General features: G+C 72.8%; 54 protein-coding genes, 1 tRNA gene and 1 pseudogene (2 of these 56 only partly in view). 20 read left to right on the top strand and 36 right to left on the bottom strand.

The annotated features are described in order from the left end of the window. On the top strand, positions 1-1,043 hold the 3' portion of the coding sequence (locus J2S41_RS30125; protein WP_310372704.1) for an SCO7613 C-terminal domain-containing membrane protein. Its footprint begins 3,865 nt before the window's first position; the window shows 1,043 of its 4,908 coding nt (coding positions 3,866-4,908); the start codon falls outside the window, past its left edge; the stop codon is at positions 1,041-1,043. Between the two features lie 159 nt (positions 1,044-1,202). Further along, complete coding sequence (locus J2S41_RS30130) at positions 1,203-2,315, top strand: sigma-70 family RNA polymerase sigma factor (protein WP_310372708.1); 1,113 nt, start codon at positions 1,203-1,205, stop codon at positions 2,313-2,315. A gap of 6 nt (positions 2,316-2,321) precedes the next feature. Here J2S41_RS30130 and J2S41_RS30135 read toward each other — a convergent pair whose 3' ends face one another. Genes J2S41_RS30135 through J2S41_RS30145 form a run of 3 tightly spaced genes read right to left on the bottom strand, consistent with a single transcriptional unit; the run spans position 2,322 to position 5,927 of the window. Continuing rightward, positions 2,322-3,059 carry an STAS domain-containing protein gene (locus J2S41_RS30135; protein ID WP_310372709.1) on the bottom strand — a complete coding sequence of 246 codons (738 nt, stop codon included), beginning with the start codon at positions 3,057-3,059 and terminating at the stop codon, positions 2,322-2,324. A 60-nt stretch (positions 3,060-3,119) separates the two neighbouring features. After that, a complete protein-coding gene (locus tag J2S41_RS30140) occupies positions 3,120-4,949 on the bottom strand; it encodes a CheR family methyltransferase (RefSeq protein ID WP_310372711.1) in 1,830 nt (609 codons plus the stop codon). A 36-nt stretch (positions 4,950-4,985) separates the two neighbouring features. Next, positions 4,986-5,927, bottom strand: coding sequence for a helix-turn-helix transcriptional regulator (locus J2S41_RS30145; protein ID WP_310372712.1), 942 nt, complete (start codon positions 5,925-5,927; stop codon positions 4,986-4,988). Between the two features lie 188 nt (positions 5,928-6,115). Here J2S41_RS30145 and J2S41_RS30150 point away from each other — a divergent pair, with 188 nt between their 5' ends. Next, positions 6,116-6,424: an STAS domain-containing protein gene (locus J2S41_RS30150; RefSeq protein WP_310372713.1), complete on the top strand. Its 309-nt coding sequence runs from the start codon at positions 6,116-6,118 to the stop codon at positions 6,422-6,424. Here J2S41_RS30150 and purE read toward each other — a convergent pair. The 3 genes from purE to J2S41_RS30165 are packed head-to-tail and all read right to left on the bottom strand — an operon-like array spanning position 6,421 to position 10,069. Beyond that, positions 6,421-6,891 (bottom strand): 5-(carboxyamino)imidazole ribonucleotide mutase, encoded by a 471-nt coding sequence (gene purE / locus J2S41_RS30155; protein ID WP_310376598.1) that lies wholly within the window; start codon positions 6,889-6,891, stop codon positions 6,421-6,423. The genes J2S41_RS30150 and purE overlap by 4 nt on opposite strands. A 20-nt stretch (positions 6,892-6,911) precedes the next feature. Further along, entirely contained in the window at positions 6,912-8,060 is a 1,149-nt protein-coding gene (locus J2S41_RS30160) for a 5-(carboxyamino)imidazole ribonucleotide synthase (RefSeq protein ID WP_310372723.1), read from the bottom strand. A gap of 8 nt (positions 8,061-8,068) precedes the next feature. Beyond that, positions 8,069-10,069, bottom strand: a complete 2,001-nt coding sequence (locus J2S41_RS30165) for a thioredoxin domain-containing protein (RefSeq protein ID WP_310372725.1) — start codon at positions 10,067-10,069, stop codon at positions 8,069-8,071. A gap of 123 nt (positions 10,070-10,192) precedes the next feature. Between J2S41_RS30165 and J2S41_RS30170 the strand changes: the two genes are divergently transcribed. Beyond that, positions 10,193-11,410: a sensor domain-containing phosphodiesterase gene (locus J2S41_RS30170; protein WP_310372726.1), complete on the top strand. Its 1,218-nt coding sequence runs from the start codon at positions 10,193-10,195 to the stop codon at positions 11,408-11,410. A 34-nt stretch (positions 11,411-11,444) separates the two neighbouring features. Beyond that, complete coding sequence (locus tag J2S41_RS30175; protein WP_310372727.1) at positions 11,445-11,774, top strand: DMT family transporter; 330 nt, start codon at positions 11,445-11,447, stop codon at positions 11,772-11,774. A 953-nt stretch (positions 11,775-12,727) separates the two neighbouring features. On the opposite strand, the gene J2S41_RS30180 is transcribed toward J2S41_RS30175, so the two are convergent. The 3 genes from J2S41_RS30180 to mca all read right to left on the bottom strand — a co-directional run bounded on the left by J2S41_RS30180 (position 12,728) and on the right by mca (position 16,706). Further along, positions 12,728-15,322: a putative bifunctional diguanylate cyclase/phosphodiesterase gene (locus J2S41_RS30180; RefSeq protein ID WP_310372728.1), complete on the bottom strand. Its 2,595-nt coding sequence runs from the start codon at positions 15,320-15,322 to the stop codon at positions 12,728-12,730. A 144-nt stretch (positions 15,323-15,466) separates the two neighbouring features. Continuing rightward, on the bottom strand, positions 15,467-15,781 hold the full coding sequence (locus J2S41_RS30185; protein WP_310372730.1) for a hypothetical protein: 315 nt from the start codon (positions 15,779-15,781) through the stop codon (positions 15,467-15,469). 43 nt (positions 15,782-15,824) lie between these two features. Continuing rightward, on the bottom strand, positions 15,825-16,706 hold the full coding sequence (gene mca / locus J2S41_RS30190; RefSeq protein ID WP_310372732.1) for a mycothiol conjugate amidase Mca: 882 nt from the start codon (positions 16,704-16,706) through the stop codon (positions 15,825-15,827). 115 nt (positions 16,707-16,821) lie between these two features. On the opposite strand from mca, the gene J2S41_RS30195 reads away from it, so the two are divergent. After that, a complete protein-coding gene (locus J2S41_RS30195; protein WP_310372734.1) occupies positions 16,822-17,256 on the top strand; it encodes a DUF4307 domain-containing protein in 435 nt (144 codons plus the stop codon). 95 nt (positions 17,257-17,351) lie between these two features. Beyond that, on the top strand, positions 17,352-17,846 hold the full coding sequence (gene greA, locus J2S41_RS30200) for a transcription elongation factor GreA (RefSeq protein WP_374728178.1): 495 nt from the start codon (positions 17,352-17,354) through the stop codon (positions 17,844-17,846). Positions 17,847-17,865: 19 nt separating this feature from the next. Here greA and ilvA read toward each other — a convergent pair whose 3' ends face one another. The 3 genes and pseudogenes from ilvA to J2S41_RS30215 form a co-directional block, all read right to left on the bottom strand. Then, positions 17,866-19,089 (bottom strand): threonine ammonia-lyase, encoded by a 1,224-nt coding sequence (gene ilvA / locus J2S41_RS30205; protein WP_310372739.1) that lies wholly within the window; start codon positions 19,087-19,089, stop codon positions 17,866-17,868. Between the two features lie 51 nt (positions 19,090-19,140). Continuing rightward, positions 19,141-20,526 (bottom strand): amidase, encoded by a 1,386-nt coding sequence (locus J2S41_RS30210; RefSeq protein WP_310372741.1) that lies wholly within the window; start codon positions 20,524-20,526, stop codon positions 19,141-19,143. A gap of 50 nt (positions 20,527-20,576) precedes the next feature. Next, positions 20,577-21,719: pseudogene (locus J2S41_RS30215) on the bottom strand (cystathionine gamma-synthase); the annotation flags it as partial. A gap of 20 nt (positions 21,720-21,739) precedes the next feature. Between J2S41_RS30215 and J2S41_RS30220 the strand changes: the two are divergent. Continuing rightward, complete coding sequence (locus J2S41_RS30220) at positions 21,740-22,156, top strand: HIT family protein (RefSeq protein ID WP_310372743.1); 417 nt, start codon at positions 21,740-21,742, stop codon at positions 22,154-22,156. A 54-nt stretch (positions 22,157-22,210) separates the two neighbouring features. After that, positions 22,211-22,870: a peptide-methionine (S)-S-oxide reductase MsrA gene (gene msrA, locus J2S41_RS30225; protein WP_310372745.1), complete on the top strand. Its 660-nt coding sequence runs from the start codon at positions 22,211-22,213 to the stop codon at positions 22,868-22,870. 53 nt (positions 22,871-22,923) lie between these two features. On the opposite strand, the gene J2S41_RS30230 is transcribed toward msrA, so the two are convergent. Beyond that, a complete protein-coding gene (locus J2S41_RS30230) occupies positions 22,924-23,886 on the bottom strand; it encodes a hypothetical protein (RefSeq protein ID WP_310372747.1) in 963 nt (320 codons plus the stop codon). Between the two features lie 163 nt (positions 23,887-24,049). Here J2S41_RS30230 and J2S41_RS30235 point away from each other — a divergent pair, with 163 nt between their 5' ends. From J2S41_RS30235 to J2S41_RS30255, 5 genes are all read left to right on the top strand, one after another. After that, entirely contained in the window at positions 24,050-24,235 is a 186-nt protein-coding gene (locus tag J2S41_RS30235) for a hypothetical protein (RefSeq protein ID WP_310372748.1), read from the top strand. Positions 24,236-24,431: 196 nt separating this feature from the next. Further along, positions 24,432-25,301, top strand: coding sequence for a CHAD domain-containing protein (locus J2S41_RS30240; RefSeq protein WP_310372750.1), 870 nt, complete (start codon positions 24,432-24,434; stop codon positions 25,299-25,301). 292 nt (positions 25,302-25,593) lie between these two features. Further along, entirely contained in the window at positions 25,594-26,535 is a 942-nt protein-coding gene (locus J2S41_RS30245; RefSeq protein WP_310372752.1) for a ribonuclease Z, read from the top strand. Then, positions 26,532-27,047 (top strand): GNAT family N-acetyltransferase, encoded by a 516-nt coding sequence (locus J2S41_RS30250; RefSeq protein ID WP_310372754.1) that lies wholly within the window; start codon positions 26,532-26,534, stop codon positions 27,045-27,047. Before J2S41_RS30245 ends, J2S41_RS30250 begins: the two co-directional genes overlap by 4 nt. 867 nt (positions 27,048-27,914) lie before the next feature. Continuing rightward, the gene (locus J2S41_RS30255; RefSeq protein ID WP_310372756.1) at positions 27,915-28,790 is read left to right on the top strand and encodes a S1C family serine protease; all 876 of its coding nucleotides are present in this window, start codon (positions 27,915-27,917) and stop codon (positions 28,788-28,790) included. A 122-nt stretch (positions 28,791-28,912) separates the two neighbouring features. Here the strand turns inward: J2S41_RS30255 and J2S41_RS30260 are convergent, their stop codons facing one another. Together J2S41_RS30260 and J2S41_RS30265 are read right to left on the bottom strand one after the other, a co-directional pair. After that, a complete protein-coding gene (locus J2S41_RS30260; protein ID WP_310372757.1) occupies positions 28,913-30,289 on the bottom strand; it encodes a cystathionine beta-synthase in 1,377 nt (458 codons plus the stop codon). Positions 30,290-30,320: 31 nt separating this feature from the next. After that, positions 30,321-30,674 carry a YkvA family protein gene (locus J2S41_RS30265; protein WP_310372758.1) on the bottom strand — a complete coding sequence of 118 codons (354 nt, stop codon included), beginning with the start codon at positions 30,672-30,674 and terminating at the stop codon, positions 30,321-30,323. Positions 30,675-30,887: 213 nt separating this feature from the next. Between J2S41_RS30265 and J2S41_RS30270 the strand changes: the two genes are divergently transcribed. The 3 genes from J2S41_RS30270 to J2S41_RS30280 all read left to right on the top strand — a co-directional run bounded on the left by J2S41_RS30270 (position 30,888) and on the right by J2S41_RS30280 (position 34,174). Then, on the top strand, positions 30,888-31,973 hold the full coding sequence (locus J2S41_RS30270; RefSeq protein ID WP_310372760.1) for an SGNH/GDSL hydrolase family protein: 1,086 nt from the start codon (positions 30,888-30,890) through the stop codon (positions 31,971-31,973). Positions 31,974-32,012: 39 nt separating this feature from the next. Then, a complete protein-coding gene (locus tag J2S41_RS30275) occupies positions 32,013-32,813 on the top strand; it encodes an SGNH/GDSL hydrolase family protein (RefSeq protein WP_310372762.1) in 801 nt (266 codons plus the stop codon). 113 nt (positions 32,814-32,926) lie between these two features. Continuing rightward, a complete protein-coding gene (locus J2S41_RS30280; protein WP_310372763.1) occupies positions 32,927-34,174 on the top strand; it encodes an acetyl-CoA C-acetyltransferase in 1,248 nt (415 codons plus the stop codon). 554 nt (positions 34,175-34,728) lie between these two features. On the opposite strand, the gene J2S41_RS30285 is transcribed toward J2S41_RS30280, so the two are convergent. The 3 genes from J2S41_RS30285 to J2S41_RS30295 all read right to left on the bottom strand — a co-directional run bounded on the left by J2S41_RS30285 (position 34,729) and on the right by J2S41_RS30295 (position 36,177). After that, positions 34,729-35,049 (bottom strand): hypothetical protein, encoded by a 321-nt coding sequence (locus J2S41_RS30285; protein ID WP_310372764.1) that lies wholly within the window; start codon positions 35,047-35,049, stop codon positions 34,729-34,731. Positions 35,050-35,132: 83 nt separating this feature from the next. Further along, positions 35,133-35,957: a Bax inhibitor-1/YccA family protein gene (locus tag J2S41_RS30290; RefSeq protein ID WP_310372765.1), complete on the bottom strand. Its 825-nt coding sequence runs from the start codon at positions 35,955-35,957 to the stop codon at positions 35,133-35,135. A 139-nt stretch (positions 35,958-36,096) separates the two neighbouring features. Beyond that, positions 36,097-36,177: transfer RNA gene (locus J2S41_RS30295), tRNA-Leu, on the bottom strand. Positions 36,178-36,261: 84 nt separating this feature from the next. Between J2S41_RS30295 and J2S41_RS30300 the strand changes: the two genes are divergently transcribed. Next, entirely contained in the window at positions 36,262-38,037 is a 1,776-nt protein-coding gene (locus J2S41_RS30300; RefSeq protein ID WP_310372766.1) for a DUF6311 domain-containing protein, read from the top strand. Positions 38,038-38,091: 54 nt separating this feature from the next. On the opposite strand, the gene J2S41_RS30305 is transcribed toward J2S41_RS30300, so the two are convergent. The 13 genes from J2S41_RS30305 to J2S41_RS30365 all read right to left on the bottom strand — a co-directional run bounded on the left by J2S41_RS30305 (position 38,092) and on the right by J2S41_RS30365 (position 49,255). Further along, positions 38,092-39,465: an NAD(P)/FAD-dependent oxidoreductase gene (locus tag J2S41_RS30305; RefSeq protein ID WP_310372768.1), complete on the bottom strand. Its 1,374-nt coding sequence runs from the start codon at positions 39,463-39,465 to the stop codon at positions 38,092-38,094. 122 nt (positions 39,466-39,587) lie between these two features. Continuing rightward, the gene (locus tag J2S41_RS30310; RefSeq protein ID WP_310372770.1) at positions 39,588-40,130 is read right to left on the bottom strand and encodes a hypothetical protein; all 543 of its coding nucleotides are present in this window, start codon (positions 40,128-40,130) and stop codon (positions 39,588-39,590) included. Between the two features lie 5 nt (positions 40,131-40,135). Then, on the bottom strand, positions 40,136-41,506 hold the full coding sequence (locus tag J2S41_RS30315) for a DUF58 domain-containing protein (RefSeq protein ID WP_445343937.1): 1,371 nt from the start codon (positions 41,504-41,506) through the stop codon (positions 40,136-40,138). Next, complete coding sequence (locus tag J2S41_RS30320; RefSeq protein ID WP_310372773.1) at positions 41,503-42,513, bottom strand: AAA family ATPase; 1,011 nt, start codon at positions 42,511-42,513, stop codon at positions 41,503-41,505. Before J2S41_RS30320 ends, J2S41_RS30315 begins: the two co-directional genes overlap by 4 nt. After that, positions 42,510-43,067, bottom strand: coding sequence for a hypothetical protein (locus J2S41_RS30325; protein ID WP_310372775.1), 558 nt, complete (start codon positions 43,065-43,067; stop codon positions 42,510-42,512). Before J2S41_RS30325 ends, J2S41_RS30320 begins: the two co-directional genes overlap by 4 nt. Further along, positions 43,064-43,774 carry a DUF4129 domain-containing protein gene (locus J2S41_RS30330; RefSeq protein ID WP_310372777.1) on the bottom strand — a complete coding sequence of 237 codons (711 nt, stop codon included), beginning with the start codon at positions 43,772-43,774 and terminating at the stop codon, positions 43,064-43,066. The genes J2S41_RS30325 and J2S41_RS30330 overlap by 4 nt, the downstream gene beginning before the upstream one ends. Further along, complete coding sequence (locus tag J2S41_RS30335; RefSeq protein WP_310372779.1) at positions 43,771-44,463, bottom strand: uracil-DNA glycosylase; 693 nt, start codon at positions 44,461-44,463, stop codon at positions 43,771-43,773. Before J2S41_RS30335 ends, J2S41_RS30330 begins: the two co-directional genes overlap by 4 nt. 33 nt (positions 44,464-44,496) lie before the next feature. Further along, positions 44,497-45,177 carry a dienelactone hydrolase family protein gene (locus J2S41_RS30340; RefSeq protein WP_310372781.1) on the bottom strand — a complete coding sequence of 227 codons (681 nt, stop codon included), beginning with the start codon at positions 45,175-45,177 and terminating at the stop codon, positions 44,497-44,499. Positions 45,178-45,320: 143 nt separating this feature from the next. After that, positions 45,321-46,025 (bottom strand): LppU/SCO3897 family protein, encoded by a 705-nt coding sequence (locus J2S41_RS30345; protein WP_310372783.1) that lies wholly within the window; start codon positions 46,023-46,025, stop codon positions 45,321-45,323. A 174-nt stretch (positions 46,026-46,199) separates the two neighbouring features. Next, positions 46,200-47,183: an HAAS signaling domain-containing protein gene (locus tag J2S41_RS30350; RefSeq protein WP_310372784.1), complete on the bottom strand. Its 984-nt coding sequence runs from the start codon at positions 47,181-47,183 to the stop codon at positions 46,200-46,202. Beyond that, positions 47,180-47,512, bottom strand: a complete 333-nt coding sequence (locus J2S41_RS30355; protein WP_310372785.1) for a PadR family transcriptional regulator — start codon at positions 47,510-47,512, stop codon at positions 47,180-47,182. Before J2S41_RS30355 ends, J2S41_RS30350 begins: the two co-directional genes overlap by 4 nt. 284 nt (positions 47,513-47,796) lie before the next feature. Then, a complete protein-coding gene (locus J2S41_RS30360) occupies positions 47,797-48,729 on the bottom strand; it encodes a Ppx/GppA phosphatase family protein (RefSeq protein ID WP_310372787.1) in 933 nt (310 codons plus the stop codon). Positions 48,730-48,733: 4 nt separating this feature from the next. After that, entirely contained in the window at positions 48,734-49,255 is a 522-nt protein-coding gene (locus tag J2S41_RS30365; protein WP_310372789.1) for an amino-acid N-acetyltransferase, read from the bottom strand. A 67-nt stretch (positions 49,256-49,322) separates the two neighbouring features. Between J2S41_RS30365 and J2S41_RS30370 the strand changes: the two genes are divergently transcribed. Further along, complete coding sequence (locus tag J2S41_RS30370; RefSeq protein WP_310372791.1) at positions 49,323-49,889, top strand: hypothetical protein; 567 nt, start codon at positions 49,323-49,325, stop codon at positions 49,887-49,889. On the opposite strand, the gene J2S41_RS30375 is transcribed toward J2S41_RS30370, so the two are convergent. The 3 genes from J2S41_RS30375 to eno form a co-directional block, all read right to left on the bottom strand. Then, entirely contained in the window at positions 49,875-50,405 is a 531-nt protein-coding gene (locus tag J2S41_RS30375; RefSeq protein WP_310372792.1) for a DUF501 domain-containing protein, read from the bottom strand. The genes J2S41_RS30370 and J2S41_RS30375 overlap by 15 nt on opposite strands. Further along, a complete protein-coding gene (locus J2S41_RS30380; protein WP_310372794.1) occupies positions 50,406-51,020 on the bottom strand; it encodes an FtsB family cell division protein in 615 nt (204 codons plus the stop codon). Positions 51,021-51,185: 165 nt separating this feature from the next. Beyond that, the gene (gene eno, locus J2S41_RS30385; RefSeq protein WP_310372796.1) at positions 51,186-52,472 is read right to left on the bottom strand and encodes a phosphopyruvate hydratase; all 1,287 of its coding nucleotides are present in this window, start codon (positions 52,470-52,472) and stop codon (positions 51,186-51,188) included. A gap of 165 nt (positions 52,473-52,637) precedes the next feature. Between eno and J2S41_RS30390 the strand changes: the two genes are divergently transcribed. Continuing rightward, a complete protein-coding gene (locus J2S41_RS30390; RefSeq protein ID WP_310372798.1) occupies positions 52,638-53,288 on the top strand; it encodes a PilZ domain-containing protein in 651 nt (216 codons plus the stop codon). A 4-nt stretch (positions 53,289-53,292) separates the two neighbouring features. Here the strand turns inward: J2S41_RS30390 and J2S41_RS30395 are convergent, their stop codons facing one another. Together J2S41_RS30395 and J2S41_RS30400 are read right to left on the bottom strand one after the other, a co-directional pair. Further along, positions 53,293-54,900, bottom strand: coding sequence for a DUF885 domain-containing protein (locus J2S41_RS30395; protein ID WP_310372800.1), 1,608 nt, complete (start codon positions 54,898-54,900; stop codon positions 53,293-53,295). 207 nt (positions 54,901-55,107) lie between these two features. Beyond that, positions 55,108-56,159, bottom strand: partial view of a hydrogenase maturation protein gene (locus tag J2S41_RS30400; protein WP_310372801.1) — the 3' portion only. Its footprint extends 859 nt past the window's final position; only the last 1,052 of its 1,911 coding nucleotides appear in the window; its start codon lies beyond the right edge, outside the window — the gene reads right to left on this strand; it ends in the stop codon at positions 55,108-55,110.

Below are 56,159 nucleotides of genomic sequence, written 5' to 3' on the forward strand. Positions count from 1 at the left end.
CGGTCTTCACCATCTCCATGCTCGGCCTGGCGCTCACGCCCACGCTCTACACGGCCGCGGCGCGTCCGCTGCGCGCGTCCCGCATCCTGGTGTTCGTCATCGGCATGCTGGCCGGCGGCGCCGGGCTGGCCGGCGCGCTCGCCACCCGGCCGCTCACGCTGTTCACGCTGGGCGCCGCGGTCGGCGTCGGCCTGGTCGCCGCGCTCGGCGGCCGGGTGGAGATCTCCCGCATCCTCGGCTGGCTGTTCGGCGCGATCATGGCGCAGCTGTTCGTGGTGACGCTGGTGCTGACCGCGGGCCGGGACCGCTACTGGGCCGCGTTCGGCGTGCTGGCGGTCGGCGCCGCGCTGCTGATCGCCAGCGCGATGCTGCCGCGCCTGCGCGACCCGCGCGCGGTGCGGGAGGCGTACGCGGTCGAGTGGACCGGATACGCGGCCGCGGTGCTGGCGCTGGCGCTCGCCTTCGACTCCGCACCGCACGTCGCGGCGCTGCTGGCCGCCTGGGGCGCGGTGCTCGGCCTCGCGTCCAGCCGGCCGCGCGCCGAGTCCGAGCGGCGGATGCTGTTCTGGATCTCGGTCGGCCTGGAGGTCGGCGCGTGGCTGCTGCTCATGGTGGTCGCGGACGTGGCGCTCCCGGAGGCGTACACGTTGCCCTTCGCCGCGCTCGCGCTGCTCATCGGCTGGCTGGAGTCCCGCCGCCGGGAGGAGCTGAGCAGCTGGTACGCGTACGGTCCCGCGCTGATCGCCGCGTTCCTGCCCACGCTGGTGCTGGTCATCTCCCGGGAGACGACCGGCGTCCGGCAGATCGCGCTGCTCATCGGCGCGCTGGTCTGCCTGGTCGTCGGCTCCCGCTACCAGCAGCAGGCGCCGCTGATCATCGGCGCGGTGGTCACCACCATCGCCACGCTGCACTTCGTCATCACGCTGGTGAGCGCCTGGCTGGTACTGGTGCCGGTCGGGCTTCTGCTGCTCATCCTCGGCGCCACGAACGAGAACCGGCGCCGGGCCATGGCCTTCCGCGGCAACCTCGGCCGCATGCGGTAGGCGTTCCCGCATCCGCTTCCGGTTCCGCGGTGGGACGGTCCGGACTGGTCGCTTTCGGCGCGGGCTGGTCTCGATAGGGGAAACGGCACCGGATCGGCGGCGCGAGGACTAGGTTCTCGGATAACTCACCGGCTCTCCGGCGCGAGGGGACGAGGCGCGATGCTCGAGCAGACCAGCGTGGATCACGATCTCGACGTGCGCGCGGAGCGCTACGTCCAGCAGCGGGGCGCCGCCGCGTCCGACGCCGAGCGGCGCCGGCTCCGCGAGGAGTTCATCCGCGACGCGCTCCCGTTCGCCGGTCGCCTGGCCGGCCGCTACTACGGCCGCGGCGAGCCCGCCGAGGACCTCGACCAGGTCGCCCGGATCGGCCTGGTCAAGACCGTCGACCGGTACGACGCCGACCGCGGCTCGTTCACCGCGTTCGCCGTGGTGACGATACGGGGTGAGCTGCGCCGGCACTTCCGGGACCACACCTGGGGCGTGCACGTGCCCCGCCGCCTGCAGGATCTCGGCGTCGGCCTGAATCGCGCGACCGGCACGCTGTCCACCCGGTACGCGCGCGTTCCCACGGACGAGGAACTGGCCGGTTTCCTCGGGGTCGGCGAGGCGGACGTGCGCGCCGCCCGCATGTCGCTCGCCGCGTACCTGCCGATCTCGCTCAACCGGCAGCTGACCGCGGAGGAGGAGATCGAGTTCGGCGACCTGTTCGGCGCGCCGGACCCGTCGCTGGCCGCGGTCGACGACCGGGCCGCGATGAAGCGGCTGCTGCAACGCCTGCCGCAGCGGGATCGCCGGCTGCTGGCGCTGCGCTACTGGGGCAACCTGACCCAGGCCGAGATCGCCGAGCAGTTCGGCATCTCGCAGATGCAGGTCTCCCGGCTGCTCGCCCGCGCGCTCGCCTGGCTGCGGACCGCGTTGCTCAGCGACGTCGTGCCGCCGTGGCCGGGCGCCACCGACGAGCCCGAGGCGCGGGTAGTGCTGCACAACGAGCCGGGCGGGACGCGGCACGCCTACGTGCACGGCGAGGTCGACCGGGACGGCGCGGCCGATCTCCAGGCCCGGCTGCTGTCCGCGCTCTGCGCCGGGCACCCGCGCCGGCTGGTGGTGGACCTGTGCGGCGTGCCGTCGATGGACGCGGCCGGCCTGCGCGCGCTGGCCGCGGTGCACACGGCCGCGCTCGGCCGGCGGGTGGAGCTGCGGGTCACCGGCGTGACGCCGCACCTGGCCCACCTGATGACCGCGACCGGCCTCGGCTTCCTGCTCCGCCCCTGAGCCCGGTCAGACGTCGGACCCGGCGTCGCCCCGGAGGGACAGCGCCGCCCAGACCACCTTGCCGTCAGCGGCCGGCATCCAGCCCCAGTGGGTCGCGGACGCGTGGATCAGCGCCAGCCCGGCACCGGGACGGAACGGCGGCCGCAGCGGCGTCGGCGGCTCCGACGAGCCGTCCCGGACCGCCACGTAGAGGAACCGCGACCGCAGCGAGACGCGCAGCGTCATCATCGTCCCGACGTGGTCGATCACGTTCGCCACCATCTCGCCCGCGATCACGGTCGCGGGCGCGACCAGGTGCGGCAGCGACCACCGGGCGCATGCGTCGGTGACCACGTCGCGCGCGTGCCGGGCCGCGCCGCGGATGGGCAGCAGGTCGTCCGCCATCATCTGCATCCCGGAGCCGCCGGCGTCGAGGAGCGCGTGCGCCTCCGCCAGATCCGCCGTGACGGACAGCTTGCCGAACCCGCCACCGGCCAGCAGTTCGGCCGTGGCCGGCGCCGAGCCGCAGAGCAGCACCGGCATGCCGGGCCAGGTCGCCGCCTGCCGGGTCACGGCGGTGAACACGCTCAGCGCGTGTGGCTCCAGCACCCGCAGGCCGGACAGGTCCACGAGCAGCGCCTCGGGCTGTTCCGCCAGGCATTTGAGCAGCGCGGTACGTAACCGGCCGGTCTCGCCCACCGACAGGTCACCGCGCAGGGTGACCACGGCACGGCTCTCGTTCGGATCGACGGTCCAGGTCAGCACAGCCGCATCCTCCGTGTGGGATCATGGCCGAGTACCCCGTCCGGTGGCGTTCAAAAGGCCCTACTCCTCCATGACGAGGATGGCACCTATCGCCGCGCCCTCGTCGAGCATGGGACTGCACGCTACCCGTACGGTGATCTGCCGTCCACGGCGATTGACGGCGTCGAGCCGTATCTCTCCCGGCTCCGCCTCCCCGCTCAGCGCCAGCCGGATCAGCGGCCGCAGCCGGTCGACCGGCAACCCGATGTCGAGGTTGAGCAGGTGCTCGCCGATCGCCTCGTCCGAGCGCAGGCCCCACAGGTTCTCCGCCTGCCGGCTCCAGGCGCGGATCTGGAGGCTCTGGTCGACCACCACGATGCCGGCGCGCAGGTGGGACAGGATCGCGTCCAGGAACGCGTTCGCCCCGTCCAGTTCCGCGCTGCTGCGCCGCAGCCGCTCGTTCGCGTTCTGCAGCTCGTCGTTGGTGGACTGGAGTTCCTCGTTCGTGGTCTCCAGCTCCTCGTTGGTGGACTGGAGCTCCTCGTTCGTGGTCTCCAACTCCTCGACCGTCGACTGGAGCTCCTCGTTCGTGGTCTCCATCTCCTCGTTGGTCGACTGGAGCTCCTCGTACGCCGTCTCCAGCTCCCGGTTGGCGGTCTCCAGATCGTCGCGGAGCTTCCGGGCCGCGGTCACGTCCTGGAACACCAGCGCCACGCCGAGCGGGTCCGCGTCCCCCTCCTGCAGCGGCGTGACCTGCACTTCCAGGTACGTCGAGTGGTGCCGCACGTCCTTGAGGTGCACGGTCCGGCGCTCCGCCAGCGCCTGCTCGATGTAGGTGCGCAACTCCACCGGGCGGTACGACACGTCCAGGTCCTGGAACGGCCGGCCCACGTCCCGGGACGACACGCCGAACAGCCGCTCGGCCTGCTGGTTGCTGAGCGCGACCAGCCCGTCCGCGGTGACCACGATCTGCGCGACCGGGCTGGCCAGCAGCGCGGCGTTGCGCATCTGCTCGACGCCGACCGGCTCGTCTCCGCGTACCGCGTTCTGCCAGGTCATGGACGTCGCCGGGTACCCGGCTCCGACCCGCGGCAGCCGACGGAAGATCCGGTGCTTGACGTCGGTCGGCAGGAACAGCGGGCTGTGGTGCCGCAGCGTCTCGGCCCGGCCGAGAAACAGCGTGCCGGTGTCCGCCAGCGCGAAGTGAAACCGGCCCAGGACCCGCGCCTGCGTCTCCGGGGTGAAGTACATCAGCGTGTTGCGGCAGGTCAGCACGTCGATCCGGGAGATCGGCGCGTCCTGCACCAGGTCGTTGCGCCCGAAGATCACCGTGCGGCGCAGGTCCGGCCGGAACTGGTAGCGCTGCCCGGCCGGCTCGAAGTACTTCGCGGCCAGATCCGGTGGCACCGCCTTGAGCGCCGCCGCGTCGTACGTCGCGTGCCGGGCCTCGTCGAGCTGCTCCTCGTCCACGTCGGTGGCGTAGATCTTCACCCGCTGACGCAGTTCGTCCGGGCCGAGCACCTCGCCGAGCAGCATCGCCAGCGTGTACGCCTCCTCACCGGAGGCGCATCCGGCGCTCCACAGGCGGATCGGCGCGCCTGACGCCTTCGACGCCACCATCGGCTCCAGCACCGTGCGGCGCAGGCTGTCCCACGCCTCCGGATCGCGGAAGAACGAGGTCACGTTGATCAGGATGGTGTTGAACAGCGCGGTGAACTCGTCCGGATGCACCTGGAGGTGATCCGCGTAATCCGCGTAGTCCGCGATCTGGAGCGTGGCCATCCGCCGGCCGACCCGGCGCACCAGGCTGGACCGCTTGTACCCGGTGAAGTCGAAGCCGCGCGCCTCCTTCAGATAGAGGAGCAGCTCCTCGAACTGTCGCTCGGCCCGGTCCATCACACGCCTCTCCACTACCCGATGCGGAGAAAGCTACCGCACGCCGGGTGATCAGCCCGCACGACGGAGTGTCTGCGAGGGGATCACGCCGTACTCCGCGCGGTAGTGGGCGGTGAACCGGCTGTGGTCCGCGAAGCCCCAGCGGCCCGCGACCGTCATGACCGTCGTGTCGCGCGGGTCCGCGGTCAGCAGTTCGCGGTGGGCGTGCGCGAGCCGGACGCGCCGGAGGTACTCGCGGGGCGTGGTGCCGAGGTGACGGCGGAAGGCCAGCTGCACGGCCCGGACCGAGACGTGCGCGGCGGCGGCGATCTCGGCCGGCGTGATGTCCCGGTGCGCGTTGTCGTCTATGAACGCGATCGCCCGGTGCAGCGACGCCGGGTGCGCGTCCCGCCGGTCCTCGATCGTGGGCTCGGCCGTCCCGTCGTTCGGGAAGACGGAGAGCGCGGTCGCCGCGAGCAGCCGGGCCATGCTGCCCGCGACCAGCGGCTCGGCGAGCGCCTCCGGCGTGCCGGTCACACAGCCGGACACGTAGTCGTAGGTAGCGCCCCACAGCGCCGCGCCCTGCGCGGGCACCCGCTCGTGGTGGAGGAACCGGACCGGCCGGTCCCCGGCGTCCGACACCTCGGCGATCAGGTCCTGGTCGAGCAGCGCCAGTTCGATGTCCACGCGCTCCAGGCGGGCCTGATGCGGCTCGCCCGGCTGGAGCACCACGAACGCCTCCCCCGGCATGCCGAAGCGCCGCGCCGAGCCCGGGGTGTCCAGCGCGATGCGCCCCTCGCCGATCCGGCCGAGGACGACCGCGCCCTGTGGCGTGCCCTCCATGTCGACGGTCATCCCGAACGTGTTGCGGTGCAGCCGCGCCGGGCCCAGCGAGTGGTGCCCGAGCCGGACGTAATGGTCGCCGTCCCCGGCCCGCATGCCCAGCTTCCCGTACGCTCGCCGCAGCGCCTCGTACGCCTCATCGGCGTCGGTGGTCTCGAACACGGTCACCATGCCAGTCTCCGGTCTCCGACACACGCCTCCCTTTATCGGTTCAACGACGCGGGCGCCCGGAGAACGCGGCCGGACCGGCCGGTATCCGATCGAGTGAGGAGGTCGGCGCTTCGTTTGCAGCACAGTGAGCGCGCGTGACGTCGCTCAGCGGGGTAGCCACGCCCGCGTGTCTTCGCCAGCATCAGAGCGTGCCCACGACACGCATCCTCACCCGTGACGGACCCGCCTGTCTGGAGGCGGTCGGCGAGTTCGACCGGGACAACCACCACGAGATCGCGGCCGCGGTGCGCCACGCGATCTCGCGCGGCCACCCGCACATCACGCTCGACCTGCGCGGCGTCACGTACCTCGACGCCAGCGCGGTCCGCACGCTGATGGCCTGCCGCTACCTGGCACTGGCGCACGGTGGCGGCCTGCGCGTGCTGCACGCGAACGGCGTGGTCGCGTTCGTCCTGGACGCCACCGGCGCGGGGGCGGCGCTGTCCTGGAACGGCTAGCCGAGCGAGGCGCGCAGCTTCGCGTCCTTCTCCGCGACCATGGCCTCCAGGCCGGCCTGGAACTCGGTCACCTTCGCCCGCAGCGCCGCGTCGGAGGCGGCCAGGATGCGCACCGCGAGCAGGCCCGCGTTGCGCGCACCGGCGATGGAGACGGTGGCGACCGGGATGCCGGCCGGCATCTGCACGATCGACATCAGCGAGTCCATGCCGTCCAGGTACTTCAGCGGCACCGGCACGCCGATCACCGGCAGCGGTGTGGCGGAGGCGACCATGCCGGGCAGGTGGGCGGCGCCGCCCGCGCCCGCGATGATCACCTTGAGGCCGCGGGCGTCCGCGCCGGTCGCGTAGTCGAGCATGCCCTGCGGCGTGCGGTGCGCGGAGATCACCCGGACCTCGTGCGCGACGCCGAACTCGTCCAGCGCCTCGGCCGCCGCCCGCATGGTCGGCCAGTCCGAGTCCGAACCCATGATCACGCCAACGGAAACCGTCACCACTGTCCCTCTCGAAGCCACCGCGCGGCGCGCACCGCGCGCGCCCGTACCGTTGCCAGGTCGTCGCCGAGCGCGGTGACGTGCCCGATCTTGCGACCGGGGCGGACCTGCTTGCCGTACAGGTGGACCTTGATCCCCGGGTCCTCCGCGAACAGGTGGTGGAGCCGCTCGTCGATGCTCATGCCGCCGGGCTCGCCACCGAGCAGGTTCGCCATCACCACGACCGGCGCGGCCAGGCTCGTCTCGCCCAGCGGGTAGTCCAGCACCGCGCGCAGGTGCTGCTCGAACTGCGACGTGCGCGCGCCCTCGATGGTCCAGTGCCCGGAGTTGTGCGGGCGCATGGCCAGCTCGTTGACCAGCAGCCCGTCCTCGGTCTGGAACAGCTCGACCGCGAGCAGGCCGACCACGCCGAGCTGCTTCGCCACACCGATCGCCAGCTCCTGCGCGGTGACGGCCAGTTCCTCCGGGAGGTCCGGCGCGGGCGCCAGCACCTCCACGCAGATGCCGTCCCGCTGCACGGTCTCGACCACCGGGTACGCCGCGACCTGCCCGAACGGTGAGCGCGCGACCTGCACCGCCAGCTCCCGGACCAGCCGCACCCGCTCCTCGACGATCAGCGGCGTGCCGGTCGCCACCAGCGCGGCCGCCTCGTCCGCGTCCGCCAGCGGGAACACGCCCCGGCCGTCGTACCCGCCGCGGGTCGCCTTCGCGATGACCGGCCAGCCCACCTCGTCGCCGAACGCCACGAGATCATCAAGGCCCTCGACGGTACGCCAGCGCGGTGCCGGGAAGCCCAGCTCGGTCAGGCGCGTGCGCATCAGCAGCTTGTCCTGCGCGAACTGCAGCGCGTCCGCGCCCGGGTGCACCGTGAAGCCCTCGGCGGCCAGCGCCTGGATGTGCGCGGACGGCACGTGCTCGTGGTCGAACGTGACCACGTCGCACGACTTCGCGAACTCGCGCAGCGCGTCCAGGTCGGTGTGCTCACCGATCTGGACGTCCGCGGCGACCAGCGCGGCGCCGTCGTCGGGGGACTGGGCCAGCACGCGCAGTGACTGACCGAGGGCGATCGCGGCCTGGTGGGTCATCCGGGCCAGCTGGCCCCCGCCCACCATGCCGACAACGGGCAGACCGGTTCGGGTATCCATCTCGCCGATCAGCCTAGCGTGGCGGCCAGCTCCTGCTCCGAGGTGACCGGGCGGTCGCAGACGAAGCCGCGGCACACGTACGCGGTGGATCTTCCGTCGATCATCGGCCGGTCCGCGAGCAGCGGCACGCCCGGCGCGTCCGGCGCTCCCGCGATCACGACGGCGCCGGGCGGGGCGAGCCGGATCGCGGCCGCCACCAGCGGGTCGGTCTCCGGCGCGGCGGTGACGATCGCGATCTCGTACGGCCCGGAGATCAGCGCCTCCGCCGCGGCCAGCGAGTAACCGGTGAACCGCGGGTGCCGGTCCGCGATCGGCGCGATGGTGCGCAGCGCCGCCTCGGCCGCGTCCCGGTAGCGCGTCTCGCCGGTCAGCGCGGCGTACGCGATCAGCGCGTTCGCCATCGAGGAGAGGCCGGACGGGGTGGCGTTGTCGGTCGGGTCCGCCGGGCGGGTGACCAGCTTCTCCGCGTCGTCAGCGGTGTCGAAGAACCCGCCGGCGCCGTTGCCGAAACGCTCCAGCCCGGTGTCCAGCAGCCGCCCGGCCAGCTCCAGCCACCGGCCCTCGCCGGTCAGCTCGTGCATCGCGCAGAACGCCTCGGCCACGCAGCCGTAGTCCTCCAGCACGCCGGCCGGAGAGCCCACGGCACCGTCCCGGGAGACCCGCCGCAGCCGCCCGTCGACCAGGTGCCGGTCGGCGAGCAACTGCGCGCACCGCATCGCCGCGTCCACGCTCTCGGCCGCGGTCCCCGAGCCGGTCAGCGCCATCGCGTAGTGCGCGAGCGCGGTCACCGCGAGCCCGTTCCAGGCCGCAACCACCTTGTCGTCCCGGGCCGGCTGCGGCCGTTCCGACCGCGCCGCGAGCAGGCGCTCGCGCACATCCCGCCAGCGCGCGGTGATCGCCGGGTCCGCGTCGTCGATGTCCCGCGCCAGCACCAGCGTGCTGGTGCCGTGCTCGAACGTGCCGCCCGGCGTCACCTGGAACAGGTCCGCGGCCCACGGGCCGTCCTCGTCGCCGAGCACCTCGCGGAGCTGGTCCGGCGTCCAGGCGTAGGTCAGCCCCTCCACGCCGTCGGTGTCCGCGTCCAGCGCGGACGCCAGCCCGCCCTCCTCGGTCCGCAGATAGTGGACCAGGAACGACACGATCTCGTCCGCGACGCGCTTGGCCAGCGGGTCGCCGGTCAGCCGCCACAGCTCCGCGTAGACCCGCAGCAGCAGCGCGTTGTCGTAGAGCATCTTCTCGAAGTGCGGCACGGTCCAGTGCGCGTCCACCGAGTACCGCGCGAACCCGCCCGCGAGCTGGTCGTAGATGCCGCCCCGGGCCATCGCCTCCGCGGTGTGCCGGACGATCTCCAGCGTCCGGGCGTCGCCGGTGCGCTGCCAGTGACGCAGCAGGAACAGCAGGTTCATGTGCGGCGGGAACTTCGGCGCGCCACCGAACCCGCCGGACCGCTCGTCGTGCTCCTCCGCCAGCCGGGCCGCGGCCGCGTCCAGCAGCTCCGCGGAGATCGGCGCGGTCGGCCCGCCGGCCAGTTGCGCACCGCCGATCGCGGTCACCACGGCCGCGCCCTGCTTGACCACGTCCTCGCGCTGGGTGCGCCACGCCCGGTCCACGGACTGCAGCAGCCCGGCGAACGTGGCGCGCGGGTAGTACGTGCCGCAGAAGAACGGCTCGCCGGACGGGGTCGCGAAGACCGTCATCGGCCAGCCGCCCTGCCCGCTCATCGCCTGCGTCGCCGTCATGTAGACCGCGTCGACGTCCGGCCGCTCCTCCCGGTCGACCTTGATCGCCACGAACCCCTGGTTGACCAGATGCGCGATCGCCTCGTCCTCGAACGACTCGTGCGCCATCACGTGACACCAGTGGCAGGCCGCGTACCCGACGGAGATCAGCACCGGCACGTCGCGCCGCCGCGCCTCCGCGAACGCCTCCTCGCCCCACGGCCACCAGTCGACCGGGTTGTCCTTGTGCTGGAGCAGGTAGGGAGAGGTGGCGTCCGCGAGCCGATTCATACCCTCACCCTTCCACACCGCCGGGTCATCAAACCCCGGACCATCCGCGGGTACGCCGTGTGACGCGCTTCACCGGGCCGCGGATTTCTCCGACCGGCCCACCCGCTGCCGATTACTCGGGACATGCACCACTCCCCACTGCTCACGCTCGACGCGCCGGTCCCGGACGCCGTCACGGACGCGTTGCAGCAGGTGTTGCAGGTGGTCCGCCGGCGCCTCGGCATGGACGTCGCGTTCATCGCCGAGTTCGTCGGCGACCGGCGCGTCTTCCGCTGGGTCGACGCCGCCGACCCGGTCCCGGGCCTGAGCCCCGGCCTGGGCGATCCCCTGGACGAGACGTACTGCCAGCGGATCGCGGACGGCCGGCTGGAGCGGGTGGTGCCGGACACGGCGTCGGACCCGGTCGCACGGGCGCTGCCGATCACGGACCAGCTCGGGATCGGCAACTATCTCGGCACGCCGCTGCGGCTGAGCACCGGCGAACTCTACGGCACGCTCTGCTGCTTCTCCTCGACGCCGGACCGCACGCTGAACGGCCGCGACCTGGACTACCTCAACGACGTGGCGGAGATCGTCACGGTGACGCTGAGCGCGGCGGACGCGAACCGCCGCGAGCACGCGCGGATCCGCGGCAGCCTCGCCGAGCTGGAACGCGGCGGCGGCCCGGTCGTGGTGGTCCAGCCGATCGTGGACCTGACCAGCGGGAAGATCGCCGGCGCGGAGGCGCTGAGCCGGTTCCCCACCGGGTCGCCACTGACCTGGTTCGAGGAGGCCGCGCGGGTCGGCGAGGGCACCGCGCTGGAGTGTTCCGCGATCCGCAACGCGCTGGCCGCGAGCCGGCAGACGCCCGGGTTCATGTCCCTGAACCTCTCCCCCACCACGATCCTGGCGCCCGGCACGCTCGACCTGTTCCGCGACGTGGACCTGGACCGGATCGTGGTCGAGCTGACCGAGCAGGAGAAGCTCGACGACCTGACCGAGGTGCGCGCCGCGCTGGCGCCGCTGCGCGAGCGCGGCCTGCGGGTGGCGATCGACGACGTCGGCGCCGGGTACGCCGGGCTGAACCGCGTGGTGCAGCTGCGGCCGGACATCATCAAGCTGGACATCGGCCTGGTGCGCGGCATCGAGGAGGACGAGATCCGGCAGGCGCTCAGCCGGGCGCTGATCTCGTTCGCCCAGGGCAGCGGCTCGAAGGTGATCGCCGAGGGCGTGGAGACGCCCGGTGAGCTGCGCATCCTGCGCGGGCTCGGCGCCGACTACGGCCAGGGCTGGATCTTCTCCCGCCCGTGCCCGCCGGACCGGCTCACCGACTCCGTGGTCTTCGACCTGGACCCGCGCTGACCGCTCTTGTACCCGGGCGGGTGCACGAGAAAGGGTGCCGTCCATGGCCTACGTCTTCCTCGTCTGCGCGATCGGCGCGGAGATACTCGGTACCAGCCTGCTCCGCACCACGGACGGCTTCACCCGGCCGTGGCCCACGGTCGCGGTGGTGGCCTGCTACGTCGCCTCGTTCTGGTCGCTCTCCCGGACGGTGCAGGCCATCCCGGTCGGCGTCACCTATGCCATCTGGTCCGGCGTCGGCACCGCCGCGATCGCCGCCATCGGCGCCGCCTTCCTCGGCGAGCCGCTGACCCTCACCAAGGTCATCGGCATCGGCCTGGTCATCGCCGGCGTGGTCACGCTCAACCTCGGCGGCCCGCACTGACCCTCGCTCGCGCACACGCCCGCCCGCCGCGGAAACGCGAACGGGAGCGGCGGGACGACGCCTCCGTGTCCCGCCGCTCCCGGTCACTCAGGGATGTGCGGCCCCGTCGGTCGGGATCAGCTCAGGCCTGACGGCCCGAGATCACGACCACTCGCTGCCGTTGTGCCTGGTCATAACCTTGTGCACCATGACGGCCCCTTCTTTCCTCGAACGTTTGTTCTAGCCTACGGCTCGGGTATGACAGTTTTCGGCCGACGATCGAGGGACAGCGCGTTTCCCGGGGACGCACCACCCACCACGACCCGAGGTCCTGGACCGGTCCGATCGGACGGTCGCGCACACCGTCCGGCAGGTCATCTCGATCTCTTCAGATGGTGACTCATCGCGGCAAGTCACCGGGTTCACTCGCGGGCCGCGATAACCGGATCAATCCGGCAACTCGCGAGTTCCCGCCTCAACTGTGCGCGACTCGGAAGTCCCGGGGCAACGCATTTACCCACCCCGGAACGCGTCCCCGCGCCGGCGACCGGCCCCTCGACGAAGATCGCGCCCCACCACGAAGCCGGCAGGGAGGAGCGCCGGCGACGACCGGTGCCCGCGAGAGCAAGCCCACAGCGACCACGCCGGAAGCGGGAAAGCGATATCAACCCCACGCGACCCGGCCGGGAGCCGAACCCCCACACGCAAGCGGAACCGCGCCCAAACGACCGGGCCGGAAGCGGACTCCCGGCGGCGCCGCGGCGACCGGGCCGGCAGCCGGCGTATGCCCGAAGACGACCATCGCGTCGCGGATTCGCAGCGGAACACCGATCCGCCGAAGCGACCACGCCGGAAACAGCGACATACCGGCCAGGCCGGAAGCAGGTCGAAACACCCACGGCGGGCATGGCGTGATCAACCAGCAGGACATGGCGACCCCGCCCCAGGGCGACCAGGCCGGAAGTGGAGGGGGATCAGGAGGCGTCGTCGGCGGCGCGGAGGGGGACGACCGTGGCGCGGGTGGCGGAGTCGCGGAGGGTGCGCAGCAGCATGATGATCTTGTCGCGGCGGACCGGGCGGCAGAAGTGGTAGCCCTGGCCGGCGTCGCAGCCGAGGCTGACCAGCGCGGCCCGCTGGTCGGCCGTCTCGACGCCCTCCGCGACGACGCGCGCGTTGATCCGGCGGCCGAGTTCGACGGTGGCGCGGATGACCGCGGTGGCGCGGGTGGAGTCGGCCATGTCGCGGACGAAGGAGCGGTCGACCTTGAGTTCGTCGACCGGGATGCGGGTGATGAAGCTGAGCGACGAGAAGCCGGTGCCGAAGTCGTCCAGCGAGAGTTGCACGCCCAGCTCGCGCAGGTCGTCGATGACCTCGTCGACCACGTCGGTGCGGCTCATCGCCACGGTCTCGGTGATCTCCAGGACCAGCAGATGCGGCGGTACGTGATGACGGCGCAGCAGCGCGCCCACCTCGCCGGGCAGCCGCGGGTCGAGCAGGTTGCGGGCCGACAGGTTGACCGAGATCGGCACGTCCAGGCCCTGCGTGCGCCACTCGCCGGCGGTGGCGAGCGCCTGGTCCAGCACGTAGCCGGTGAACCGGGCGAGCAGCTCGCTCTCCTCGACCGCGCGCACGAAGTCGGCCGGCGTGAGCAGGCCCCGGCGCGGGTGCTCCCAGCGGATCAGCGCCTCGACGCCGGTCGGTGCGCCGGTCGCCAGGTCCACGGCCGGCTGCATGTCCAGCACGAGCTGGTCGTCGGCGGCGAGCGCCTGCCGCATCTCGGCCAGCAGCGACAGGTGGTCGACGGTGGCGGCGTCGGCGGCGCTGTCGTACGCGGTGATCCGCACGCCGGCGGACTTGGCCCGGTACATCGCGTGCTCGGCCTGCCGGACGCGCTCCGCCATGTCGGCCGCGCCGGCCGGGCTCACCGCGACGCCCACCGTGACCTCGACGGACATCGGCACGTCGCAGACCTCGATCGGCTCGGCCAGCCGCTCCGCGATCAGCCGGGCGCGGCGCAGCAGCGGCGGCTCGGGCGGGGACGGCGGCGCCTCGCGCGGTGACTCCGGCGCGACCGCGATCATCGGCCGGGGCGGCGGGACCGTCCGGTACGCCTTGGGCCCGTCCGCCGCGGTCAGCAGCAGCGCGAACTCGTCGCCGTCCAGCCGGGCCAGCAGTTCGCCGGGCCGGGCGAGCGAGAGCAGCCGGTCGGCCAGCGCGCGCAGCAGCGCGTCCCCGGCCGCGTGGCCCATCGCCTCGTTGACGCGCTTGAGCCGGTCCACGTCGAACAGCAGCAGCGCGGCCGGCGCGCCCCGGTCCAGCTCGCTCAGCGCCCGGTCGCCCTCGGCCAGCAGCGCCACCCGGTTGGTCAGCTCGGTGAGCGGGTCGTGGGCGGCCTGGTAGAGCGCTTGTTCGGTGAGATCGTGAACCTGAGTGGTGATCGCCGCGTTTCCCAGTGCGAGGGCGAGCGCGTCACCGTACGCGGTGAGGACCGCCTCGTTCGCGAACGCCGCCCCGGTCGCCGCCGGGAAGTGCACGCGGATCTCGCCGAGCCGGCGCTCGGCGGCGACGAGCGTGCGGGCGAGGAGCACGTCACCGGGATCGGAGGATTGTTCGTTGGCCGGAGGAGCGGCGACCACCAGACCGCCGTGGTCCGCGGTGTACCGGTTGACGCCGGTGGGCGTGATCACGTCCACCTCGACCCGCTCCGCGCCGAACAGGTCGAGCGCGCCCTCCGCGCCCGCGGTGGCCACGGACCGCTGGTCGGTGCCGGCGAGCGCGCCGGTGGCGGAGGCGAACGTGATCCAGGTGCGCCGGTTCTCCTCGTTGCGCAGCCGCTGGCCGTACGCGTGGTGGACGAACCAGAGCGTGGGCAGCACGAACAGCAGCCAGCGCGGGTCCACGTCGATCACCGCGACGGCGGCGAGGCCGACCAGCACGTTCCCCACGAAGAGCGGCAGCTTGGCGCGGAGCGCGGGCCAGGTCAGCACCGCGACCGGCAGGCCGTGCCGCATCCGGAGGGTGAGCACGGCCAGGCCGACGGAGACCACGAGATACGCCGTCGCGGCCGCGGTGAGCGCGAGGGCGCCGGCGAACGTGAGCGGCACGCCGGGTGGCGGCCCGATCGCGAGCGCCAGCACGGCGGCCACGGCGGTGCCGGCCACCAGCGACGCACCGGCGTGGACCGCTTCGGCGGTGGCGCGGTGCACGCGGCCCGCGGAGAGGACGGTCCAGGCGAGCACGGCGCCGGCGGCGGTGGCCGCGGGCAGCCAGGGCGCGGGCAGCAGGTGCAGGCCGACGATCAGCGCGGCCTCGCCCCAGGTGACGCTCACCGATCCGGTGGTGACCTGGACGCGGACGCGGGCGAGCTGTCCGCAGGCCACGAGCCCGGCCACGACGGCCCAGCTCATCGGCGCGGGCAGGCGGCTGGGAACGGTGCCGGAGACCGGGATGAGCAGGCCGATGAGGACCGCGGTCAGCGCGACCGCGAGGACGGTCGCGTAGAGCGCGCGGACCGGCCCGCCCATTGTGGAGTAACCGGCGGTGGTGCGGCGATCACTCGTCGTGGACATCGGCGACCGCCCCCTTTCCGCGCAGGGTCCGGAGGTGATTACACCCCCCGGCGGAAGGCTAGGCCAATCGCGGAGCGCGCAACAGGGGTTGACGCTCCCGCCACCGTGCGGGCCGGAGCACAATGGCTGGTCAGCGGCGTGCGCTCAATTCTTGGGCGCGCTCTCCCGGGCTTCCCGCGCCGCCGTGTCGGCCTCCGGATCTGTCGGATCGAGGACTTTCTCCTCGCCGTCATCGGCCTTCGCCGCGGTGCCGGTGTCCGATGTGCCGGAACCGGCCGTGGGCGGCGGGAACGACTCGGGGAGCCGGCGGAGCCGCTTGTTCATGCTGCGGATCAGGAACACCGTCGCGATCGCCATCAGCACGATGATGAGCAGGCCCAGGGGCCCGGTCAGACCGCCCTCGCGCGTATCGCCGAAGTTGTTCTGCGCGAGCACGTCCAGGCCAGTCGGGGTCACCATCAGCCGCCTCCTCGTTCTCACCGCCCACCGTACGCCGGTGCGCTCAGCGCGCCGCCACCGAGTCTCGAATCCCGGCGAACAGGTCGGTCTCCGGCAGCGCGGTCTCGACCAGCGAGCGGGCCAGCTCGAAGTCCTCGGTCGGCCACACCTTGAGCTGGATCTCGCGCGGCACCTGGAACCAGAAGCCGTCCGGGTCGACCTGCGTGGCGTGCGCCCGCAGCGCGTCGTCCCGCACGTCGAAGTACTCACCGCAGGGCACGCGGGTGGTGATCTTGTCGCCGCGGTCGCGGCCCTCGTCCCACTTCTCGATCCACTCGGTGTACGGCGAGGTGAGCCCCGCGTCCAGCATCGCCTCGTGCAGCGCCAGCACGCGGTCCTTGGAGAAGCCGGAGTTGTAGTACAGCTTCAGCGGCTGCCACGGCTCGCCGGCCTCCGGAAAGCGCTCCGGGTCGGCGGCCGCGTCGAACGCCGCCATCGTGACGCGGTGGGTCATGATGTGGTCCGGATGCGGGTAGCCGCCGTTCTCGTCGTACGTGGTGATCACGTGCGGGCGGAACTCGCGGATCAGCTTGACCAGCGGCTCCGCGGCGACCTCCGGGTCCATCAGGCCGAAGCAGCCCTCGGGCAGCGGGGGCAGCGGGTCGCCCTCCGGCAGCCCGGAGTCGACGAAGCCGAGCCAGGCCTGGTCGACGCCGAGGATCTCGCGCGCCGCGTCCATCTCCCTGCGCCGGATGTTGGCGATGTCCGCCCACACCTCCGGCCGGTCCAGCTTCGGGTTGAGCACGCTGCCGCGCTCCCCGCCCGTACAGGTGACCACCAGCACGGAGACGCCTTCCGCGACGTACTTCGCGCTCGACGCGGCACCCTTGCTCGACTCGTCGTCGGGGTGGGCGTGCACCGCCATCAGACGCAACTGCTCAGCCAACGCTGACTCTCCCTCGTGACCTGCGGTACGTCCATTCCCGCGTGCTGCGAGAATGGACCCGACACATTCTGGCCGACCGGCCCCCGACGTACCCAACCGCAGGAGTGTGGCACCGGTGACCGAGACGCCCGCGACAACGCCCGCGGCGGCCCCGGTGTTCCCCGCGGGCCGATACGGCCGACGGCGCGAGCAGCGGCGACGCCGTCCGTGGCTGATCGCGGCCGCGCTCGCGGTGGTGCTGCTCGGCGGTCTGATGGTCGCGTACGTGGAGTGGCGGAAGTACGGCGACCCGGCCTACGACGCGCAGGTCATCAGCTACACGGACATCACCGACACCGGCATCGTGGTGCACTTCCGGGTGAACGTGCCGGCGGACGGCACCGCGGCCTGCACCGTGCGCGCGCGCAACCGGGCCGGCACCACCGTGGGCTCCGAGGAGGTCCGGGTGACCGGCACACCCGGGGGCGAACCGGTCACCGTCGATCACCGGCTGGCCACCACCGAACGCGCGTTCATCGGCGAGGTGCTCCGCTGCCGCGCTCACTCCTGAGCGCCTCCACGATCACTGCCGGTAGAACTCGGTAGTGAAATGGGTTGTCTCCCACTGGTAAGTTGGTAGTTCGACCCTGTTCGCCGCAAGCCATTATGAGGAGATCGTCTGTGTCCACGACCTGGCTTTCCCAGGACGCGTACGACCGGCTGCAGGCCGAGCTCGACGAGCTGATCGCGGCGCGCCCCGTCATCGCAGCGGAGATCAACGAGCGGCGCGAGGAAGGTGACCTGCGGGAGAACGGCGGTTACCACGCCGCCCGCGAGGAGCAGGCCAAGCAGGAGCACCGCATCTCGTACCTCAAGGAGCTGCTCCGCGACGCCCAGGTCGGCGAGGCGCCCACCGCCGACAAGGTCGCTCCCGGCATGGTCGTCACCATCTACTTCGACGACGACAAGGACGACACCGAGACGTTCCTGCTCGGGTCCCGCGAGATCTCCGCGACGACGGACTACACCGTCTACAGCCCGGAGTCCGCGCTCGGCAAGTCGATCCTCGGTGCGTCCGGCGGTCAGACCTGTACGTACACGGCGCCGAGCGGCGCCGACATAAAGGTCACCGTCGTCGCGTTCGAGCCCTTCGCCGGCTGATACCCGAGCCCGCGGGCGCTCAGTTGCCCTGCGCGAGGCGGACGGAGTAGCCGTTCTCGCGCAGGGTGTCGAGCAGCGACTCGCTGTGGCCGGACCCGCGCGTCTCGACCGAGAGCGCCACCTCGACCTCGCCGATCCGCAGCCGCGGGTTGTGCCGCAGGTGCTCGACGTCGATGATGTTCGCCTGCAGCTCGGCGATCTTCGCCAGCAGCTCGGCGAGCTGGCCCGGCTTGTCCCCGCACCGCACGGCGAAACGCAGATAGCGCCCGGCCGCCGCCAGGCCGTGCTCGATCAGCCGGAGCAGCAGCAGCGGGTCGATGTTCCCGCCGGACAGCACGCTCACCACCGGGCCGTCGCCGACCTCTATCGCGCCGGCCAGCAGCGCGGCCACGCCCACCGCGCCGGCCGGCTCCACCACCATCTTGCCGCGCTCCAGCAGCAGCACCAGCGCCCGCGAGATGTCCTCGTCGGACACCGTCACCACGTCGTCGACCAGCTTCGACACGTGCCGGAACGTCACGTCGCCGGGGCAGCCGACCGCGATGCCGTCCGCGATCGTGCCGACGCCGGCCAGCCGCACCGGCGAGCCCGCGGCCAGTGACGGTGGGAACGACGCCGCGCCGGCCGCCTGCACGCCGATCACGCGTACGTCCGGGCGCAGCGCCTTGGCCGCGACCGCGAGGCCGGAGATCAGCCCGCCGCCGCCCACGCCGGTCACGATCGTGTGCACGTCCGGGCACTGCTCCAGGATCTCCAGCGCCACCGTGCCCTGCCCGGCGATCACGTGCGGGTGGTCGAACGGGTGGATGAACATCGCGCCGGTCTCCTCGGCGAACTCGCGCGCCGCGACCAGCGCCTCGTCCACGGTCGCGCCGCGGAACTCGACGGTCGCGCCGTAACCGCGCGTCGCCGCGACCTTCGGCAGCGGCGCGCCGACCGGCATGAACACGGTCGAGGAGATGCCGAGCAGTCCGGCCGCCAGCGCCACACCCTGCGCGTGGTTGCCGGCGCTGGCCGCCACCACGCCGCGGGCGCGCTCCTCCGCGGACAGCCGGGAGATGCGCACGTACGCGCCGCGGACCTTGTACGAGCCGGCCCGTTGCAGGTTCTCGCACTTCAGCCACGTCGGCACGCCGAGCAGCGCGGAGAGCGGCCGGGACGGCTCCAGCGGCGTCGTGCGCACCACCCCGGCGATCAGCTCTCGGGCCGCCTCGACGTCCGGCAGCGAAACGAGATCATCCATGCCCGAATCGTCGCACCCGCGGGCGCCGCAGCACCCGCTAGTGCGATACGACTAACGCACAGCGGGAAATACCGACGGTGCGTGCCGCTGCCACGGCGCGGCCATCTCGAACTGGCCGGCGACCGCCAGCAGCGTGGTCTCCGAGCCGGGCGGCCCGACCAGCTGCACGGCCAGCGGCAGCCCGTCCGGGCGCACGCCGACCGGCACCACCAGCGCGGGCAGCGCCGCCAGGTTCCACGGCGCGGCGAACGGCGCGAACCGCATGCAGGCCAGCGCGTTCGCCGACCAGGACCGCTCGACCCAGCCCTCGGCCGCCGGCGGCGTGGCCGCCAGCGCGGGCGTGACCAGCACGTCGAAGCCGTTGTCCGCGAAGAACGCGATCGAGCGGCGGCGGAAACCCTCCCGGTCGTCCTCCCGCACGTACCCCCGCCGCATGGCGATCTTCCCGAGCCGGGCGTGGGTGCGGTTGCGTCGCTGGAGCGCCGAGAGCGGCAGTCCGGCCTCGTCCGCCTTCTGCGTGGCGTCGGCGAGCCAGGTGGCGAAGCCGCGGGTACCGATCGACGCCGGGTAGGCCGGGTCGCACGCGACCGCGGTGTGCCCGGCGGCCACCAGCAGCCGGGACGCGACCGCCACCGCGTCCCGGTTCGGCGCGTCGGCGCGCACGCCGGGCACCGGCGACCGGGTGGAGATCGCGATGCGCAGGCCGGACGGCTCCACCAGCTTCGCCGAGTCGCGGCCGGCCAGCACCGAGAAGCCGATCGCCGCGTCCGCCACCGTGGTGGTCAGCACGCCGTGCTCGCCCATGCCGAAGAACGCGGTCGCGCCGGCCGGCGGCGGCACCACGCCGCGGCCCGGCTTCAGCGCGACCAGGCCGCAGCACGCGGCCGGGATGCGCAGCGAGCCGAACCCGTCGTTGCCGTGCGCCATCGGGACCAGGCCGGCCGCCACCGCCGCCGCCGCGCCGCCGGACGAGCCGCCCGGCGTACGCGTCAGATCCCAGGGGTTGCGGGTCGGCCCGTCGGAGTCGTCGGTGAGCGCGAACACGCCCAGCTCCGGCATGCGCGAGGTGGCGACCACGATCGCGCCCGCGCCGCGCAGCCGGCGGACCACCTCGTGGTCCTCCTCCTCGATCGGGCCGCGCGCCGCCGCCGAGCCGTGCCAGGTGGGCAGGCCCGCGATCGCGGTGTTCTCCTTCACCGCCACCGGCACCCCGGCCAGCGGCAGCCGGGTCAGATCGTGCTGCTCGTCGACCTTCTCCGCCTCGGTCGCGGCCTCACCGCCACGGACGATCCGGAACGCGCCGAACAGCGGCTCCCGCGCGGCGATGTGCTCGAGGTGATCGGCGACGACCTGGGTGGCGGACGTGTCCCCACGGCGCACGCCGCGGGCGATCTGCTTCGCCGTGGCGCCCACCCAGTTAGGCACCGGCTCCGGCATGGCCCCTCCCCTGTAGTGAGGCCCTCCCGCGGGAGGGCCCCCGAAATCGATCAGCTGAGCGCCGCTTCGAGATCCGCGAGAAGATCGTCGACGGTTTCGATGCCGACCGACAGTCGCACGAGATCGGCGGGAACTTCAAGCGGTGATCCGGCCGCGCTCGCGTGCGTCATCCGGCCGGGGTGCTCGATCAGGGACTCCACGCCGCCCAGCGACTCGGCGAGGATGAACAGCTTGGTGCGGTTGCAGATCCGCTCCGCCGCCTCCGGGCCACCGGCCGCGCGGAACGAGATCATCCCGCCGTACCGGCGCATCTGCTTGGCGGCCACGTCGTGGCCCGGATGCGACTCCAGCCCGGGGTAGATGACCTGGGCGACCGCGGACTGACGGGTCAGGAACTCGGCGATCCGCTCCGCGTTGTCGCAGTGCCGGTCCATCCGTACGCCGAGCGTCTTGATGCCGCGCAGGGTCAGCCACGCGTCGAACGGGCCGTTGATCGCGCCCATCGCGTTCTGGTGGAAGCCGATCTGCTCGGACAGCTCCGGGTCGTTGACCACCAGCGCGCCCCCGACCACGTCGGAGTGCCCGCCCAGGTACTTCGTGGTCGAGTGGACCACCACGTCCGCGCCGAGCGCGAGCGGCTGCTGCAGGTACGGCGAGGCGAACGTGTTGTCCACGACCAGCAGCGCCTCCCGCTCGTGCGCGACGGCCCCGAGCGTGGCGATGTCCGCGATGGACAGCAGCGGGTTGGTCGGCGTCTCCACCCAGATCATCCGGGTGTGCGGCGACATCGCGGTGCGGACCACGTCCACGTCCGTGATGTCCACGGCCGACCAGCTCACCCCCCACTGCTCGGCGACCTTGGCGAACAGCCGGAACGTGCCGCCGTACGCGTCGTTCGGGATGATCACGTGGTCGCCCGGCCGCAGCACCGCGCGGAGCAGCGTGTCCTCGGCGGCGAGCCCGCTGGCGAAGGTGAACGCGCGGCGCCCGCCCTCGGTCGCGGCCAGGCACTCCTGCAGCGCGTCCCGGGTCGGGTTGCCGGAACGTGCGTATTCGTATCCCAGTCGCGGTGCGCCGACCGCGTCCTGGGCGAACGTGCTGGTCTGGAAGATCGGGGGCACCACCGCACCGGTGCGCGCCTCCGGGTCCTGGCCCGCGTGGATCGCGAGCGTTTCAAAGCCGTGCGTCATCCGGCTAACGCTAGTCTGCCGGGATGGCGGAGTGCGTGTTCTGTGCGATCGTGGCGGGCACCACGCCCGCGACCGTGGTGGCGGACACGCCGGACGGGGTGGCGTTCCTGGACACGCGGCCGGTCTTCAAGGGGCACGTGCTGGTGGTGCCGCGCCCGCACGTACCGGTGCTGACCGATCTTGATCCTGCCGCGGTGGGCCCGTTCTTCCAACTGGTACGGCGGCTCGCGGCGGCGGTCGAGGGCGGCCTGGGCGCCGGCGGCACGTTCGTGGCGATGAACAACCGGGTGTCGCAGTCGGTGCCGCACCTGCACGTCCACGTGGTGCCGCGCACCAAGGGCGACGGCCTGCGGGGCTTCTTCTGGCCGCGGACCCGCTACTCGTCCGCCGAGGAGGCGTCGGGCTACGCCGGCAGGATCGGGCGGGCCCTGGCCGGGTAAGGATCGGGCGGGCTTCGGTGTTGGATGCTGGTGGAAGCACGAGAGGAGCTCACCGTGTTCTTGCGGTTCAAGAAGCTTGACCTGGTCACCGAGGAGCAGGCGATTCCCGGCCGCCCGATTCCGATGCAGGTCGCCGACCGGCACGTCGTCCTGGGCACCTCGTTGACCGGCCCCTGGCCGGCGGGCGCCGAGGTCGCGGTCTTCGGCATGGGCTGTTTCTGGGGCGCCGAGCGCATCTTCTGGCGGCTCCCCGGCGTGATCTCGACGTCCGCCGGCTACGCCGGCGGCTTCACCGAGAACCCCACGTACGAGGAGGTGTGCTCCGGCCTGACCGGTCACACCGAGGTCGTGCAGGTGGTCTACGACCCCGCCAAGATCTCTTTCGAGACGATCCTGAAGGCGTTCTGGGAGAACCACGACCCGACCCAGGGCATGCGCCAGGGCAACGACGTCGGCACCCAGTACCGCTCCGCGATCTACACCACGAACGACGCGCAGCTGGCGACCGCCATCGCCTCACGGGAGGCGTTCGCCCCGGTGGTCGCGCAGGCCGGCCTCGGCGACATCACCACGGAGATCGGCCCGCTGAAGCGCTACTACTACGCCGAGGACTACCACCAGCAGTACCTGTCCGACGCCAAGAACCCCAACGGCTATTGCAATCACGGCCCCAACGGCCTCAGCTGTCCCATCGGCGTCGCCAGGACCGCCTGACCGCTCACCGCCGGCCGCCGCCTCCGGGCGGCGGCCCTTTTCGTAGCGGGTGATCAGGCGGCGGGGCTGTCGGGGCTCTGGCCGCCGAGGAAGCGGACGCGCAGGCCCATGCGGTGGCCGAGGTTGATGATGTCCTCGCGGCGGGAGAGGCCGAGGACGTAGACGCCGAGGTCGAGGACGACCTCGTCGTCGTGGACCTCGGCGGGGATGACGCGGGCGTTGACCTCGCCGGCGATGCGGGCGGCCTCGCGCAGCAGGTCGCGGACCCGGGGCGGGGCGTCGGGGAAGGCCAGTTCGTCCTGGGCGGCCTGCTCGGCGGCGGCGGCCGGGTCGGGGGTGGGGCGGGTGGCGCCGCTGCCGTCCTGCTGCTTGACCAGCGCGTCGACCTGCTTGGTGAGCAGCTCGAACTTGGCCTGCCACGGGTCTTTCTCCTCGACCTGCTGGACCGGGGACTGGGCGCGCTGAGTGAGGCCGAAGTAGCGCCACAGCGGGTTGCGGTTGTCCGGGTTGCTGTTCCGGGTGGCCTGGATGTGCGCGGACAGCTTCTCCACCTCGTCGCGGAGCTTCCACGGGTTGAGGCTGCTGGAGTACTCGTACGTGTTGATGATGGACATGTCGAACGGCAGCTGCGTGGTCTGGTCGTCGCGGATCAGGCAGATCGACCGGTCCAGCGCGACCCGGATGCCGAGCTCCAGCATGACGTTCGCGTTGAGCGTGGAGAGGTCGCAGAGCACCAGGTCGGCGTGCTCGAGGTTCTTCACGATCTCGGCCTGGATCAGCGTGGACCCGCTCGTGGCCGGCGGGATGACCTGGTAGCCGACCTCGCGCAGCGCGGGCGCGATCAGGTACTCCAGCACGTGCCCGAAGTGGTCGGCGTCGCCCTCGTAGGCGGCGACCCGGTCCGGCGGCGTGCTGATGGGCATCGCGACGAAGCACTTCCGGTCGGGCGACGGCAAGCCGGCCTCCAGGGCGGAAACGGTACGGAAGACCATGCCACGGTAGCGGCCGGCCACCATCCGGACATCCCTCGCGCGGCCCACCCGTTCCGGCTCCCGGCCGTACCCCCGAATATTGATCTTGATGGTCGGGTAACCGGACCGAGACCGGCGCTGAACGCGTCCGGCGCGCGTGTACTACGGTAGGCGCGATCAGCTCGGTGACGGCAAGGACGGTGTGGCGATGTCGGACTTCTCCCCCGTCCTGAGGACCTGTCTCTCCTGCCACGGCACCGGCGCCCGCAACCGCCTTCCCTGCATGGCCTGCAAGGGTTCCGGCCTGGTCTGGTGCGACGCCACCGACGAGGACCTGGTCGAGGGCGAGCGCAGCGCCGGACCCGACGACCGGTGGCTCGACCCGCCCCGCTGACGGGCCGGTCGGCTCACCGACAGTTCTGAAGAGTGAAAGTTCGCCACCCGTTCACATGGGTGGCGTCAGGCGGGGGTAGCACTGAGAGATGGTCACCGCGACGCGCTTCCGGCGTAAGTTCGAGGTCATCGACACCACGGCCGTGGCCGAATCGCCGTTGCCGGCGGCTCCGGCCGCTCCGAGCGAGGATGACCGGATGCCGACCAACCTGGTGCTGCAGTACGTGCGCGCCCAGCGGGACACGATCCGATGGACCGAGGCGGGCGCCCGGCGCGGCGACGCGGAGGCGGTCCACGACATGCGCGTGGCGATCCGCCGGCTGCGCAGCACCCTCCGCACGTTCCGCGGCCTGTGGGACGCCGAGCGCGCCGACTGGCTGCGCGCGGAGCTGAAGTGGCTGGCCGACCAGCTCGGCCCGGTGCGCGACGGCCAGGTGATGGCGGAGCGGCTCGCCGCCGCGGTCGACGCGGAGCCGGGCGACCTCGTCCGCGGGCCGGTCGCCGACCGGCTGCGCGAGGGCCTCGGCGACCGCATCGCGGAGGGGCGCTCCGGGCTGAGCGGCGCGCTCGACGCCGAGCGGTACCGGGTGCTGCTGGGCCGGCTCAACGCGCTGGTCGTGGACACGCACGGCGGCTCCGGGAGCTGGCTGCGCAAGCGCACCCGCAAGGCCGTGCGCCGCGCCGACCGCATGCTGGCGGACGCGGTGCGTGACCGGTCGGCCACGCCCGGCCCGGAGGCGGACGCGCACCTGCACGAGGCGCGAAAGGCCTACAAGCGCGCACGGTACGCGGTGGAGGTCACCCGCCCGGTCGCCGGCCGCCCGGCCCGCGAGCTGGCCAAGCGGCTCACCGTGCTGCAGGACGTGCTCGGCGCGCACCAGGACTCGGTGATCACGGGCGAGGTGCTGCTGGACGCGGCCCGCGCCGCCGCCGCGCGCGGCGAGGAGACGTTCACCTACGGGCTGCTGCACGCCCGCCAGGCGGACGCGGGCGAGCGCGCGCTGGACGCGCTGCCGGCCGCGCGCCGCAAGGCCGGCAAGTCCGCGGTCCGCGCCTGGCTGAAGTAACGAATCCGCTGGTCAGACGGCGTGATTTAGGTCGCCGGAAAACCGTTGCCGATCACCCCCGGAAGTGGATAACGTTGCGGTACACGTGAAGGGAGGTGGTCCTAGCTTTGTATAGCAATCGGACTCGTGAGGTGGCTGTCCGCTAGCCGCTGTCCTTGACAGTTGAGTTACGTCGAGACCGTGTGGCAGCGGTGCGGCGAATACCAGACAGCCACCCAGCCCCCGGGGTTCCGGCCGAGTCCAGCCGGTTCGCGTTCGCGCGAGTGCCCCGGGGGCTGTTTACTATCTCGGCGTGAGCGCACGCGAGCTGGTCATCCTCGGCACGGCCAGCCAGGTCCCGACCCGGCACCGCAACCACAACGGTTATCTGCTGCGGTGGGACGATCACGGACTTCTCTTCGACCCGGGCGAGGGCACGCAGCGGCAGATGCGGGGCGCCGGGGTCGCGGCCGGCGACGTCACGCGCGTTCTCATCACGCACTTCCACGGCGATCACTGCCTCGGCCTGCCCGGCGTGATCCAGCGAATGTCGCTGGACCGGGTGCCGCATCCCGTACCCGTGCACTTCCCGGCCGGCGGCGCCGAGTACTTCCACCGGCTGCGGTACGCCAGCTCGTTCTACGAGACCGCGACCGTGCTGCCGGAGCCGGTCACCGACGGCTGGACCACCGACCTGGGCGCGTTCACGCTGACCGCGCGCCGGCTCGTGCACTCCGTGGAGGCCTGCGGCTACCGCCTCGTCGAGCCGGACTCGCGGCGAATCGTGCCCGAACTGCTGGCCACGCACGGCGTCGCGGGCCCTGCGGTCGGCGTGCTGCAGCGCACCGGCCGCCTGGACCTCGGCGACGGCCGCGTGCTCACGCTCGGCCAGGTCAGCGCGCCGCGCCGCGGGCAGCGCTTCGCGTTCGTGATGGACACCGGGCTGTGCGACGCGGTGTTCGCCCTGGCCGACCGGGCGGACCTGCTGGTCATCGAGGCGACGTTCCTGAACGGGGACGCGGCGCTGGCCGCCGAGGTGGGTCACCTGACCGCCGCGCAGGCCGCCCGCGTCGCCCGCGAATCCGGGGTACGCCGCCTGGTGCTCACCCACTTCTCCCAGCGGTACGGACAGGAGGAGTACGAGCCGGACGGCCGGTTCCTGGCCGAGGCACGCGCGGAGTTCGACGGCGACATCGTGCTCGCCCGGGACCTGATGCGGGTGGACGTACCGCCCAGAACGAGGGTGGAGGCATGAGCGTGATGATCAGGGAGATCCAGGATCGGGACTTCGAGGCGGTCGGTGCGCTGCATCTCGCGTCCCGGGTGACCGCCTACGCGCACATCCTCTCCGCGGACGCGCTGGCCGGCACCACGCCGGGCGCGATGGCGGAGTGGTGGCGGGAGCGGTACCGCTGGGAGCACGACACGCACCGCTTCATGGTCGCGGACGTGGACGGCACCATCGCCGGCTTCACCTACGCGGGCCCGGACGAGACGCCGGACGCCGCGATGCTGAACGCGATCCACGTGGCGCCCGGCCGGATCGGCTCCGGCCTGGGCCGTCTGCTGCTGGCCGACGTGCAGGCGTGGTTCGCCACGCACCCGGAGTGGACCCGCGCCAGGCTGTGGGTGCTGGAGGAGAACGCGCGGGCCCGCGGCTTCTACGAGCACCACGGCTGGCGGTTCGACGGGACCACCCGGGTCGACGCGATCGGGACCGCGATGGTGCCGATGGTGCGCTACGCCCGGGAGCTGGCCGGCGCGTAGTGGCAGGGCGAGGGCACGTGACCGTTCGTTGCGGGGGAACCGGTTTTCCACGCACCCTCGCCCGCCGTCCCATCGCGCCCGGACCGAACGCCTGGCCGGAGGCGTTCGACGATCGGCGGAGGCCTGCCGGTCGCCGGGCCCGATGGGTTCTGTGCGGGACGTCTCGAAGCTGGCGGGGCGACGAGACGTCAACCGCGGGGGGATGCCACTGGTCCTTGCTCGCCGGGGGACGGTCAAGCTGTGCGGCGTGGCATCCGTGAATGTCTCTGTGTAACTGGAAGTATCAGTAGTGCGCCGCGTGCCACGGCCGGCGTGAGGCCGCATCCGCCCGCTCGGCCAACCGGCGCGGCGGGCACGGCCACGGGTCTCCGCACCACACGCAGCCGCCCTGGTGATCCGGTGCGGCGTGCCGTCCGAGCATGGCCTGGGCGTCCCGCCACAGCAGACGATCCACGATGTCGGGCGGCTCGGCACGGTCGACGCTGACCATTCCTCCCCCTTGTCTTGCCCCGTCGAGCCGGAGGTATTCCGTCCGGATGGTCGGCCCCTCCATACGACGAAGTCAACCGTCACGGCGGGTCCGAACGCCGCACACGGTGTGCGATTGCGTTTTGCGGACGGACCTTCTGCGCTCCGTGGACAGGGTGGCCCTGAGCTGCGGAAACACGATGTCCACTCTGGCCCGGAAGACACAATTCGGGGGTTTGCGCCGCCGGGCCCTGCATCTTGTGCCGGCGCCCGTTCGCCACCGGCGGAACGGCTCAAGGCATTAGACGGTACGTCCGGGACGTTGCCGCTGTCATGGACGCCGACCGCATCGATGCAGATGGTGAAGCTCTCGACGCGTACAGCCGGGTGGTCACGCGTGTGGCCGCCGAGATCCTGCCCAGCGTGGCCGCGCTCGCGGTCCGTACCGCACGTGGCGCCGGGGCCGGCTCCGCCGTCGCCTTCGCCGCCGACGGACTCCTGCTCACCAGCGCGCACGTGGTCGCCGGCGCGCGCTCCGGCACCGCCACGTTCGGCGACGGCGCACAGTCCCGCTTCGACGTCGTCGGCGCGGACCCGCTCTCCGACCTTGCCGTGCTGCGCGCCGGCGGCGACGTACCCCCGGCCACGCTCGGCGACGCGGACACCCTGCGCATCGGCCAGCTCGTCGTCGCGGTCGGCAACCCGATGGGCCTGGCCGGCTCCGTGACCGCCGGCGTGGTCTCCGGCCTCGGCCGCTCCATCCCGGCCCGCGACGGCCGCCGCGTCCGCCCGATCGACGACGTGATCCAGACCGACGCAGCACTCAACCCCGGCAACTCCGGCGGCGCGCTCGCCGCCTCGGACGGCACCGTGGTCGGCGTCAACACCGCCGTCGCCGGCTACGGCCTCGGGCTCGCCGTCCCGATCAACGCCACCACCCGCCAGATCATCGGCGAGCTGACCTCCGCCGGCCGGGTCCGCCGCGCCTGGCTCGGCGTCGCCAGCGTCCCGATCCCGCTCCCGCCACCACTCGCCGCCCGCCTGGGCCAGCGCCACGGCCTGCGCGTGGTCGAGGTGGTGCCCGGCTCCCCCGCCGGCGTCGCCGGCATCTTCCTCGACGACATCATCGTCTCCGCCGGCGGCCACCCCACCGAGGACGTCCAGTCACTGCTCAAGCTGATGCTCGGCCCCGCCATCGGCACGCGTCTCCCACTGACCCTCTACCGCCGTCAGGCCATGGTCGACGTCATCACCATCCCCGCCGAGCTGCCTTAGTCCTTCCCGCGGCGGCGGGCCGCTTCCCGCATGCCCGGAGCACGCCGGGGGCCGCAGGTGGCCCGGCGCCTGCCGAAGCATGCGGGCCGGGCCATGCCGGAGGTGGCGACGGTGCCGAGGGCTCAGCGGGAGCTCGGGGCGAGGTGGGCCAGGAGGTCCTGGCGGGTGAGGACGCCGGCGGGCTTGCCGTCGATGAGGACCATGGCGGCGTCGGATTGTTCGAGGAGTTTGACGGCCTCGCTGACGGGCTGGCCGCCGCCGATCATGGGGAGCGGGTCGGCCATGTGGCGCTCGATGGTGTCGTGCAGGTGGGCCTGACCGGAGAAGAGGGCGTCGAGGAGCTCGCGCTCGGCGACGGAGCCGGCCACCTCGCCGGTGACCACGGGGGGCTCGGCCTTGAGCACGGGGAGCTGGCTGACGCCGTACTCGCGCATGTAGTCGATGGCGTCGCGGACCGTCTCCGTGGGGTGCAGGTGCACCATCGGCGGGATCGCGCCCCCCTTGCTCTCCAGCGCCTCGGCGACGGTGGCCTCGGTGCCGGACGTCTCCAGGAAGCCGTAGCGGGCCATCCAGTCGTCGTTGAAGATCTTGGAGAGGTAGCCACGGCCACCGTCGGGGAGCAGCACCACGATGACGTCGTCGGGGGCGGCGCGGCGGGCAACCTCGAGCGCGGCGACCACGGCCATGCCGCAGGAGCCGCCGACCAGCAGGCCCTCCTCGCGGGCCAGGCGCCGGGTCATCGCGAACGACGCCTTGTCCGAGACCTCGACGATCTCGTCGGCGACCGAGCGGTCGTAGCAGTCCGGCCAGAAGTCCTCGCCGACGCCCTCCACCAGGTACGGCCGGCCGGTGCCGCCGGAGTAGACCGAACCCTCCGGATCCGCGCCGATTATCCGCACCCGGCCCTCGGACGCCTCCTTCAGATAGCGCCCGGTGCCGGAGATGGTGCCGCCGGTGCCGACGCCGGTCACGAAGTGTGTGATCCGGCCGCCGGTCTGCTCCCACAGCTCGGGGCCGGTGGTCTCGTAGTGGGAGCGCGGGTTCGCCGGGTTGGAGTACTGGTCCGGCTTCCACGCGCCGGGGATCTCGGTCGCCAGCCGGTTCGAGACGTTGTAGTAGGAGCGCGGGTCCTCGGGCGCGACCGCGGTCGGGCAGACCACCACCTCCGCGCCGTACGCCCGGAGCACGTTGCGCTTGTCCTCACTGACCTTGTCCGGGCAGACGAAGACGCACCGGTAGCCGCGCTGCTGCGCCACCAGGGCCAGGCCCACGCCGGTGTTGCCGCTGGTCGGCTCCACGATGGTGCCGCCCGGCCGGAGCAGCCCGGCGGCCTCCGCGTCCTGGACCATCCGCATCGCGATGCGGTCCTTGACGGAGCCGCCGGGATTCACGTACTCCACCTTGGCGAGCACGGTGGCCTCGATGCCCTCGGTGACCCGGTTGAGGCGGACCAGGGGCGTGTTGCCGATCAGGTCGACGACGGTGTCGTAGTAGCGCACGCCCACAGCCTACGTCCCGGAGTTCGGGAAGTTAGTGCGCCTTCCCGATGAGAATGCGGTCGCGGTCCTTCTCCCACTCGATGAACCGCTGCGTCTCGGACAGCACGGACCCGGCCAGCCAGGTGATGACCACGGCGTCGTCGGTCAGGCCGAGCAGCAGCAGCATCGCCTCCGGGACGATGTCGATCGGGGACACCAAATACGCCAGCGCACCGGCCATCAGCAGCAGCGACTTGCCGCCGTCGTACTCACCCTTGACGATCGATTTGATCATTCGCGGTACGGCCGCGATGCGCTGCCCGACGGACGGGCCGCCGTGCCGGCTCGCCGTGATCGCCTGCCACAGAGCCTTGAACGCCGCCACACGCCGCAGATTGTTCGCCATCTCTCCCCAGCTCCTCGCTCGCGCCTTCCATGGTGACCGTTCTCAGCAAACTCTCTGTACCCAGCCCGGTGATCGACTCCACATGTCCTGGTCATCGCGTTGAACTCCGCGCGAACTCACCGGAAAGCACCCCGGGCGCACCAGGAACACGATGCGGGCTCGCGTTAATCTCGAAATCCGTCGCTCGCGTGGAAGAGGAAGGCGGGGGCGCTGATGAACGGGCGGACAGCACAACGCATCGCCAAGGCCGCGGTCTTCTCGGCCGGGGCACTGACCGGCGTGACACTCGTATCCGCGGGCCTGCTGGCCACGCAGGCCGAGCACGCCCGCCGGACGATTCCGCTGGCCGAAGGGCCGCCGCCACGGGCGGACGGCGTCTTCGGCGCCAAGTTCGGCGGCAGGCCGCTGGTGATGGCGGTCCTGGGCGACTCGACCGCGGCCGGCTACGGCGTGCTGCGGACCCGGGAGACGCCGGGCGCACTGCTGGCCACCGGCCTCTCCCGGCGGCTGCGCCGCCCGGTTCGGCTGCACCGGTTCGCGGTGGTCGGCGCGATCACCGACGGCCTCAAGCACCAGCTGCAGGACGCGCTGGAGGTGCGGCCCGACCTGGCCGTGATCCTGGTCGGCGCGAACGACGTGACCAAGCGGACGCCGGTCACGGTCGCGGCCCGCCAGCTCGCCGACACCGTGCGGGCGCTGCGCGCGGTCGGTGCCGAGGTGGTCGTCGGCACCTGCCCCGACCTGGGCACCATCCGCCCGATCAAGCCGCCGCTGCGCTGGCTGGCCCGGCGGTGGAGCCGGCAGCTGGCCGCCGCGCAGACGATCGCGGTGGTCGAGGCCGGCGGGCGCACCGTCTCGCTCGGCGACCTGCTCGGGCCGCGCTTCTTCGCGGAACCGACCCGGATGTTCGCCTGGGACCACTTCCACCCGTCCGCGGACGGGTACGCGGTGGCCGCCGCCGCGATGCTGCCGACCGCGGTGGCGGCGGTCGGCGTCCCGGCCGCGCAGGCCTCGTCGCTGAGCCTGGACCAGGGCGTCCGCTCGCTGTCCGACGCCGCGCAGGAGGCGGTGAAGCACGCGGGTACGGAGGTGTCCGCGGCGCGCGTCGCCGGGCGCGATCGCGGGCCGCTGGGACGGTGGGTGCGGCTGCGGCGGCTGGCGGTGATGCCGCGTCAGCAGGCTCCCGAGCGGGACTCCCCGGCCGTACCCTTGGATGGGGTTTTGTCGGGAAAAAGGGATATGGGTCCGCAGGATTCGGCGGACGGCCTCAGCCACGACGGCGAGGCGTCGAAGGCATGATGTGATGTCAGCTACGCACGGAGGAGGACGGTGATGGGCATGAGTCCGGACGCTCGCCAGCTCGGCCGCGCCGCGGCCATGACGCTGCTCGCCGGCACCGTGAGCGGCGCCGCGCTGCTGGCCGGCGAGATCGTCGCCGCACGCAGCCGTCGCTACGCCAAACCGTCCATGGGCCTCGGGCTGCGCACCTCGATGGGCCCGGCCGGCGCGCCACCGCTGCGCCTGGTGCTCCTCGGCGACTCCGGCGCGCTCGGCGTGGGCGTGGAGTTCCTGGCCGACACGGTCGGCGGCCACCTCGCGCGGCTGCTCTCCGAGGGCGCGGCCGGGCACGGCGAGCGCCACGTGCACCTGTCCAGCGTCGGCGTCTCCGGCTCCCGCTCCACCGACCTGGCCACCCAGGTGGCCCGCGCCCTGCTCGGCGAGCGTCCGGACGTGGCCGTGATCCTGATCGGCGCGAACGACGCCACCTCGCTGCGCCGCCCGGCCGAGGCCGCCGCGCACCTGAGCGCGGCCGTGCGCCGACTGCGCGGCGCGGGCGTCGAGGTCGTGGTCGGCACCTGTCCCGACCTGGGCGCGGCGCGGGCGCTGGCCCAGCCGCTGCGGCAGCTCGTCGGCGTGCTCGGCCGGCAGATGGCGCACGCGCAGGCCAAGGCCGTGCGGGACGCGGGCGGCGCCGTGGTCGACCTGGCCGTGGAGACCGGCGCGGTGTTCCGGGCCGACGCGGGGACGCTCTGCTACGACGGATACCACCCGTCCGCGGACGGATATCGGGTGTGGGCCCACGCGCTGCTGCCCGCGGTCTCGCACGCGGCATCGATGCCGAACCCGCGCACCCAGTGAGAGTCGTTCAGCGCCGCACCCGGCCGACGCGTAACCGCAGTTCAGCGACGAAATCTCCACCGCGCTGAACAATTCTCATCGACATGATGTTACCGGTGGGTTAACGTTCGTTCATGCCGGAAGCTGTCATCGTCGCCACCGCCCGCTCCCCCATCGGACGGGCCGCCAAGGGCTCCCTGCGCGAAATGCGCCCCGATGATCTGGCCGCCACCATCATCCAGGCGGCGCTCGACAAGGTTCCCCAACTCGACCCGGCCACGGTCGAGGACCTCTACCTCGGGTGCGGCCTGCCCGGCGGCGAGCAGGGCTTCAACATGGCCCGCGTGGTGGCCACGCTGCTCGGCCAGGACGGTCTGCCCGGGGCCACGCTCACCCGGTACTGTGCCTCCTCGCTGCAGACCACGCGGATGGCGCTGCACGCGATCCGCGCCGGCGAGGGCGACGTGTTCATCTCGGCCGGCGTCGAGTGCGTCTCGCGGTACGCGCGCGGGAGCTCCGACGGCCTCCCGTCCGAGGCGCAAAAGCTGGTCGGCGGCGCGTGGGAGAACCCGCGGTTCGCCGACGCCCAGGCCCGCAGCACGTCGCGCGCGCAGGGTGGCGCACCGGTGTGGCAGGACCCGCGGACCGAGGGCACGCTGCCGGACATCTACCTCGCCATGGGCCAGACCGCGGAGAACCTGGCGCAGGTCTGTGACGTGTCCCGCGAGGAGATGGACGAGTTCGGCGTCCGCAGCCAGAACCTGGCGGAGAAGGCGATCGCGAACGGCTTCTGGGCCCGCGAGATCACGCCGGTCACCACGCCGGACGGCACCGTGGTCACGGTCGACGACGGCCCGCGCCCCGGCGTCACGCTGGAGGGCGTGTCCGGCCTCAAGCCGGTCTTCCGCCCCGACGGCCGGATCACCGCCGGCAACTGCTGCCCGCTCAACGACGGCGCCGCCGCCGTGATCGTGATGAGCGACGTGCGCGCCCGCGAGCTGGGCATCACGCCGCTCGCCCGGATCGTCTCCACCGGCGTCACCGCGCTCTCCCCCGAGATCATGGGCCTCGGCCCGGTCGAGGCGTCCCGACAGGCGCTGGCCCGCGCCGGCATGACCATCGACGACGTCGACCTCGTCGAGATCAACGAGGCGTTCGCGGCGCAGGTCATCCCGTCGTACCAGCAGCTCGGCATCCCGATCGACAAACTGAACGTCAACGGCGGCGCCATCGCGGTCGGCCACCCGTTCGGCATGACCGGCGCCCGCATCACCGGCACGCTGATCAACTCACTCTCCTGGCACGACAAGACCATCGGCCTGGAGACCATGTGCGTCGGCGGCGGCCAGGGCATGGCGATGATCATCGAACGCTTGAGCTGACCCGTTTTCCCGCTTCCGGCGGGGTCCCGTGCCGCATGCTCCCGCGGGCAAACCGCGTGGCGGCCTCCGACTCCGCTGGCGCTCCGCTCCGGACGCCACGCCGGAGCCAGTGCCGCAACCGGTCCCGAAAACCCACGCGGGTCCGCTCGTGACGCACGGCGACACCAGGTCCGCGGCCGGTCCCGAAACCACGCGGTCTCCGCGACCGGCCGCCCCGCCACGCGCCTCGCGTGGGCTTTCCGAAGCCGCGCGCCTTGCGTGGGCCTTTCGGAGCCGCGCGCCTTGCCTGGGCTTTCCGGAGCCGCGCGTTGCGTGGGCCTTTCGGAGCCGCGCGCCTTGCCTGGGAGCTTTCCGGAGCCGCGCGCCTTGCGCGGGCGTTCCGGAGCCGCGCGCCGGCCACGGGCCGACGCGATCCCGCGACCGGTCGCCTCACGGAACCCGACGCGACTCCGCGATCGAGCTGGCCGCACCACGCGGATACAAGGCGGCCGGGCGGAAAACGCCAGAGGCGGCTACGGAAGCGCGGACGACGGTTACGGAGGCGCGGGAGGGCGTCAGAGCATGTGACGGAGGGCGGTGAGGCGGGTGGCGGCCTCGGTGAGGATCGTGGGGGGTGGGGTGGCGGCGAGGAGGTCGGTGACGACCACGCGGAGTTGGTCGACCAGGGCGAGGTCGTTGGGGAGGCGTGGGACCGGGCGGCGGGGCTGGCCCTCCGCGTCGGCGGCGGCGTCGGCGACCCAGGTGATCAGCGCGTGGACGGCGTCGGCGCGGGTGCCGGTGGTGCCGTCGAGTGGAGTGGCCCAGCGCGGGGCCTCCCAGTGGCCCACCTGGCGGACGAAACGGTCCAGGGCCTGATCGAGGGTCGCGGTGCTCATCGGGTGCGAGCGTACCGGCGCCGGGAACGGCGAAGCCCGCCGGAGCCGGGAGGGCTCGGGCGGGCTTCGGTGCGATGTGAGAGCTAGTCGTCTTGCAGGAAGCTGAGCAGGCGCAGGATCTCCAGGTACAGCCAGACGAGGCCGACCAGGATGCCGAAGGCCGCGGTCCACGCGTACTTCTGCGGGAGGCCCATCCGCACGCCCTCCTCGATCTCGCCGAAGTTGAGCACGAAGCTCAGCGAGGCGACGACGATGCAGACGAGGCTGAAGCCGATGGCGAGCGCGCTGCCGTCGCGCAGGCCGGTGTTGACACCGAACAGCGCGAACACCAGGTTGATCATCATGACGGCGAAGAGGCCCATCATGACCGAGATCAGGATGCGGGCGAACTTCGGCGTGGCCCGGATGACGCGGGCCCGGTAGAGGATCGCCATCAGGAAGAAGACGCCGAACGTGGCCGTGGTGGCCTGCAGCACGATGCCGTCGTAGAAGGTCTCGAACTGCTTGCTGATCAGGCCGAGGAACGCACCCTCGACGACCGCGTAGACGCCGACCAGGACCGGGTTGGCCATCCGCATGAACGAGATGACCAGACCGAGCACGAGGCCGACGACGGCCGCGCCGATGAGCGCCGGCAGCTCCAGCGGGGCCGGGATCAGCACCCACGCGGCGGCGGCGGAGAGAGCGGTGATCGCAAGCAGCGCGACAGTGCGGACGACGACGTCATCGATGGTCATCGGGCGGACGGCCGGCGGAGCCGCCGGGTACGCCTGGGACGGGTAGGGCTGGTCGTAACCCGCCGGACCGTAACCGGGCGCGGCACCCGGGCCGTAGGCGCCGTACGCGCCGGCCCGCTCGCGCTCGGCAGCCCGGCCGAGCTGGCTCAGCACCGGGTTGCTTGTCTTCACGTCTATGGCCTCCTGCCAGTAATGACACCTCAGCCAAGAGTAAGGGGTGGTCACCGGAGTGGGCGACCTGCAGGCCTGTGAAATTGCTGAACAGGACGTCCTACACCTTGTGGGAGCGGACGATCGGGAGGTAAAGGAGTGCCCGGGGCGGGGGTCGAACCCGCATGCCTCTCGGCAGCCGCTTTTAAGGCGGCCGTGTATGCCATTCCACCACCCGGGCGGGTACGCGTGTGCAGATGCCACGGTAATGGGTGGCGGCGCACCGGGCGCACCGATAACCCCGCGGCACACTACTGTCGTCCCCGTGACGAGCCCCACACCCATCGAATCGGACCGGGCCGACGACGGCTCACCACACGTGGACGGAAAGCGATGGGACGTCGCCGACCTGGCATTCTGCGTCTTCTACCTGTTCCTCGCGGTCTGGCTGACGTCCTATCTGTGGCCGGATCCGGGCGCCAAGGTCATGGCGCTGAACCCGGCCGACCAGACGCTTTACGAGTGGTTCCTGGCGTACGACACCCGGATAGCCCGCGGCGATGTCGGCTTGATCACTGACCGGCTGAACGTGCCGGACGGGGTCAATCTGCTCGCCAACACGTCCGTGATCGCGCTCGGCGTGCTGATGACGCCGGTGACGCTGGTCTTCGGCGTACCGGTGACGTTCGCGGTGCTGGTCGTGCTGAACCTGGCCGGCACCGCGATCGCCTGGCACGTGCTGTTCCGCCGGGTGCTGGGCGCGGAGCCGGTCGCGGCCGGGCTCGGCGCGGTGTTCGCCGGTTTCGCGCCCGGCATGGTGTCGCAGTCGGTCAGCCACCTGCACATGACCGCGCAGTGGCTGGTCCCGGTCATGGTGTGGATGCTGGTCAGGATGTACCGGGCGGCCGGGGCCCGGGATCGCCGCCGGGTCGGCACGTCCGCGCTGGGCCTGGCCGCGGCCGTGGTCGTGCAGGTCTTCATCGGCGAGGAGGTGCTCTTCCTCACCGCGTGCACGCTGCTGCTGGTCACGGTGGGGTACGCGGTGCTCCACCCACGCGCCGCGCGGCGCGCCGCCGGGCTGTTCACGGCCGGGATGCTGGTCACCGCGGCCGTGTCCGGTGCGCTCCTGGCGTACCCGCTGTGGGTGCAGTTCGCTGGTCCGCAGGCGGTGAACGGCACGCTCTTCCTGCCCGGTTACTTCGTGACCGACCTGGCCAGCTTCGCCGCGTTCTCGCCGCTGTCCGTGGCCGGCGGCCCCGCGTCGGCGGAGCTGAGCACCGGGCCGAGCGAGTACAACACGTTCCTCGGCTGGCCGTTGCTGCTGCTGACGGCCGGGTTCGTGATCTGGCGGCGGCGGGACCGGGCGGTGCTGGCCGCCGCGTTCGCCGGCCTGGTGATGGCCGTGCTGTCGCTAGGGCCGTCCATCGTGTACGACCGGGAGCAGCTCGACGTCTGGGGGCCGTTCTCGCTGCTGGAGAGCGTGCCGGTGGTGGACGCCGCGCTGCCGATGCGGTTCTCGCTGCCGCTGATCCCGGTGATCGCCGTGATCCTCGCCCGCGGCATCCAGCACGGCCTGTCCCGGCCGGATCTCACCCGGTACGTGGCGCCGGTGCTCACCGTCGTGGCGCTGGCCCCGCTGACGCCGGAGCCGCTGCCGGCCGCGACCCGGGAGCCGCTGCCCGAGTTCATCGCGGGCGGACACTGGCGCGAGTGCGTGCCGGTGGGCGGCGTGCTGGTGCCGGTGCCGCTGCCGACGCCGCAGGATCCGTGGCCGATGCGCTGGGCGGCGGCGACGAACACCGCGTTCGGCATGCCGGAGGGCTTCTTCATCGCGTCGTACGGCGCGGACGGCGCCCCGTCGATGGGCACCTACCAGCGGACGCTGTCGAACGTGACGGCCGAGGTGGCGAAGACCGGCGCGGTGCCGGAGATCGACGCCCAGAAGGGCGCGGACGCCCGCGCCGACCTGGCGCACTGGGGCGCGTCGTGCGTGGTGGTCGCGGACTCCGCGCCGAACGCGGCGGCGCTGCGGATCACCGTGGGGCGCCTGCTCGGCACGCCCGGGACCCGGCTGGCCGACGTCTACTACTGGCGGGCCTGAGACACGGCGGAAGGGGGCAGGGTGACCCTGCCCCCTTCTCGACGGACGAGCTGATCAGGCCTTGACCGCGGCCGCCTCGGCCTTCGGCGCCTCCACCGTGGCCGGCTTCGGCTCGAGCGGCGGCGTGACCTCGGTGAACTCCTCGCGCGGTGCGTGCAGCTGGCCGAGCGCGACCACCTCACGCTTGAGGAGGAACGCCAGCGTCCAGTCCGCGACCACGCGCACCTTGCGGTTGAACGACGGGATCTGGCTGACGTGGTAGAAGCGGTGCATCAGCCACGCCGGGAAGCCGGGCACCTTGACGCCGTAGACCTTCGCGGCACCCTTGTAGAGGCCGAGGCCGGCGACCGAGCCCAGGTACTTGTGCCGGTAGGTCTTCGGCTCGCGCCCGTGGATGACGCGCGCGATGTTGTCGGCCACCACGACCGCCTGCCGGACCGCGTGCTGCGCGCTCGGCGAGCACCAGGCGCCGACGCCGCCGGTCAGGTCCGGCACCTGCGCGCAGTCGCCCGCGGCCCAGGCGCCCTCGACGACCGTCTCGCCGTCCGCGACCTGGAGCGTGGGCAGGCAGTTGACGTGACCGCGCGGGCCGAGCGGCAGGTCCGTGTTGGCCAGCATCGGGGACGGCTTCACGCCGGCGGTCCAGACCACCGTGTCGGTGATGAACGTCTCGCCGTCGGAGAGCTTCACGTTGCCGTCGACGCAGGACTCCAGGAACGTGCCGAGCCGCATGTCGATGCCGCGCCTGCGCAGCTGGCGGGCCGCGTACGCACCCATGTCCGGGCCGATCTCCGGCAGAATCCGCTGGGTCGCCTCGACCAGCACGAAGCGGACCTCGTCCTGCTTGATCTCCGGGTAGTACTTGAGCGCGGAGCGGACCATGTCCTCCATCTCGGCCAGCGCCTCGATGCCCGCGTAACCGCCACCGACGAAGCAGAACGTCAGGGCGCGCCGCTTGGTCTCCGGGTCGGTGGTGGTGGCGGCGACGTCCAGCCGGTCGAGGAAGTGGTTCCTCAGGTAGATGGCCTCGCCGATGGTCTTGAAGCCGATGCCCTGCTCGCGCAGGCCCGGGATGGGCAGCGTGCGGGACACGGAGCCGGGTGCGACCAGGATGTGGTCGTACTCGACCTCGCGGGCCGGCCCGGAGATGGTCTCGACCAGCACCTTCTTGTTGGCGTGGTCGATGCGAGTGACCTCACCGGAGATGATCGTGCAACGGCGCAGCTCCCGGCGCAGCGGCACAACGGCGTGCCGCGGGGAGATGTTGCCGGCCGACGCCTCGGGGAGGAACGGCTGATAGGTCATGTGCGGCTGAGGATCGACGACGATAACCTCGGCCTCGCGCGCGCTGAGCTTCTTGGAGAGGCGCAGCGCGGCGAAAAGGCCCACGTGCCCAGCTCCAACCACAAGGATCCGCTGAGGACTCACGAGGGTTATCTTTCTCCTAACCACTTGACCTTGCGCGGGGGATGGCAACTTCTGTGATCCACGACGCGTCCCGGTCCAGGTAAATATCCGGTTACGCCGACAAAAGCGCAGGTCAGAGGCGATTATCGAGAGATGCGGGCCAGTAGCGCAGTGGCCGCGACCGCTGCCGCTAGGCCACCGATCGCGAACGCTGCGTAACCCCCGAGCGTTACCCGGCCGACCGCGGCGAGCACCATGACGAGCACGACCGCCGATCCGAGCAGCACCGCGAGCAGCCGAATCACCCATCCGGTGACCACCTCGGCGCGGATCGCCGCGTCGTACGGCAGGCAGGCGGCCAGCGCCGCGAGGCTGTGCCCGGCGTAGAGCAGCGACGCGAGCGCCAGCACCCGGCCGAGCACGATCGGTTCGCCGTACCCGGCGGTGGCCACGGCGTACAGCGTGATCGCGGTGACGGCCAGGGCCGCCGGCGGGAAGCCGCGCGGGGCCAGCGCCGGGAACAGCGCCAGCAGCAGCGCCAGGCCGGCGGACCGGACGTCGAGGTACTCCACGGGCACCGCCACCAGCAGCGTGGCCGTGCCGACCAGCACCAGCGCGGCCCGGACGGCGAACGGCACCGCGGTCATCCGCCGGGCCGCGGCCGTCGCCCGCCGGTACCGCTCCATCAGCCTCATCGCAGGCCCGCCCGGGGCGCGCCGGCGAACCGCGCGATGTCCCGCAGCACCAGGTCCAGGCTGCCGGCGCCGGCCCAGCTCACCACCGGTACGCCGTGCTCGCGCAGCCGGCCCATGGTGTTCTCCCGCTCCATCCGCCACAGTCGCAGCGCGGTGTCCGTCCACGGGCCGCCGCTGCGCACGGTCAGCCCGGTCGGCGGCAGCGTGTCCACCGCGACCACGTACCGGCCGGAGCGGGCCAGCCGGGCCAGCATCTCCGCGGAGCTCGGCTCCAGCAGCGGCGTGAGCACCACCAGCAGCGCGTTCGACGAGACCAGGTGCGCGGCGACCGGGTCGGCGGCGCCGTCCACGCTGCCCTGCGGGCGCACCTCCAGCAGCCACTCCAGCACGGTGAGGTACTGCCGCCGGCCGGCCGCGGCGCGGAGGCGGCGGGCGGCCGGGCCGTACTCCAGCAGCGAGACCCGGTCGCCGCGGTGCAGGTAGTGCTCCGCGATCGCGGCCGCGGCCCGGACCGTGGTGTCCAGCACGGACGCGCCGCCGTGCACGCCGCCGGAGTTGCCGGTCTCCGCGGTCACGTCCAGCAGCAGCGCCACCTCGGCGTCCCGATCGGAGAGCGTGGCGGCCACGTGCAGCGCGCCGGTGCGCAGCGACACCCGCCAGTCGATGCGCCGCAGCCGGTCACCGGGACCGAACTGGCGTACGCCGGCCAGTTCGCCGGCCTGCCCGGGGCGCCGGGAGCGGTGGTTGCCGACCAGGCCGGCCGCGTTCGGCATGGCGTCGACCGCCTGGAACGGCTCGGTGCGCGGATAGACCGCGATGCGCGCCGCGCGGAGTACCACCGGCGCGGACGTGAACAGCCCGTCGCAGGCCGCCGCCACGGCCGCGACCGGGCCCAGGTCATGCCGGCCCCAGCGCAGCGCCTCACCCTCCAGCGCGATCACGCCGGCCGTACCCGCGTCGACCGGCAGCCCGTGCGGCCGGTCCGCCGCCGCCACGCGCAGCCAGTGGGACCGGCGCACCCGCGTCAGCACCACGTCGTAGCGGACCCGGTCCGGGTTGATCACCTCGAGTTCCGCGACCACGTCGCCGCTCTCCACGCGGTTGGTCGCGTCGACCGTGACGGCCAGGTCCGGCGCCGCGGAGGGCCGGTGGCGCAGCGAGACCGCGGTCCCGATCAGGAACGGCGTGGCCAGCAGCACCAGATCGGTGCGGGCCAGCCCGACGCCCGCGATCAGCAGCAGCCCGGCGAGCAGCAGCGCGCGGCTCAGCGCGCGGGTCGGTGCCCACGCCGCCACGCCCTCCGCCTCGGGCGCGGCGGCGGGCGGCTCCGCGACCGCGGGCGGCACCGCCGGCCGCAGCCCGCTCACGACGCGTGCCCGCCCGCGCCCGCGTAGCTCGGCATCGCGCCGCTGGCCGGGGCCGGCGTCGCGGCCAGCACCTCGGTCACCACGAACGCCGGGTCGACGCGGCGCAGCCACATCTCCGGGCGCAGCGTGATCCGGTGGGTGAGCGCCGGGATCGCGACCTCCTTGACGTCCTCCGGCACCACGTAGTCCCGGCCGGCCAGGGCGGCCCGCGCGCGGGACAGCAGCAGCAGCGCCAGCGAACCGCGCGGCGAGGCGCCGACCAGCACGGACGGGTGCTCCCGGGTGGCGGCCGCGAGCGCGACGATGTAGCGCCCGATGGAGTCCTCGACCACGACCCGTTCCAGGCCGGCCTGCATGCGCAGCAGCGTCTCCGCGTCCACCACGGGCTCGATCACCGCCTCCTCGCGCCGGCGGTGGATGCGGCGGCGCAGCACCTCCCACTCCTCCTCGTGGCTCGGATAGCCGAACGACACGCGCAGCAGGAACCGGTCCAGCTGCGCCTCGGGGAGCGGGTACGTGCCCTCGTACTCGATCGGGTTGGCCGTGGCCAGCACGTGGAACGGCGCGTCCAGCCGGTACGTGACGCCCTCCACCGAGACCTGCTTCTCCTGCATCGCCTCCAGCAGCGCGGCCTGCGTCTTCGGCGGCGTGCGGTTGATCTCGTCGGCGAGCAGCAGGTTCGTGAAGATCGGCCCGGCCCGGAAGGTGAAGTCGTGGCGGCTCTGGTCGTAGAGGAACGAGCCGGTCACGTCCGCCGGCAGCAGGTCCGGCGTGAACTGCAGCCTCCGGAAGTCCAGCCCGAGCGCCTGCGCGAAGCTGCGCGCGGTCAGCGTCTTGCCCAGGCCGGGCAGGTCCTCCAGCAGCACGTGGCCGCCGGCCAGGATGCCGGCCAGGACCAGCTCCAGCGGGTCGCGCTTGCCGACCACGACCGTGCCGACCGCGTCCAGCACGGTCCGCGCGAGCGCGCCCACCTCGTGCGGCGGGAGCGGCTCCGGCATCTCGGTCATAGTTCCTCCAGGCGGGTGACCAGCGACGCGAACTGTCGCGGTTTCGGTGCGCGCCGCGGCGACGCGGTCAGCAGGGTCCACAGCTGCTCGCCGAGCAGCTCGCGGGCCCGTCGTTCGTCAGACGCGATGGTGATGCCGTGGCGTTGTCTCAGCCGCTCGTCGGCCAGCTCGCGCAGCGCCGGCGTGGTCAGCCGCCGGAACCGCTCCGCGTCCTCGGTGCTCCAGGTGAGTACGCGCTCCCAGCGGCCGACCGCGCGCCGCAGCCCGTCGCCGCCGGTCCAGTCGTAGGTGCCGGGCTCCTCACCGCGCGGCATCGGGCGGTCCGGCCGCTCCGGCCGCCGCGGCACCGGGATGGACGAGGTCACCCGGTACAGCAGCGCGAGCGCGCCGAAGAGCGCGAACAGCACCGGGATCGAGGCGGTCAGCTCGGAGGCGCGCAGCAGGAAGTAGGTGACCGACGTCCCGGCCGCGGCGGCCAGCAGCGTGAGGAACCACCCGCGGCGCTTGCGCGGCGGACGCTCCTCCGCGCTGGTCAGCAGCTCCTCGATGCTCACGACGCCGCCCCTCCCCCGGTGGCCGGCGCGGTCAGGTCGTCCCGGACGCGGTGCAGCGCGGCCACCGCCTGGGCGCGCATGCGCTCGTCGACGACGTGCGTGGCGTAGCGCGCCTCGCGGTAGACGTCCGCGAAGCCGGCCAGCACCCGCGCGTCCACCGCGTGCTCGCGCAGCAGGCGGCTGACCAGCTCGGTCGGGGTGTCCCCGGGGCGGCGCGGGGTGCCGGCGTCCGCGGCGGCCTGCTCCAGCCGCACCCAGCAGGTGATCACGGCGCCGCGCGGGTCACGGTCGGTGGCCAGCTCCTGCAGGCCGGCGTCGAGCGCGGCCACCATCTCCTCGGTGGCACCGCCGCGACGGGACACGGCCCGCACGCCCTGACGCTTGCGCAGCTGGTCCCGGACCGCGACCCAGGCCACCGTCCCGATCACGGCCGCGACCAGCACGCCGCCGAGCACGAACAGCAGCGTGACCAGCCACGGGGCCAGCGCGAACCCGGAGTCCTCCGCCCGCAGCGGCGTGTCACCGCCGCCACCGGCGGCCGGCGGCGGCTCCTCCAGCTCCGGCTCCTCCGTGGTGACCGGCACGTCGACCAGCGGCGGCGCGGTGCGCAGGCCCATCGACGAGTTCTCCGCGGCGAACGCGATCAGCCCGACCAGCAGCACGGCGGCCACCACCGGCCACCAGCGCCGCACTGAGGCGAGCGTCATGCGGCGGCCAGCGACCGGGCTCGGGCGAACACGTCGTCAAGCATCGCGGGTGTGAGCCGCCCGGTAAAGGTGTTCTGCTGGCTCACGTGATAACAACCCAGCAGCACCGGTACGCCGTCGGCGGTCCACTGTGCACCGTGGCCGAACGCCGGGCGCGGGCTCGGCGGGCGCAGTCCCCAGACCGCGTGCATCGCGGGCCACCACGCGGCCCAGGCGAACGCGCCGAGCGCGATCACCACCCGCAGCGTGGGCTTGATCAGGGCCAGCTCGCGGTGCAGGAACGGCGCGCACCGGTCGCGCTCGTCCGGCGCGGGCTTGTTGTCCGGCGGCGCGCACCGTACCGCCGCGAAGATCCGGGTGTCGGTGAGCGTGAGGCCGTCGTCGCGCGCCACGCTGGTCGGCTGGTTCGCCAGGCCGGCCCGGTGCATGGCCGCGAACAGCACGTCGCCGGAGCGGTCGCCGGTGAAGATCCGGCCGGTACGGTTGCCGCCGTGCGCGGCCGGGGCCAGGCCGAGGATGCCGATCCGCGCGTCCGCCACGCCGAAGCCGGGCACCGGGCGGCCCCAGTAGGTCTGGTCCCGGAACGCCGCGCGTTTGACGGCGGCCACCTCCTCCCGCCACGCGACCAGGCGCGGGCAGGCGAAGCAGTCGCTGATCTCGGCGTCGAGCCGGTCCAGGGCGTCCCCCATGATCCTTAGCGAACCACGAGGGACGCCGTTCGGCTACAGCCGGGTCCGGAACAACTCGAGCGTGCGCGCCCACGCGGTGGCGGAGGCGGCCCGGTCGTACGTGGCCGGGTGGTCGTCGTTGAAGAACGCGTGCGCCGTACCCGGGTAGTCGTAGAGCGTGACCTCGCCGCCGGCCAGCTCGATGCCGGCCTTCGCGACCCGCGGCCCCTCGGCGGCGGAGAGCCCGTCCGCCCCGGCGCAGTGGATGATCGCGGCCTTTCCGGCGTAGTCGTCCCACTTCGGCGCCATCCGCTCCCACGGCAACGCCGGGTAGAAGCCGGCCGTGGCGACGATCCGGCCGGAGACCGTGGCGGACCACAGCGCCAGGCTGCCGCCCATGCAGAACCCGACCGCGCCGATCCGGCCGGTGGTCTCGGGCAGGCCGGCCAGGTAGTCGGCCGCGCCCGCGATGTCCTTGGCGGCCTGGTCCATCGCCAGCCCCATGAGCAGCTTGACGGCCTCGTCCGGATACGTGGTCTGCCGGCCGTGGTAGAGGTCCGGTGCCAGCGCCACGAAGCCGGCCTCCGCGAACCGGTCCGCGAGCGCGGTGATGTGCTCGACCAGCCCCCACCATTCCTGGATGACGATCACACCCGGCCCGCCGCCCGGCGCGGGTTTCGCGAGGTAGCCCTCGCTCGTGCCGCCGTTGCTGCGGTAGCTCACCATTGAGCCCATCGGCCGCCTCCAGTCGCTCAGAGTCATCGAGCCACACATATGAGTGAGGTGCGTGGGGCGTAGCCTGCCACGATGAGCACGCGACCGGAAGAGCGACGGCGCCGTCCCGCACGATGCGGAACGGCGCCGTGGCGACCTCGGCCCTACTGGTCCTTGAGGCAGAGGATGTAGTACTTGTCCGCCTCGTCCTCGGGCGTGTAGAGCACGGTGACCGACTCGCCCTCGTTGATGAACTCGAAGCACGCCTCCGGCGCGCGGGCCTGGGTGAGCGTCAGGTGGTCCACCCGGCCGACGATCAGCGAGGTCGCGTCCGCGTCGCCGCAGTCCACGATGCTGACGCCGACCGCGGTGCCCTCCTCGCCCTCGGCCAATTCCGGCGTGTCGTCCAGGCACTGGCCGACCTTGGCGTCCTTGGTCGGGTCCTCGGACAGCGCGTTCGCCGCCGCGCCCGCGCCCAGGCCGATCACGACCTTGATCAGGATGCCGACGCCGACCACGCCGATGACGCCCAGGATGCCGGCGAGCCGGGCCTTGCCGCCGCCCTTCTTCGGCTCCTGCACCGGCGGGACGTAGCCGGGCGCGCCGAACGCGGGCTGCTGGTACGGCGCGGCGCCGTAACCCTGCTGCGGCGCGGCACCGTAACCCTGCGGCGACCCGGCGCCGTAACCCTGCGGCGACCCGGCGCCGTAACCCTGCGGCGACCCGGCGCCGTAACCCTGCGGCGGCATGCCGGGGGTGCCGGGCATGCCGGGCTGCGGCTGGCCCTGCGGAGCGCCGGGGAGGGGCGCGCCGAAGCCGGGCGTGTGGGAGGGCTGCGGCGGAGGGTAGCCGGCAGGCTGATCAGTCACTGTGTCGATCCCCGTTTCGATGCGCATGCCGGCCGCCCGACCGGCATGGATGGAAGTGCTCCGAAACGGTACGGCTTGGGGATCTTCCGTCCCGCCCCTCGACCGGACGATCGTCCGTGCCGAAGGGGTGGGATCGGGTGACTGAAAGTCGTACAGCGAGCGCTCAGAGGCCTTTCAGGATGCGGACGGCCGCGGCGTCACCGTGCCGGGCACCGCCTGCTCCACCTGACCGCCGGGCCGGCTCTCCGGAGCGCCCTCGGCCGGTCCGTCGGGCACGCTCTCGGACGGGGAGGGGAAGGCCGGGACCTGGAAAGGCGCCAGTTCGGGACATATCGGGTACACCTGCGTGCCGGTCCACGGCCGGTTCGCGCCGCACCGGTCCCAGCCGACGTCGATCGGCTGGCCGTTCTGGTCGTAGAGGCGCACGTCGGTGAGGAGCCGGCCGTTGCTGTCGTAGACGTACACGTCCTCGGCCTCGGAGGGCAGCGCCGGCACGTACCCGGTGCTGTACGACTCGACCATCTGATCGACGGTGGCGCGGCTGTCCACCTGCCACAGCAGCCCCACCGACCACACCACCAGCACGGCCGTGGCGAACCGCATCACCCGGCGCGGATTGCGGGCCATCCCCGCGGTCTCCCGCCGGCCCAGCCAGATCGAGCCGAGCACGAACGAGCCCAGCAGGAACAGGCCCATGAGCAGGCCGCCGTCGGCGCGCGGCAGCAGGCCGAGCCGCGAGGTGTCGTCGCTCACCACGGCGGCGAAGATCATCGCGGCCAGGTAGCCGCGCAGCACCCACCAGGCCGGGCGCAGCAGCCGCAGGAAGTCGCTGCCCCGCTCGTACCCCAGCAGCACGCCGGCCCGGCGGTCGACGTCCGCGCGGCGGGCGCGGATCCGGTGCACGGCCGCGTCCATCCGCGCCCGCAGCGGCACCCGCCCGCCCCGAACCATGCCCACCGCGACGCGCAACTCGGCCGCGTACACCTCCGGCGGGCCGAGCCGCCGTTCCAGCGGCTCGCCGCTCTCCGCCCGCACCTCCGCCAGGTGCCCCGGCAGATCCTCCAGCAGGTCGTCACGCTGCCGCGCCGGCAGGTCGGAGAGCGCGGCCCGGACCGCCTCGACGTAGTGCCTGATCTCCAGGTCCTCGGTGACACTCATCGGTGCGCCGTACCCCCGCTCAGCAGATCGTCCATCGTGGAGGCGAAACCCTTCCACACCTTCGCCGAACGAGCCAACTCGTCGCGCCCGGCTTCGTTGAGGGCGTAATACTTCCGGTGCGGGCCCTCATCGCTCGGCACCACATAGGCCGTGAGCAGTCCCGCCTGGAAGAGCCGCCGCAACGTGCCGTAGACGGACGCGTCACCGACCTCGTCGAGCCCGGCGGTCCGCAGGCGGCGCAGGATGTCGTATCCGTAGCCGTCCCCGTCCCGCAACACGGCCAGCACGGCGAGGTCCAGCACTCCCTTGAGCAACTGGGTCGTCTCCACGCACCGCACAGTATTCCGCAGTCCGTAATACCGTCAAGCCACGCATGCCGATCCTTTGCGGGCGGACCGGGATCGTCCACGCCGGCGAGGGACGGGGGAGGCGGGGAATCCGGTCCCGGGAGCGGCGGCGCGGCCGGAATCCGGCGGGCAGCGCGGTCGCGCGGGTGTGGTGACCACACGGACACCGGCTCCGACGCGCCGGCGGAGCGGCGGCGGAGCCGGCGCGAGGTTTGCCCGCGGGAGCATGCGGGCCGCACCCGGCCGGGAGCGGGAAAACAAAGGTGTTAGGCGAGGCTCCAGGCGATGCCGTCGAGGATGTCGTGTTCGCTGGCGATGACGGAGGGGAGGTCGGCGCGTTCCATGATGGTGCGGAGAACCAGGGCGCCGGCGCCGATCACGTCGGCGCGGCCGGGGTGCATGACCGGGATGGCCAGGCGTTCGGCGCGGGTGGCGGTGAGCAGGTCGTCGGTGACCTTGGCGACCTCGGGGTAGCCGAGCCGCGCGTGGTGGATGCGGGCCGGGTCGTACTCGGTGAGGCCGCGGGCGATGGCGACCACGGTGGTGACCGAGCCGGCCAGGCCGACCAGCGTGCGGGCGTCGCGCCCGGGTACGGCGGCGAGTGCGCGGTCGACCTGGGCCGTGATGTCGGCCCGGGCCGCGTCGATCTCCGCGGCCGTGGGCGGGTCGCCGTGCAGGTGGCGCTCGGTCATCCGGACGCAGCCGATGTCCACGGAGATGGCCGAGTCGACCCGGGCGCCGCCGACCACGAACTCGGTGGAGCCGCCGCCGATGTCGACCACCAGGTACGGCGCGTGCGTGCCGGGCGGCAGGCCGTGCACCGCGCCGGTGAAGGAGAGGCGCGCCTCCTCGTCGCCGGTGACCACCTCGGGCGCGGTGCCGAGCGTCTCGGTGACCATGGCGCGGAACTCGTCCGCGTTCTCCGCGTCGCGGGTGGCGGAGGTGGCGACCATCCGGACCCGCTCGGCGCCCAGTTCCTCGATCGCCTCGGCGTATCCGGCCAGCGCCACGCGGGTGCGCTCGATCGCGGCGGGCGCCAGCCGGCCGGTCCGGTCCACGCCCTCGCCGAGCCGGACGATCTCCATGCGCCGGGTGACGTCGAGCAGCTGGGCGCCGGGGCCCGCGTACGACGCCGGGAGGTCGGCGACCAGGAGACGGATGCTGTTGGTGCCGCAGTCGATCGCGGCTACGCGTGCCATGCGGTCAGCCTACGTCCGTCGCGCCGAGGTGTACGAGCATGCGGGTGTTGCCCAGGGTGTTCGGCTTGACCCGCTCCAGGCCGAGGAACTCCGCGACGCCCTCGTCGTACGAGCGCAGCAGCTGCTCGTAGACCGGGGACGGCACCGGCGCGCCGTCGATCGGCACGAACCCGAACGAGGCGAAGAACGCGGTCTCGAACGTGAGGCAGAAGACGCGGGCGACGCCGAGGTCGCGCGCGGTGTTCAGCAGCTCGGTGACGATCCGGTGGCCGATCTTGCGCCCGCGGCACTCCGGATCGACCGCCAGCGTGCGGATCTCCGCCAGGTCCTCCCACATCACGTGCAGCGCGCCGCAGCCGACGATCGCGCCGTCACTCAACCGCTCGGCGACCCAGAACTCCTGCACGTCCTCGTAGAGCGTGACCGTGGCCTTGCTGAGGAGGCGCCGCTCGCCGCTGTACGTGTCGATCAGCGCCCGGATGCGGCGTACGTCGGCGGTCCGGGCGCGGCGTACCGCAACATCCATACGGCCAACCCTACTGGCTCCGACCGACCGAGCCGGAGACCGGCGCCGATACCGCATCCTCGTAGGCATGATCCGTGTCCGCCCGCTCGCCGCCGTGGCCGTGCTCGCGCTGGCCGGCTGCGCCGCGCCCGGTGACCGGCCGGGCCAGGGGGACGGCGCGGGCCTGGACGCCCTGGTGGACCGGCTGGGCCAGGCCTCCTCGGCCACGTACACGGCGGTCTACGCGCTCGGCACCGGCGAGATGGCGACCGTGGTGAGCGCGCCGCCGCGGACGGCCACGATCAGCGGCGACGACCGCCTGATCGTCGGGCCGGACGGCGTGACGCTCTGCCAGGACGGCGCGTGTTCCCGGCCGCCGGGGGCGGCGGACGCGCCCGGCGGCACCGGCATCGTGACGCCGGAGCAGGTCCGGGCGATGGTGTCCGCCGCGGCTCACCTGCCGGGCGTGGACGTGGCCATGTCGACCGCGACGTTCGCCGGCCGGGAGGCGCTCTGCGCGGACGTGCACGGCCTGTCCGACTTCACGGTCTGCGTGACCGCGGACGGCGTGCTGGCGTCGTTCCGCGGGGACGGTGAGATCACGCTGGAGCTGACCCGGCTGACCGGCTCCGCGGACGCGTCACTCGTCGGCTGACGGGCTCACGCACGGGCCGTCGGCCCACCACGGGGCGAGCAGCGCGGCGGTCTCGTCGCCGAACGGGTTGACGCCCGGGCCGGCGCCGAGCGCGTGGCCGAGGTGCACGTGCAGGCACTTCACCCGGCCGGGCATGCCGCCGGCCGAGACGCCCGCGATCTCCGGCACGTCGCCGATCGCCTCGCGCCGCCGCAGATAGTCCTCGTGCGCGGCCCGGTAGCGCGCGGCCAGGTCCTCGTCCTCGGCCAGCCGCGCGGTCATCTCCTTCATCGCGCCCGACGACTCCAGGCGGCTGACCGCGCTGGTCGCGCGCGGGCAGGTCAGGTAGAAGAGCGTGGGGAACGGCGTGCCGTCCGCGAGCCGGGGCGTGGTCTCCACGACGTCCGGGTTGCCGCACGGGCAGCGGTGCGCGACCGCGCGGGTGCCGCGGGGGGTGCGGCCGAGCTGGGCGGCGACGGCCGCGAGATCCGCCTCGGTGGCTTCCTCGCGCCGAGGCGGCGGGATTTCCTGGGTCACTTATTTATTGGCTTCCTGGATGCTGGACCACAACGTGTCGTACCACTTGCCGGGCGCGCCCGACGGGCCGGTGGCCGGGATCCCGCCCACGCCCTGGGGTGCATCGGCATCCTGGTTCATGACGATCAGCAGCGTCTCGTCGGGGTGCGCGTAGTAGAAACGATTGCGCACCTGGGTCCGGACGTACTCGTCGTCCTGCCACTTGTCGACCAGCTCGGTGAGCTGCTGGATCCGCTCGCGCTGCTCGGCCTGGGAGGCCTCCATCGCGGCGATGTCCGCCTCCTGCGAGAGGTAGAGGCGCACCGGGTAGGTATACGCCAGCGCCAGCGCGATCAGCACCACGACCAGCACCGCGGCCCGCCCGGTGTAACGCCGGGGCGGGGTGGCGGTGGTGCGCTTCGCGGCTCCGGCCGCCGCCGCGCGCCGGGCGGCGGCGGGACGGCTGGCGGAGCGGCCCGCCTCGGTGAGCCGTGGCTCGCGGACGATGCTCGCGTCGCGGATCGCGGTGCGGGCCCCGCGCGCGCTCCGGGCGGGCGAACCGGCCCTGCGCGTCGGTCGTGTCCCGTGCCCGCCGCGGGCGGGTCCCTGGCCGCCCGGCGACCGCCGTTGCGTCACGACTCCCACCCCCCTGCCCCCGCCGTACCCGTTCTCACGCTAAGCAACCATGACGGGCGCGGGGGCCGAGGGCAAATCCACGGGAATTTTGATCAGATACTGCGAACCCGTGGTGGGATGTGCCCCCGGCCTCAGCGACCTACGTGGGTACGGTGTGACTCTGAGTTACTTGGCGGCCTTGTAACGCGGGAAGGCGCCGGCACCGGCGTACCGCGCGGCGTCCGCCAGCTCCTCCTCGATGCGCAGCAGCTGGTTGTACTTCGCGACGCGCTCGGAGCGGGCCGGGGCACCGGTCTTGATCTGGCCGGAGCCGACCGCGACCGCGAGGTCCGCGATGGTGGTGTCCTCGGTCTCGCCGGAGCGGTGGCTCATCATCGACTTGAAGCCGTTGCGGTGGGCCAGCTCGACCGCGTCGAACGTCTCGGTCAGCGAGCCGATCTGGTTCACCTTGACGAGCAGCGCGTTCGCGGCCTTCTCGGCCACGCCGCGGCCCAGGCGGTTCGGGTTCGTCACGAACAGGTCGTCGCCGACGATCTGGATCTTGTCACCGAGCGCCGCGGTCATCGCGGTCCAGCCGGCCCAGTCCTCCTCGTTCAGCGGGTCCTCGATGGAGACGATCGGGTACGTCTCGCACAGCTTCGCGTAGTAGTTGATCATCTCGTCGGAGGACTTGGAGCCGCCCTCGAACGTGTACGCCCCGTCCTTGTAGAACTCGGTCGCGGCCACGTCCAGCGCCAGCGCGAAGTCGGTGCCGAGCGAGTAGCCCGCCTTCTCGATCGCCTCGGCGATCAGGTCCAGCGCGGCGGCGTTGGTCGGCAGGCTCGGCGCGAAGCCGCCCTCGTCACCCAGGCCGGTCGCCAGGCCCTTCTTCTTCAGCACGGACTTGAGCGCGTGGTAGACCTCCGCGCCCGAGCGCAGCGCCTCACGGAACGTGGACGCCCCGATCGGGGCGATCATGAACTCCTGGACGTCGACGTTCGAGTCGGCGTGCGCCCCACCGTTCAGGATGTTCATCATCGGGACCGGCAGCAGGTGCGCGTTCGGCCCGCCGAGGTAGCGGAACAGGCTCAGCTCGGCGGACGCGGCCGCGGCCTTGGCCACCGCCAGCGAGACGCCGAGGATCGCGTTCGCGCCCAGCTCGGACTTGTCCGCGGTGCCGTCGATGTCCAGCATCTTCTGGTCGATCAGGCGCTGCTCGCTGGCCTCGTAGCCGAGCAGCTGGTCCACGATGCGGTCCTCGATGTTCGCGACCGCCTTCTCGACGCCCTTGCCCAGGTAACGGCTCGCGTCGCCGTCCCGCAGCTCGAGCGCCTCGAACGCACCGGTGGAGGCACCGGACGGGACGGCTGCGCGCGCGATGGTCCCGTCGTCCAGACCGACCTCGACCTCGACGGTCGGGTTGCCCCGCGAGTCGAGAATCTCCCTGGCGACAATTCCCTCGATGGTGGCCATTTTGTCGTGTCGCTCCTTGAATTGAGATGTGCCGGCCCGCCTGGCAGGCCATGTGAGCCGAACCCCCGATCGCCGCCACCCTGCGGCCGACCACGACGCTGAGCCTATCCAGCCGGACCCGGCCGCCGCGTGCGAGGCTGGGGAAAACCCTCAAGGTGCCGCGCGGTGGACCGATGGGTGAACGTGAGTTTCACGTCCCCCGGCATCAACGAGCGGGTCGAGATCACGGTGAAGCGCGGCGGTACGTACCGCTCCCGCGTGGAGGATCTCGACGGCTCGCTCATCTCGCTGGCCGCGCCGCTCGACCTGCTGGTCACCGACGTGCCCGACCCCGGCATGGAGCTGACCGTGCGCTGGACCGCCGGCGAGCGCGGCCGGTACGCGGCCGACGCGGTCATCGCCCGGATCGTGCACGGCCACGTCAGCACCTGGGTGGTCGAGCTGACCAGCCGTCCCGTGATCGAGCAGAACCGCGAGTACGTCCGCGGCGGTGGCGGCGAGCCGGTCGAGCTCACCATCGGCGAGGACGGCGAGTCGCACCGCGGCGAGGTGATCGACGTCAGCGAGCGCAGCGTCAAGGCCGTGTTCAAGCGCCTGGCGATCGCCGAGAACACCGAGGTCTCGCTCCGGCTGCTGCTGGAGGACGAGCGGATGACGCTGCACGGCACGGTCTACCGCGTGGTCGACCAGGCCGCCACGTCCGAGGTCCAGGTGGTGCTGATGCTGGACGCGGACGAGCGGCAGGCCCAGGCCATCCGCCGGCACGTGATGAACCTCCAGCGGCTGGCCCGCGCCCGCTCACGCGACCACGCCTGACCGGCTACACCCCGAGCAGCGTCCGGAGGTGGCGCGGCGGCGGTGAGCCGTGGGCGAGCATGGCGTCGTGCCAGTCGCCGACGGAGACGCCGGCCGGGCGGGCGGCCGCGATCGCGGACACCTCGGTGTAGCCGACGAAGTAGGTGGACAACTGCGTCGAGGTGAGCAGGACGCGGCGCCACTTGCCGGCGGCCTCGCCCTCCTCCTGGAACGCGCGCCCGGTCATCAGCGCCATCGCGTCGGCCTCGCCGAGGTCGTCGCAGTGCGCGAGCTGGTCCAGCACGGCGTTCATGGTCATCCGCAGCTGCATCTTGAGCTGCTGGAGGCGCAGCGGCAGGCCGCCGAAGCCGTGGTCGGCCATGGACTCCTCCGCGTGCACGGCCCAGCCCTCGACGAACGGGTCGGACCAGCCGAGCGAGCGGACCCGGGTGCTGCCGCGGAACCGGCGCGCGTGCGCGAGCTGGACGAAGTGGCCCGGCATCGCCTCGTGGACGGTCAGGTTGCGGACCATGTGGTCGTTGTACTCGCGGTAGAGCGACTCCACCCGCTCCGGCGTCCAGTCCGCGGGCGCCGGCGCGATGCAGTAGAACGTGGGCACGTCCGCGGTCTCCAGCGGCCCGGGCGGGTCGCAGTAGGCGACGCTGATGCCGCGCGCGAACTCCGGCATGGTCTCGATGACGCACTCGTCGTCCGGGACGGTCACCAGCCGGTGCGCGCGGACGAACTCGGTGGTCTCGTCCAGTGTGCGCCGGGCCAGGTCCACGATCGTGTCGTTGTCCGGCCGCTCCTCGGCCAGCCGGGCGAGCGCGCGGCGCACGGTCTCGTCGGTGGCGGGCCCGCCGGTCAGCTCCGCCGCGGTCTCCCTGATCCGCTCGCCGATGCGGTCCAGGTTCTCCTCCGCGCGGCGCAGCACCTCGGCCGCGGACAGCTCGGTGTCCAGCGTGTGCCAGAGCCGGGCCTCCCACCGGCGGCGGCCCAGCCGCGGCGAGCGTCCCTCCTGGTCGAGGCCGTGCAGGTGCCGGGCGAAGTCGTCCAGCGCGCCGGCTGCGCGGGTGGCCAGCGGGTCGAGCCGGCCGGCCAGCGACGGCTCCCGGCTCAGCAGCGCGGGCAGCTCGTCGCGGATCAGCGCGGCCGCGCCGGCGAACTGCCCGGCCGCGGTCTCCACGTGGACGCGCGGGCAGTCGCGCAGCACCGCCCGCGCGGTGGCGACCGCGTCCGGCACCGCGGCGAGCCGGCCGGCCAGCGCCTCCAGCCGCGTGGCGACCGGCGCGAACGACCGGGCCATCAGGCCGTGCAGCAGCGGGCCCGGGTTGTGCAGCAGCGGGTTCCACTCGTGCTCGCGGATCTCGGTCAGCTCGAGCAGCCGCCGCTCCACCATGGTGGTGAGGATGGCGTGGTCGACCCGGTCCTCCGGATTCAGCGCGTCCGCGTCGAGTTGGGCGAGCGCGTTGCCCGCGTCCAGCAGCATGGCGGCGCGACCGGCGACCGCGTCGGCGGAGAAGTCCGGGAGACGGTCGTCCTGACCGTGGTCACCGGCGTAGAAGGCGGTGACCGGTTCGCTCGCGAGGATCGCGTCGACGATGCGCTCGGCCACGGGCACGAAGTCCGACATGGCGATCAATCTAACGTGAGACCTCCGCCAGGACACGCACAGCGGCACGAAGACCGGACGGAGAGTCACGAGGTTGGCGGAGGAGGCGGGCGCTCGCGTTCGCGAGGGTGGGCGGGCTCCGCACGGCGCACCACCCGCCGTGCGGAGCCCGCCGGAGAGGCCGGCCTGACCGGTCGGCCGGCCTCGAGCCGGGGAGCGGAACCGCGCCTAGCCCGCCTGCGCGGGCACGGCCGGGCGTACCGCCTGCGGCGCGTCCGGGGCGGCGGTGCGCGGCCGTACGTGCGGACGGTTCTTGCCCTGGTTCTGCGCGCCGGGCGGCGGCGCGGGCACCGGCCGCTTGGCGTTGCCGGCCGGGCCGCCCTGGGCGGGCGGGACCGGTTCGACCGGCGGGCTCAGCAGCAGCCGGGCCGGCGTCGCGGCCGGGCGGACCTTGTGCACGAACGCGTGCCGCGCCGCCGCGAACCCGGACCGGTCGTCGAAGATGTCCAGGCTCATCTCCGCCAGTTCGCGCACCTCGTGCACCGCGAGCGGCAGGCCGGCGCTGAGCGCCCGGGCCCGGCGGCTGCGGAGCCGCCGGTTGAGCTGCGGGTCGGTGTGCCGGGCGGCGAGGTCGGCCAGCCAGTCCGCGAACGCGTCGGGGTGCCGCGGGCCCACCTCGTCCACCAGGCCGGCCGCGCGCGCCTGCGCCGCGGACATCGGCAGCCGCGCGGTCAGCAGCCGCTCCGCGGTGACCGGGCCGACCCGGCGCGGCAGCGTATGGGTGTGCAGCTCCGACCCGTACAGCCCGATGTCGTAGTAGGGGTTGAGCACGATGTCCTCGCGCGCGGCGACGAGGTCCGCGCCGAGCCCCAGCATCACGCCGCCGGCGCCCGCGTTGCCGGGGTAGGCCGCGATCACCACCTGGCGCGTGCACTCGATGATCTCGGTGCAGACCGCGTTGATCGCGGTGATGTTCGCCCACGCGGCGGCGGCCGGGTCGGTGGCGGCCGTGATCAGGTTGAGGTGGATGCCGTTGCTGAACGCCTCCGTGCTCCCGCGCAGCACCAGCACCCGGGTGTCCTGGCCGGCCGCGTGCCGGAACGCGGCGAGCAGCCGGCGGCACTGCCCGGCCGACATCGCGCCGTTGTAGAAGTCGAACGTCAGCCAGCCCACGTCCGCGGTCCGCCGGTAGCGGATCTGCCGGTACGCGCCCGGCGCCTCCGCCTCCGCGCCCAGCGGCAGCGTCGCATGCGGTACGCCGCGCAGCCGCCGCCCGAGCA

Source organism: Catenuloplanes atrovinosus (assembly GCF_031458235.1).
Lineage (GTDB): Bacteria > Actinomycetota > Actinomycetes > Mycobacteriales > Micromonosporaceae > Catenuloplanes > Catenuloplanes atrovinosus.

Coding starts and splice junctions, on each gene's coding strand:
- J2S41_RS30340 (WP_310372781.1), bottom strand. CDS start 45,177: ATGGGCTCAATGGTGAGCTACCGCAGCAACGGCGGCACGAGCGAGGGC.
- J2S41_RS30310 (WP_310372770.1), bottom strand. CDS start 40,130: ATGGAGCGGTACCGGCGGGCGACGGCCGCGGCCCGGCGGATGACCGCG.
- J2S41_RS30185 (WP_310372730.1), bottom strand. CDS start 15,781: ATGGTGACCCCGACTGGCCTGGACGTGCTCGCGCAGAACAACTTCGGC.
- J2S41_RS30145 (WP_310372712.1), bottom strand. CDS start 5,927: ATGGTGACCGTGTTCGAGACCACCGACGCCGATGAGGCGTACGAGGCG.
- J2S41_RS30285 (WP_310372764.1), bottom strand. CDS start 35,049: ATGAGCACCGCGACCCTCGATCAGGCCCTGGACCGTTTCGTCCGCCAG.
- J2S41_RS30165 (WP_310372725.1), bottom strand. CDS start 10,069: ATGAATCGGCTCGCGGACGCCACCTCTCCCTACCTGCTCCAGCACAAG.
- J2S41_RS30350 (WP_310372784.1), bottom strand. CDS start 47,183: ATGAGTGTCACCGAGGACCTGGAGATCAGGCACTACGTCGAGGCGGTC.
- J2S41_RS30210 (WP_310372741.1), bottom strand. CDS start 20,526: ATGCCGGAGCCGGTGCCTAACTGGGTGGGCGCCACGGCGAAGCAGATC.
- J2S41_RS30395 (WP_310372800.1), bottom strand. CDS start 54,900: ATGTCGGACTTCGTGCCCGTGGCCGAGCGCATCGTCGACGCGATCCTC.
- J2S41_RS30265 (WP_310372758.1), bottom strand. CDS start 30,674: ATGGCGAACAATCTGCGGCGTGTGGCGGCGTTCAAGGCTCTGTGGCAG.
- J2S41_RS30130 (WP_310372708.1), top strand. CDS start 1,203: ATGCTCGAGCAGACCAGCGTGGATCACGATCTCGACGTGCGCGCGGAG.
- J2S41_RS30330 (WP_310372777.1), bottom strand. CDS start 43,774: ATGACGCTCGCCTCAGTGCGGCGCTGGTGGCCGGTGGTGGCCGCCGTG.
- J2S41_RS30230 (WP_310372747.1), bottom strand. CDS start 23,886: ATGGTGGCCGGCCGCTACCGTGGCATGGTCTTCCGTACCGTTTCCGCC.
- J2S41_RS30320 (WP_310372773.1), bottom strand. CDS start 42,513: ATGACCGAGATGCCGGAGCCGCTCCCGCCGCACGAGGTGGGCGCGCTC.
- J2S41_RS30360 (WP_310372787.1), bottom strand. CDS start 48,729: ATGGCACGCGTAGCCGCGATCGACTGCGGCACCAACAGCATCCGTCTC.
- greA (WP_374728178.1), top strand. CDS start 17,352: ATGAGGAGATCGTCTGTGTCCACGACCTGGCTTTCCCAGGACGCGTAC.
- eno (WP_310372796.1), bottom strand. CDS start 52,472: ATGGCCACCATCGAGGGAATTGTCGCCAGGGAGATTCTCGACTCGCGG.
- ilvA (WP_310372739.1), bottom strand. CDS start 19,089: ATGGATGATCTCGTTTCGCTGCCGGACGTCGAGGCGGCCCGAGAGCTG.
- J2S41_RS30280 (WP_310372763.1), top strand. CDS start 32,927: ATGCCGGAAGCTGTCATCGTCGCCACCGCCCGCTCCCCCATCGGACGG.
- J2S41_RS30170 (WP_310372726.1), top strand. CDS start 10,193: ATGCACCACTCCCCACTGCTCACGCTCGACGCGCCGGTCCCGGACGCC.
- J2S41_RS30270 (WP_310372760.1), top strand. CDS start 30,888: ATGAACGGGCGGACAGCACAACGCATCGCCAAGGCCGCGGTCTTCTCG.
- J2S41_RS30365 (WP_310372789.1), bottom strand. CDS start 49,255: ATGGATGTTGCGGTACGCCGCGCCCGGACCGCCGACGTACGCCGCATC.
- J2S41_RS30220 (WP_310372743.1), top strand. CDS start 21,740: ATGGCGGAGTGCGTGTTCTGTGCGATCGTGGCGGGCACCACGCCCGCG.
- J2S41_RS30240 (WP_310372750.1), top strand. CDS start 24,432: ATGCCGACCAACCTGGTGCTGCAGTACGTGCGCGCCCAGCGGGACACG.
- J2S41_RS30335 (WP_310372779.1), bottom strand. CDS start 44,463: ATGGGGGACGCCCTGGACCGGCTCGACGCCGAGATCAGCGACTGCTTC.
- J2S41_RS30160 (WP_310372723.1), bottom strand. CDS start 8,060: ATGGATACCCGAACCGGTCTGCCCGTTGTCGGCATGGTGGGCGGGGGC.
- J2S41_RS30180 (WP_310372728.1), bottom strand. CDS start 15,322: ATGTCCACGACGAGTGATCGCCGCACCACCGCCGGTTACTCCACAATG.
- J2S41_RS30235 (WP_310372748.1), top strand. CDS start 24,050: ATGTCGGACTTCTCCCCCGTCCTGAGGACCTGTCTCTCCTGCCACGGC.
- J2S41_RS30250 (WP_310372754.1), top strand. CDS start 26,532: ATGAGCGTGATGATCAGGGAGATCCAGGATCGGGACTTCGAGGCGGTC.
- J2S41_RS30370 (WP_310372791.1), top strand. CDS start 49,323: ATGATCCGTGTCCGCCCGCTCGCCGCCGTGGCCGTGCTCGCGCTGGCC.
- J2S41_RS30275 (WP_310372762.1), top strand. CDS start 32,013: ATGAGTCCGGACGCTCGCCAGCTCGGCCGCGCCGCGGCCATGACGCTG.
- purE (WP_310376598.1), bottom strand. CDS start 6,891: ATGGGTTCGGACTCGGACTGGCCGACCATGCGGGCGGCGGCCGAGGCG.